48 protein-coding genes and 1 tRNA gene (2 of these 49 running past the window's edge) are annotated in these 57,671 nt (G+C 72.0%); 37 read left to right on the top strand and 12 right to left on the bottom strand.

The features are described from left to right. Together ACFYPR_RS04400 and erm are read left to right on the top strand one after the other, a co-directional pair. Positions 1-708: the 3' portion of a Gfo/Idh/MocA family protein gene (locus ACFYPR_RS04400; RefSeq protein WP_387185033.1), read on the top strand. It extends 195 nt beyond the left edge of the window; the window shows 708 of its 903 coding nt (coding positions 196-903); its start codon lies beyond the left edge, outside the window; its stop codon occupies positions 706-708. 504 nt (positions 709-1,212) lie between these two features. After that, positions 1,213-2,010: an ErmE/ErmH/ErmO/ErmR family 23S rRNA (adenine(2058)-N(6))-methyltransferase gene (gene erm, locus ACFYPR_RS04405; RefSeq protein ID WP_387258561.1), complete on the top strand. Its 798-nt coding sequence runs from the start codon at positions 1,213-1,215 to the stop codon at positions 2,008-2,010. Between the two features lie 8 nt (positions 2,011-2,018). Here the strand turns inward: erm and ACFYPR_RS04410 are convergent, their stop codons facing one another. Beyond that, positions 2,019-2,210 (bottom strand): DUF2795 domain-containing protein, encoded by a 192-nt coding sequence (locus ACFYPR_RS04410; protein ID WP_354860441.1) that lies wholly within the window; start codon positions 2,208-2,210, stop codon positions 2,019-2,021. 101 nt (positions 2,211-2,311) lie between these two features. Here ACFYPR_RS04410 and ACFYPR_RS04415 point away from each other — a divergent pair, with 101 nt between their 5' ends. Next, complete coding sequence (locus ACFYPR_RS04415; protein ID WP_387258563.1) at positions 2,312-3,568, top strand: erythromycin esterase family protein; 1,257 nt, start codon at positions 2,312-2,314, stop codon at positions 3,566-3,568. Positions 3,569-3,626: 58 nt separating this feature from the next. Here ACFYPR_RS04415 and ACFYPR_RS04420 read toward each other — a convergent pair whose 3' ends face one another. The 3 genes from ACFYPR_RS04420 to ACFYPR_RS04430 form a co-directional block, all read right to left on the bottom strand. Continuing rightward, positions 3,627-5,837: an MMPL family transporter gene (locus tag ACFYPR_RS04420; RefSeq protein ID WP_387185026.1), complete on the bottom strand. Its 2,211-nt coding sequence runs from the start codon at positions 5,835-5,837 to the stop codon at positions 3,627-3,629. Then, positions 5,837-6,424, bottom strand: coding sequence for a helix-turn-helix domain-containing protein (locus tag ACFYPR_RS04425; protein ID WP_354859238.1), 588 nt, complete (start codon positions 6,422-6,424; stop codon positions 5,837-5,839). The genes ACFYPR_RS04420 and ACFYPR_RS04425 overlap by 1 nt, the downstream gene beginning before the upstream one ends. Before the next feature lie 100 nt (positions 6,425-6,524). Continuing rightward, positions 6,525-6,959 (bottom strand): helix-turn-helix domain-containing protein, encoded by a 435-nt coding sequence (locus ACFYPR_RS04430; RefSeq protein WP_354859241.1) that lies wholly within the window; start codon positions 6,957-6,959, stop codon positions 6,525-6,527. 75 nt (positions 6,960-7,034) lie between these two features. Between ACFYPR_RS04430 and ACFYPR_RS04435 the strand changes: the two genes are divergently transcribed. From ACFYPR_RS04435 to ACFYPR_RS04450, 4 genes are all read left to right on the top strand, one after another. Continuing rightward, entirely contained in the window at positions 7,035-8,552 is a 1,518-nt protein-coding gene (locus ACFYPR_RS04435) for an MFS transporter (RefSeq protein ID WP_387258565.1), read from the top strand. Then, the gene (locus tag ACFYPR_RS04440; RefSeq protein ID WP_387258566.1) at positions 8,549-9,508 is read left to right on the top strand and encodes a DNA polymerase domain-containing protein; all 960 of its coding nucleotides are present in this window, start codon (positions 8,549-8,551) and stop codon (positions 9,506-9,508) included. The genes ACFYPR_RS04435 and ACFYPR_RS04440 overlap by 4 nt, the downstream gene beginning before the upstream one ends. Before the next feature lie 94 nt (positions 9,509-9,602). Then, positions 9,603-10,052 (top strand): helix-turn-helix transcriptional regulator, encoded by a 450-nt coding sequence (locus ACFYPR_RS04445; protein ID WP_234585913.1) that lies wholly within the window; start codon positions 9,603-9,605, stop codon positions 10,050-10,052. Between the two features lie 80 nt (positions 10,053-10,132). After that, positions 10,133-12,514, top strand: coding sequence for an ATP-binding cassette domain-containing protein (locus ACFYPR_RS04450; protein ID WP_387258568.1), 2,382 nt, complete (start codon positions 10,133-10,135; stop codon positions 12,512-12,514). A 231-nt stretch (positions 12,515-12,745) separates the two neighbouring features. On the opposite strand, the gene ACFYPR_RS04455 is transcribed toward ACFYPR_RS04450, so the two are convergent. From ACFYPR_RS04455 to ACFYPR_RS04470, 4 genes are all read right to left on the bottom strand, one after another. Beyond that, positions 12,746-12,817: transfer RNA gene (locus ACFYPR_RS04455), tRNA-Arg, on the bottom strand. A 92-nt stretch (positions 12,818-12,909) separates the two neighbouring features. Continuing rightward, positions 12,910-13,602, bottom strand: coding sequence for a winged helix-turn-helix domain-containing protein (locus tag ACFYPR_RS04460; protein ID WP_266245768.1), 693 nt, complete (start codon positions 13,600-13,602; stop codon positions 12,910-12,912). 376 nt (positions 13,603-13,978) lie between these two features. Beyond that, a complete protein-coding gene (locus ACFYPR_RS04465) occupies positions 13,979-14,647 on the bottom strand; it encodes a DUF305 domain-containing protein (RefSeq protein ID WP_387258570.1) in 669 nt (222 codons plus the stop codon). Between the two features lie 8 nt (positions 14,648-14,655). Further along, positions 14,656-15,456 carry a DUF3105 domain-containing protein gene (locus ACFYPR_RS04470; protein ID WP_387258572.1) on the bottom strand — a complete coding sequence of 267 codons (801 nt, stop codon included), beginning with the start codon at positions 15,454-15,456 and terminating at the stop codon, positions 14,656-14,658. A gap of 97 nt (positions 15,457-15,553) precedes the next feature. On the opposite strand from ACFYPR_RS04470, the gene argS reads away from it, so the two are divergent. The 10 genes from argS to ACFYPR_RS04520 all read left to right on the top strand — a co-directional run bounded on the left by argS (position 15,554) and on the right by ACFYPR_RS04520 (position 34,131). After that, on the top strand, positions 15,554-17,221 hold the full coding sequence (gene argS, locus ACFYPR_RS04475; RefSeq protein WP_387258573.1) for an arginine--tRNA ligase: 1,668 nt from the start codon (positions 15,554-15,556) through the stop codon (positions 17,219-17,221). A gap of 1 nt (position 17,222) precedes the next feature. Beyond that, the gene (gene lysA, locus ACFYPR_RS04480) at positions 17,223-18,608 is read left to right on the top strand and encodes a diaminopimelate decarboxylase (RefSeq protein ID WP_355137972.1); all 1,386 of its coding nucleotides are present in this window, start codon (positions 17,223-17,225) and stop codon (positions 18,606-18,608) included. An 8-nt stretch (positions 18,609-18,616) separates the two neighbouring features. Next, the gene (locus ACFYPR_RS04485; RefSeq protein WP_354859309.1) at positions 18,617-19,927 is read left to right on the top strand and encodes a homoserine dehydrogenase; all 1,311 of its coding nucleotides are present in this window, start codon (positions 18,617-18,619) and stop codon (positions 19,925-19,927) included. Positions 19,928-20,062: 135 nt separating this feature from the next. Further along, positions 20,063-21,112 (top strand): threonine synthase, encoded by a 1,050-nt coding sequence (gene thrC, locus ACFYPR_RS04490; RefSeq protein ID WP_387258576.1) that lies wholly within the window; start codon positions 20,063-20,065, stop codon positions 21,110-21,112. A gap of 118 nt (positions 21,113-21,230) precedes the next feature. Next, the gene (locus ACFYPR_RS04495; protein WP_387258577.1) at positions 21,231-24,521 is read left to right on the top strand and encodes an efflux RND transporter permease subunit; all 3,291 of its coding nucleotides are present in this window, start codon (positions 21,231-21,233) and stop codon (positions 24,519-24,521) included. Positions 24,522-24,680: 159 nt separating this feature from the next. Then, positions 24,681-25,496, top strand: coding sequence for a polysaccharide deacetylase family protein (locus ACFYPR_RS04500; protein WP_354859301.1), 816 nt, complete (start codon positions 24,681-24,683; stop codon positions 25,494-25,496). An 11-nt stretch (positions 25,497-25,507) separates the two neighbouring features. Continuing rightward, the gene (locus tag ACFYPR_RS04505; protein ID WP_354859303.1) at positions 25,508-26,752 is read left to right on the top strand and encodes an MFS transporter; all 1,245 of its coding nucleotides are present in this window, start codon (positions 25,508-25,510) and stop codon (positions 26,750-26,752) included. Between the two features lie 136 nt (positions 26,753-26,888). Further along, the gene (gene thrB, locus ACFYPR_RS04510) at positions 26,889-27,833 is read left to right on the top strand and encodes a homoserine kinase (protein ID WP_355137964.1); all 945 of its coding nucleotides are present in this window, start codon (positions 26,889-26,891) and stop codon (positions 27,831-27,833) included. Positions 27,834-28,128: 295 nt separating this feature from the next. Then, positions 28,129-30,339 carry a transcription termination factor Rho gene (rho, locus tag ACFYPR_RS04515; RefSeq protein ID WP_387258578.1) on the top strand — a complete coding sequence of 737 codons (2,211 nt, stop codon included), beginning with the start codon at positions 28,129-28,131 and terminating at the stop codon, positions 30,337-30,339. A 288-nt stretch (positions 30,340-30,627) separates the two neighbouring features. Next, on the top strand, positions 30,628-34,131 hold the full coding sequence (locus ACFYPR_RS04520) for a phosphodiester glycosidase family protein (RefSeq protein ID WP_387258579.1): 3,504 nt from the start codon (positions 30,628-30,630) through the stop codon (positions 34,129-34,131). Between the two features lie 43 nt (positions 34,132-34,174). Here ACFYPR_RS04520 and ACFYPR_RS04525 read toward each other — a convergent pair whose 3' ends face one another. After that, positions 34,175-35,071, bottom strand: coding sequence for an AAA family ATPase (locus ACFYPR_RS04525; protein ID WP_387258580.1), 897 nt, complete (start codon positions 35,069-35,071; stop codon positions 34,175-34,177). A gap of 278 nt (positions 35,072-35,349) precedes the next feature. Here ACFYPR_RS04525 and rpmE point away from each other — a divergent pair, with 278 nt between their 5' ends. Beyond that, entirely contained in the window at positions 35,350-35,574 is a 225-nt protein-coding gene (gene rpmE / locus ACFYPR_RS04530) for a 50S ribosomal protein L31 (protein ID WP_007464546.1), read from the top strand. Positions 35,575-35,701: 127 nt separating this feature from the next. Further along, the gene (gene prfA, locus ACFYPR_RS04535) at positions 35,702-36,790 is read left to right on the top strand and encodes a peptide chain release factor 1 (protein ID WP_354861485.1); all 1,089 of its coding nucleotides are present in this window, start codon (positions 35,702-35,704) and stop codon (positions 36,788-36,790) included. A 120-nt stretch (positions 36,791-36,910) separates the two neighbouring features. Here prfA and ACFYPR_RS04540 read toward each other — a convergent pair whose 3' ends face one another. Next, entirely contained in the window at positions 36,911-38,458 is a 1,548-nt protein-coding gene (locus tag ACFYPR_RS04540) for a GGDEF domain-containing protein (RefSeq protein WP_355063560.1), read from the bottom strand. Positions 38,459-38,530: 72 nt separating this feature from the next. Between ACFYPR_RS04540 and prmC the strand changes: the two genes are divergently transcribed. From prmC to ACFYPR_RS04560, 4 genes are all read left to right on the top strand, one after another. Further along, entirely contained in the window at positions 38,531-39,478 is a 948-nt protein-coding gene (prmC, locus tag ACFYPR_RS04545) for a peptide chain release factor N(5)-glutamine methyltransferase (protein ID WP_355063559.1), read from the top strand. Next, complete coding sequence (locus tag ACFYPR_RS04550) at positions 39,478-40,125, top strand: L-threonylcarbamoyladenylate synthase (protein WP_234588740.1); 648 nt, start codon at positions 39,478-39,480, stop codon at positions 40,123-40,125. The genes prmC and ACFYPR_RS04550 overlap by 1 nt, the downstream gene beginning before the upstream one ends. Next, the gene (locus ACFYPR_RS04555) at positions 40,126-40,737 is read left to right on the top strand and encodes a phosphotyrosine protein phosphatase (protein WP_354861489.1); all 612 of its coding nucleotides are present in this window, start codon (positions 40,126-40,128) and stop codon (positions 40,735-40,737) included. 106 nt (positions 40,738-40,843) lie between these two features. Further along, entirely contained in the window at positions 40,844-42,958 is a 2,115-nt protein-coding gene (locus tag ACFYPR_RS04560) for a transglycosylase domain-containing protein (RefSeq protein WP_387258581.1), read from the top strand. Between the two features lie 19 nt (positions 42,959-42,977). Here the strand turns inward: ACFYPR_RS04560 and ACFYPR_RS04565 are convergent, their stop codons facing one another. After that, positions 42,978-44,441, bottom strand: a complete 1,464-nt coding sequence (locus ACFYPR_RS04565; protein WP_354861493.1) for an SDR family oxidoreductase — start codon at positions 44,439-44,441, stop codon at positions 42,978-42,980. Between the two features lie 35 nt (positions 44,442-44,476). Between ACFYPR_RS04565 and glyA the strand changes: the two genes are divergently transcribed. The 13 genes from glyA to ACFYPR_RS04630 all read left to right on the top strand — a co-directional run bounded on the left by glyA (position 44,477) and on the right by ACFYPR_RS04630 (position 55,468). Then, positions 44,477-45,766, top strand: a complete 1,290-nt coding sequence (gene glyA / locus ACFYPR_RS04570; protein WP_387258583.1) for a serine hydroxymethyltransferase — start codon at positions 44,477-44,479, stop codon at positions 45,764-45,766. Then, complete coding sequence (locus ACFYPR_RS04575; RefSeq protein ID WP_354861496.1) at positions 45,759-46,184, top strand: hypothetical protein; 426 nt, start codon at positions 45,759-45,761, stop codon at positions 46,182-46,184. The genes glyA and ACFYPR_RS04575 overlap by 8 nt, the downstream gene beginning before the upstream one ends. 193 nt (positions 46,185-46,377) lie before the next feature. Next, on the top strand, positions 46,378-46,614 hold the full coding sequence (locus ACFYPR_RS04580) for an AtpZ/AtpI family protein (RefSeq protein WP_266245732.1): 237 nt from the start codon (positions 46,378-46,380) through the stop codon (positions 46,612-46,614). 11 nt (positions 46,615-46,625) lie between these two features. Further along, the gene (gene atpB / locus ACFYPR_RS04585) at positions 46,626-47,423 is read left to right on the top strand and encodes a F0F1 ATP synthase subunit A (RefSeq protein WP_355137948.1); all 798 of its coding nucleotides are present in this window, start codon (positions 46,626-46,628) and stop codon (positions 47,421-47,423) included. A 63-nt stretch (positions 47,424-47,486) separates the two neighbouring features. After that, the gene (locus ACFYPR_RS04590) at positions 47,487-47,714 is read left to right on the top strand and encodes an ATP synthase F0 subunit C (protein ID WP_007464523.1); all 228 of its coding nucleotides are present in this window, start codon (positions 47,487-47,489) and stop codon (positions 47,712-47,714) included. A gap of 27 nt (positions 47,715-47,741) precedes the next feature. Then, positions 47,742-48,281: a F0F1 ATP synthase subunit B gene (locus ACFYPR_RS04595; protein ID WP_354861498.1), complete on the top strand. Its 540-nt coding sequence runs from the start codon at positions 47,742-47,744 to the stop codon at positions 48,279-48,281. Beyond that, the gene (locus ACFYPR_RS04600) at positions 48,281-49,102 is read left to right on the top strand and encodes a F0F1 ATP synthase subunit delta (RefSeq protein WP_355137946.1); all 822 of its coding nucleotides are present in this window, start codon (positions 48,281-48,283) and stop codon (positions 49,100-49,102) included. Before ACFYPR_RS04595 ends, ACFYPR_RS04600 begins: the two co-directional genes overlap by 1 nt. A gap of 141 nt (positions 49,103-49,243) precedes the next feature. Then, the gene (gene atpA, locus ACFYPR_RS04605) at positions 49,244-50,896 is read left to right on the top strand and encodes a F0F1 ATP synthase subunit alpha (RefSeq protein ID WP_354862470.1); all 1,653 of its coding nucleotides are present in this window, start codon (positions 49,244-49,246) and stop codon (positions 50,894-50,896) included. A 4-nt stretch (positions 50,897-50,900) separates the two neighbouring features. Further along, complete coding sequence (locus ACFYPR_RS04610) at positions 50,901-51,830, top strand: F0F1 ATP synthase subunit gamma (RefSeq protein WP_354862468.1); 930 nt, start codon at positions 50,901-50,903, stop codon at positions 51,828-51,830. Continuing rightward, on the top strand, positions 51,830-53,266 hold the full coding sequence (gene atpD, locus ACFYPR_RS04615) for a F0F1 ATP synthase subunit beta (RefSeq protein ID WP_354862466.1): 1,437 nt from the start codon (positions 51,830-51,832) through the stop codon (positions 53,264-53,266). The genes ACFYPR_RS04610 and atpD overlap by 1 nt, the downstream gene beginning before the upstream one ends. 220 nt (positions 53,267-53,486) lie before the next feature. After that, positions 53,487-54,629, top strand: coding sequence for an LCP family protein (locus tag ACFYPR_RS04620; protein ID WP_354862464.1), 1,143 nt, complete (start codon positions 53,487-53,489; stop codon positions 54,627-54,629). 89 nt (positions 54,630-54,718) lie between these two features. After that, entirely contained in the window at positions 54,719-55,000 is a 282-nt protein-coding gene (locus ACFYPR_RS04625; RefSeq protein ID WP_354862462.1) for a F0F1 ATP synthase subunit epsilon, read from the top strand. Positions 55,001-55,012: 12 nt separating this feature from the next. Next, positions 55,013-55,468, top strand: a complete 456-nt coding sequence (locus ACFYPR_RS04630; protein ID WP_354862460.1) for a DUF2550 domain-containing protein — start codon at positions 55,013-55,015, stop codon at positions 55,466-55,468. A gap of 356 nt (positions 55,469-55,824) precedes the next feature. Here ACFYPR_RS04630 and ACFYPR_RS04635 read toward each other — a convergent pair whose 3' ends face one another. Then, entirely contained in the window at positions 55,825-56,397 is a 573-nt protein-coding gene (locus ACFYPR_RS04635) for a cob(I)yrinic acid a,c-diamide adenosyltransferase (RefSeq protein WP_354862458.1), read from the bottom strand. Between ACFYPR_RS04635 and murA the strand changes: the two genes are divergently transcribed. Next, positions 56,396-57,671, top strand: the 5' portion of a protein-coding gene (gene murA / locus ACFYPR_RS04640) for a UDP-N-acetylglucosamine 1-carboxyvinyltransferase (protein WP_355063551.1). 167 nt of this gene lie beyond the right edge of the window; only the first 1,276 of its 1,443 coding nucleotides appear in the window; the start codon lies at positions 56,396-56,398; the stop codon falls past the right edge of the window. The genes ACFYPR_RS04635 and murA overlap by 2 nt on opposite strands.

Genomic DNA, 57,671 nt, shown 5'->3' on the forward strand with positions numbered 1-57,671 from the left:
GCTGTCGCGCTGCCGCCGGACATTCAGGCCGACATCGCGGTCCGTGCCGCCACCGCCGGCCGTCACCTGCTGCTGGACAAGCCACTGGCGCTCTCCGTCGAGGACGCCGACCGGGTGGTCGCCGCCGCCGAGGCGTCCGGGGTCGCCTCGGTCGTGTTCTTCACCCAGCGGTTCCAGCCCAACGTCACCGCGTTCCTCGCCGCGACCGCCGCCGCCGGAGGCTGGCAGCACGGCCGCACCACCGCCTTCGCGTCGATCTTCCAGGAGGGCAGCCCGTACGGCGGCTCCCTGTGGCGTCGCGAGCACGGCGCGCTCTGGGACATCGCCCCGCACGCGCTCTCCATCCTCCTGCCGGTGCTGGGGCGGGTGACCCAGGTGGCGGCGATGGACGGGCCGAGCGGGATGGTGCACCTGCTGCTCACCCACGAGGGCGGCGCCACCAGCAGCGCCTCGCTGTCCCTGGATGCCCCGCGTGAGGCGATGGCCCGGGAGTTCGTGTTCTACGGCGAGAACGGGATCGAGACCGTCCCGGTCGGCGAGAACGACGCTGCCACGGCGTTCGGTGTCGCGATCGACCAGCTCGTCGAGCAGGTGCGCACCGGCACCCGCGACCACCGCTGCGACGTCCGCTTCGGCCGCGAGGTCGTCACGATCCTCGCCGCCGCCGAAACCGCCCGCGCCGAATCCCGCACCATCCCCCTCCAGTAACCCCACCCACCCCACACCCTCGTGATCAAGAGGTTTGCGTCACGACACGCCGTGCCGCGTGACCCAAACCTCTTGATCACCGCGGCAAGCCGGCGGGGAGACCGCGGCAAGTCGGCGGGGAGCCGGCGGGGCGGGGGCGGGGGGAAATGGGTGGGGGGTTGGGGTGGGGGTCGGTAGGGTGGTGGGCATGTTCACGCATGCCCTGATCGAGGGGGTCGGTACGTCGGCCGCCTGGGGTGCCCTGCTGGTGTCCCGTCCGCGCGTCCGGCGTCCGGCCCTGACGGGCTGGGACGTGACCTGCCGCTGATCGGTCCACTTCGCGGTGCGCTGGGGCTGTCGCCCCGCCGCCGCTGATCCTTCGCCACGGCACGAGGCTGTCGCCTCGTCATCGCGTACCCGCGCATCGTCCAGGGCCGTCCGAGTCCCGATCCACTCGGACAGGTCCGGCAATTCCGGCTGCCTGTCCAGCCCGTCGCCGAGCGGCGACAGACAGGACGACGACCCGTGGCGCCTCGCCCGTTTCGATCAACCGAACGCGACCGGTCCCGTCGCGTACTCAGCCAGAACTTTCTCGTCGACCGTGCGGCCGTCCAGCGGGTCATCCGCGCCGCCGACCCCGATCCGGCCGGGCTCCTGCTGGAGGTCGGCGCGGGCCGGGGGCAGCTCACCCGTCCGCTCGCGGCCCGGTGTGGGCGGCTGACGGCGTACGAGGTGGACCCGGCCGCCCGCCGCGCGTTGGCCGCGGTCTGCGCGGAGCTGTCCAACGTGGAGCACCGGCAGGCCGACTTCCTGGCCGCCGAGCCGCCACCGGAACCGTTCGCGGTGGTCGGCAACATCCCGTGGTCGCTGACCTCCGCCGTGGTGCGGTGGTGCCTGGCCGCGCCCCGGTTGCGGTCCGCGACCCTGCTCACCCAGCTGGAGTACGCGCGCCGGCGCAGTGGCGACTACGGCCGGTGGACCCGGCTCACCGTCTCGACCTGGCCGGAGTTCGGGTGGCGGCTGGCGGGGCGGGTGCCGCGTACCGCGTTCCGGCCGGTGCCGGCGGTCGACGCCGGGATCCTGCGCATCGAACGGCGGCCGGAGCCGCTGCTGCCGGTGGCGGCTCTGCCGGCGTACCGAAGGCTCGTGGGGTGGGGTTTCGAGGGCGTCGGCGGCTCGCTCGCCGCGACCCTGCGCCGGCACCACCCGCCGGCCCGGGTCGCGGCCGCCCTGCGCGCGACGCGGATCGCGTCGGACACCCCCGTGGGGTACGTCTGGCCGGAGCAGTGGCTGGTGCTGTTCCGGCTGCTGCACGCGCGGTGACCGGCCGCTCAGGCGAGGGTGATCAGCGCCTCGCTCAGCTCGGCCGGGGACTCGAACTGTTCGGCCGGCAACGCCTGCAACATCTGCAACAGGGCCGTGCTGGCCCCGTTCTCCTGCCCCCAACGGACGAGGTCCTCGCGGGAGACCGGGTAGTCGAGCCCGGCCAGGTACTCCTGCAACTGCACGCCGGTGACCGTCATGCCGGCCGGCTACCCGCTCGCCGCTCCCGTACACGCGCACGGCGTGTCGGTGGGGCGACGCGCCGACGGTTTGCCGGCGCGACCGCCGGGTAGCCGCTGCCATGCTGGTTCAGCGGCTCGGCGCGCCGAGCGACTTCGACCCATTGCTGGAGCGCGTCCGGGACGCCCGGGTGGTGATGATCGGCGAGTCCACCCACGGCAGCTACGACTACTACCGGCTGCGCGAGCAGCTCACCCGTCGGCTGATCGCGGAGTGCGGCTTCTCGTTCGTGGCCGTGGAGGGCGACTGGCCGGACTGCGACCGGGTGCACCGCTCGGTCACCGCCGCGCCGGGCGGGGCCCACGATCCACAGTTGGCGCTGGAGGGCTTCGAGCGGTGGCCGACCTGGATGTGGGCGAACGCCGAGGTGGCGCGCTTCTGCCGCTGGCTGCGAGCGTGGAACCTGGAGCGGCCGGAGGACGGGCGGGCGGGCTTCCACGGGCTCGACGTCTACAGCCTCTGGGAGTCGATGCAGGCGATCTTCGACTACCTGGGGGAGGAGGACCCGACCTCGTTGGAGGCGGCGCAGGACGCGTACCGGTGCTTCGAGCCGTACGGCAAGCGGGTCGAGGAGTACGGCGCGGCCAGCCGCTTCGTCTCGGCCCGCTGCGAGGAGGAGGTCGTCCGGCTGCTGGCGCGTACCCGGGAACAGGCCATGTCGGACGGCCCGGACCGCTTCTCGGCCTGGCAGAACGCGGAGGTGGTGGCCGGCGCGGAGCATTACTACCGGGCGATGGTGGCCGGCGGCCCGGACTCGTGGAACATCCGTGACACCCACATGCAGGACACCCTGGACCGGCTGCTGCAACGCTACGGCCCGGACGCCCGCGGGATCGTCTGGGCGCACAACACGCACGTGGGCGACGCGCGGGCCACCGACATGGCCGCGGACGGCATGGTCAACATTGGTCAGTTGGCCCGCGAGCGGCACGGCGACGACGCGGTGGCGTTGGTCGGGTTCGGCACCTACCGGGGCACGGTGATCGCCGCTCCCCGGTGGGGTTCGCCCGCCGAGGCGATGGTGGTGCCGCCGGCGCGGGAGGGTTCGGTGGAGCGGCGGTTGCACGAGCTGATGCCGGAGCGGGCGGTGCTCGTCTTCGGCGGCGACGACCAGCCGGGCTGGGTCACCGAACCCGTGGATCACCGGGCGATCGGGGTGGTCTACGACCCGTCCTTCGAGTCCTGGGGCAACTACGTGCCGACCCGGCTGGGCGAACGCTACGACGCCTTCATCTGGTGCGACGAGACGACTGCCCTGCACCCGCTGGCGGTCCCCGCCGTGCCCGGTGAGATGGAGACGTACCCGGCCGGCGTGTGAGCAGTGCCGAAAGGTGCGGCGCCCGCGCGGGCGCCGCACCTTTCGTGGTCGGGACGGATCAGACCCGGGTGGGGGTCTGGGTCGTCAGGTGGGTACGGAGCCCCTCGCCCTCGATGTCGACGTTCGGCAGGGCGCGGGAGAGCCAGCGGGGCAGCCACCAGGCGCGGTCACCGAGCAGGGACATCACGGCCGGGACGATGGTCATGCGGACCACGAAGGCGTCGATGGCCACGCCGATGGCCAGCGCGAAGCCCATCGACTTGATCACCGGGTCATCGAGGAAGACGAAGCCCCCGAACACCGAGATCATGATCAACGCGGCGGCGGTGACCACGCGGGCGCCGTGCCCCATGCCGCTGATCGTGGCCTGGCGGGCGGTCTCGCCGTGCACGAAGTCCTCGCGCATCCGGGACACCAGGAACACCTCGTAGTCCATCGCGAGCCCGAACAGGATGCCGATGAGCAGGATCGGCAGGAAGCTGATCAGCGGACCGGGCGTGTCCAGGCCCACCAGGTCGGCGAGGTGCCCCTGCTGGAACACCGCCACCGTGATGCCGAACGTGGCGGCGACGGTGAGCAGGAAGCCCAGCGCGGCCTTGACCGGCACCAGCAGCGAACGGAACACCAGCATCAGCAGCAGGACCGAGAGCCCGACCACCAGCAGCAGGTAGACCGGCAGCGCGTCGGAGAGCTTCTCGGAGACGTCGATGCCGATCGCGGTGACGCCGGTGAGCAGCACGTCCGCGTCGCGGATCCCGCTCACCGAGTCACGGATGTCGTGCACCACCGTCTCGGTGGCCTCGTCGGTCGGGCCGGTCTTCGGCACCACGCCGAGCAGCGCCGTCCGGCCGTCCGGGCTGAGTTGGGCGGGCGCCACCGCGAGGACGTTCTCGGTGCGCTGGAGCAGCGCGGTGACCTGCGGTACGGCGGCCGAGGTGGCCTGCGGCGAGTCACCGGCGACGACGACCGCCAGTCGACCGGTGAAGCCCGCGCCGAAGCCCTCGGTGATCAGGTCGTTCGACACCCGGGCCGGCGAGCCGACGGCCGCCGTCGAGGCGTCCGGCAGCGCCAACCGCATGTCCGGCGTGGGCAGCGCGAGCAGCCCCAGGCCGAGCAGGCCGACCAGGATGACAGGTACGCGGAACCGGGTGACGAACCGCGCCCAGCGGAAGCCGAACCGGGACCGGTCCTCGGTGGCCGCGTTCGTCTCGTTGGCCGGTCCGCTGGCGGTGGCGGCGGTCTCGTCGGTGGGGACGGCGCGCAGCCGGCGGGGGAGAACCCGGCGTCCGGCGAAGCCGAGCAGCGCCGGCTGGAGGGTGATGGCGACGAGCACGGCCACGGTGACGGTGCCGGCGGCGGCGAGACCCATCACGGTGAGGAACGGGATGTCCACCACGGCCAGTCCGGCGAGCGCGATGACGACGGTGGCGCCCGCGAAGACAACGGCGGAGCCGGCGGTGCCCACGGCCCGGCCGACGGCCTCGTCCGGGGGCAGACCGTCGAGCAGGTTCTGCCGGTGCCGGGAGGTGATGAACAGCGAGTAGTCGATGCCGACGGCGAGGCCGAGCATCAGCGCCAGGATCGGCGCCGTGCTGGTCAACTGGACGACGCCACTCAGCGCGAACAGCCCGGCCATGCCGGCGCCCACGCCGATCAGCGCGTTGAGCATGGTCATCCCGGCGGCCACCAGCGAGCCGAAGGTGATGATCAGGACGATCGCGGCGACCACGACGCCGAGCGCCTCGGTCGAGCCGATCTCCGGCTCCCCGCCCAGCACCTCGCCGCCCGGGGCGACCTGCCAACCCTGTGCCTTCGCCGCCGCGCCGACCTGCTCGTACGCGGTCTTCTGGTCGTCGGTCACCTCGTCCGCGCCGGTGGCGAACTGGACCTGGACCAGCGCGTACCGGCCGTCGGGCGAGACCGCGCCGACCTGGAGCGGGTTGACCGCGCCGACCACGCCGGGCAGCGTCCCGGCCTGCTGGACCAGCTCCTGCACCACGGCCTGGCCCTGTGGGGTGCCGAGTTGGCCGTCTCCGGGTGCCTTGACCGCGATGGTGCCGGTCGCGCCGCTGGCCGCCGGGAACTGCTCGGCGAGCAGGTCGAGAGCGCGCTGGCTCTCGGTGCCGGGCATGGTGAAGTTGCTCGCCGTCGGGCCGCGCAGGGTCGCCGCGGCCAGACCGGCGCCGACGAGTACGACGAGCCAGAGCGCGACGACGAGCCGTCGCCGGCGAAACGCGCCCCGGCCGAGCCGGTAGAGCAGGGTGGCCATCAGGAGTCCTTGTCCTCGGTCGTGGGTGGATGGGTCAGGGGTGCGTCGACGGGTTCGACGGCCCGCCGGACGAGGGCGAGCAGGGCGGCGCGCAGTTCGTCGTCGGGAATGTCGGCGAACTCGGCGCACGCCTCGGAGATGCCGGCCAGCAGCACCAGCGCGGCGATCCGGGCGCCCGGACGATCGGAGTGCCCGGCCAACGCGTCGCGCAGCCGGTCGGAGATCTCCTGGATGTGCGCGAACGCCGGCTGGCACAGCAGCTCGGGGAATTCACCGCGCAGCACCGCGATCTCCCGCCGGAACCGGACCGCGAGGTCGACGAAGCCCGCCGCGGCGACCTCCTGGGCGGCCGCGCCGGTCCGGCCGGTGAGCTGGTCGTCGAGGTCGCGCAGCACGCCGATCGCGGGTGCCATCAGCTCGGCGAGCAGGGCTTCCTTGTTGGCGAAGTGGTAGAGCACGGTGGCCTTGGAGCAGCCGACCTCGCGGGCGATGTCCTGCAACGAGGTGCCCCGGTAGCCGGTCACCGCGAACCGTCGCGCCGCCGCGGCGAGGATCTCGCCGTGCGTCTCGGACACCGCTCTGGCCATCACCGGTCCACCTCCGTGAACCAGCATGCCTGACCGATCGGTCAGACCCTGACCGATCGGTCAGAAGAACGTGGTGGCGTTCCCCACACCGGGGTCCGGTTTAGCCGGCGCGCTCGGCGTCGTACCTGGTCCGCGCCTCGGCGATGGCCCGGCGGTGCCGTTCGGCCCAACTGGTCAGCGCCACCAGCGACTCGTACAGCTCCAGCGCCATCGGCGTGGCCGTGTACTCCACCTTCGGCGGGACGGTCGGATAGACCGTGCGGTGCAGCAGGCCGTCGCGCTCCAGGTTGCGCAGGGTCAGGGTGAGCATCCGGCGGCTGATGCCCTCGATGTGCCGCTCCAGCTCGGTGAAGCGCACCGGGCCGTTCGACGCGGCCACCAGGATGCCGATGCTCCACTTGCCGCCGACCCGGTCCAGCACCTCGCGGACGGTGCACGCCCGAGCCTGCCCGGGGGTGAACGGCACGTTCCCGGCGGCGCAGGTGAACTCCGCCTCGACCTGCGCGGACACATCGCTGTTCCTCTGGGACATCACAGTGCCTCCTTCCGCTCCGGCTCATGGTCACAGACGATGACCTCGGTAACAAACCGTGCACCAAGGAGGCATCCGATGGACCGTACCGTCCCGGCCCGCTGGCCGGCCCTGCTCGTGCTCTGCGCCGGCAGCCTGATGATCATCCTGGACGGCAGTGTCGTGTCGGTGGCCCTGCCCTCCGTGCAACGCGACCTGGGCTTCACCGCCGCCGGACTGGCCTGGGTGGTCAACGCCTACCTGGTGGCGTTCGGCGGGCTGCTGCTGCTCGCCGGCCGCCTCGGCGACCTGCTCGGCCGGCGTCGGGTCTTCCTGGCCGGCGTCGTGCTGTTCACCCTGGCCTCGCTGGCCTGCGCGACGGCCACCGGACCGGCCCTGCTCGTCGGCGCGCGGTTCGGCCAGGGCGTCGGCGGCGCGCTCGCCATGGCGGTCAGCCTCGGGATGATCGTCCGGCTCTATCCCGAGTCGGTCGAGCGGGCCCGCGCCATCGCCGTCTTCAGCTTCACCGGGGCGGCCGGCGCCACGATCGGCACGGTCGCCGGCGGGGTGCTCACCGAGCTGGCCGGTTGGCGTTCGATCTTCCTGGTGAACCTGCCGATCGGGGCGGCGATCCTGCTCGCCGCCGTCCGCCAACTCCCCGCCGAACGGGGCATCGGCCTGCGGGCCGGCCTCGACGTGCCCGGCGCCCTGCTGGCCACCGCCGGCCTGATGGCCGCCGTGCTGGGCATCGTGGGGACCGGTGAGCACGGCTGGACCAGCCCGCGGACCCTCGGTGCGGCGGTGCTCGCGGCGCTGCTGCTCGGCGGCTTCGCCGTACGCCAACGGGTGGCGGCGACTCCGCTGCTGCCGGCGCGGGTGCTGCGCGTGCCGGGCCTGGTCGCGGCCAACGCGGTGCAGTTCCTCATGGTCGCCGCGTACTTCGGCTTCCAGTTCCTGCTCGCCGTCGAGCTGCAACTCGTGCTCGGGCTGGACGCGGCGGCCACCGGCTGGGCCTTCCTGCCCACCCCGGTGGTGATCGCGGTGGTGTCGCTCGGCCTGGCCGGTCGGCTGATCGGCCGGTGGGGCGCCCGGAGCGTGCTGCTGGTCGGGTTGAGCCTCGCGACCGTCGGCTTCCTGCTGCTCGCCCGGTTGCCCGCCGACGGCCGCTACCCCGCCGACGTACTCCCCGCGCTGGTGGTCTTCGGAGTGGCCGGCGGTCTGACCCTGCCGGCCGTCACCACGCTGGCCATGTTCGGCGCGACCGACGCCGACGCCGGGCTGGCGTCCGGGTTGGCCAACACCACCCAGCAGGTCGGCGGGGCGGTCGGCCTGGCCGCGCTGGCGACCCTGGCCGCGGCCCGCAGCGACGGCCTCCGGGCCGCCGGTCGGGCCGAGGCGGTGGCGCTGGCCGGTGGCTACCGGGTCGCGTACGCCGTGGCCGCCGCTCTGGTGCTCGCCGCGTTCCTGGTGGCGCTGGGCACGCCGCCCCGCCGCCCGGCCGGCCAGCGGCCCGACGTCGGTGCGCCGGTCGACGACGGCGGGCAGCGGAATCGTTCGGTGTCCAAGCGCCGCGTCCGGTTGACCGACGACGCCGGGGCCGGGAGGGTGATCGGGTGAGTGAGGCTGACGAGACCCGCGACGGCGTGGCCCTGACCAACCTGGACCAGCCGCTGTCCGACCGGGACGACGCGACCAAACGCGACCTGGTCGACTACCTCGACGCGGTCCGGGAGCCGATCATCGGGCAGTTGCGGGACCGTCCGCTGTCGGTGATCCGGGTCCGCCCCGGCCAGCCGCCGTTCATGCAGAAGAACCTGCCCCGCTACACCCCGGAGTGGGTCCGCCGGGTGCCGGTCTGGGCCGAGGCGTCGCACCGGGAGATCTCGTACGCCCTCTGCGACGACCGGCGCACCCTGCTCTGGTTCGCCAACCAGCGGGCCGTCGAGTACCACCCGACGCTGGCCACGGCGGCCGACCTGCACCGACCGACGCACCTGGTGCTCGACCTGGACCCGCCCGAGGGCGACGGGTTCCGCGCGGCCGTGGCCGCTGCCCTGCTGGTCCGCCAGGCGCTCGCCGACGCCGGCCTCGCCGGGGCCGTCAAGACCAGCGGCGCCAAGGGCGTGCACGTCTTCGTCCCGGTGGCGGGTGACCCCACCGCCGAGGAGTCGGCCGCCGCCACCCGGGCGCTCGCCGTCCGCGCCGAGCGGCTGGACCCGGCGCTGGCCACGACGGCGTACATCAAGGAAGACCGGGGCGGGAAGGTCTTCGTGGACGCCACCCGAGCCGGCGGGGCGACGGTCGTGGCCGCGTACAGCCCGCGACTGCGGCCCGGGATGCCGGTCTCCTTCCCGGTCGACTGGTCCGACCTGACCGAGGTGACCCCGGCGGACTTCACCATCCGGACGGTGCCGCCACTGGTCGCCGGGACCGACCCGTGGGTCGCGCTGATGCCGGCGCCGCAGTCGCTCCCCGCCGACCTCGTCGCGGAGGGCCGGACCATCCCGGTGGCCCGGGTGCAGGCCATGCACGAGGGCAAGCGCCGGGCCCGCGCCCGCCGCGAGACCGGCTGACGGTACGCGCTGTTTCCTTGATCGAGCACGATCATCGGAGGCGCGCGGTCCTCGACGGTCCCTGTCGTCGGGGGTCTGTGGCACGATTTTCCAGGTGACCAGCCGATCCGCCGAGAGCCAGCGCCTGAGCGATCTCGCGCGGCTACGCCGCGTCCGTGACCGCATCGACCGGGAGTACGCGCAGCCGTTGGACGTCGAGGCGCTCGCCCGGGGCGTCCACATGTCGGCCGGGCACCTCAGTCGGGAGTTCCGGCTCGCCTACGGCGAATCTCCGTACAGCTATCTCATGACCCGGCGCGTGGAGCGCGCCATGGCGCTGCTGCGCCGCGGCGACCTGAGCGTCACCGATGTCTGTTTCGCGGTCGGCTGCTCGTCGCTCGGCACCTTCAGCACCCGCTTCACCGAGCTGGTCGGTGTGCCGCCGAGCACCTACCGGCGGGAGGCGGCGCTCGCGACGGCCGGGCTGCCGTCGTGCACGGCCAAGCAGGTGACCAGACCGGTCAGGAATCGAGAAGCGCAGGTCACGCCGCCACCCCTAGCGTGACTGCCACGGGTCGGGTCGGCGTGGCGAGCCGCGTCGGCCGTGACCCCGGGGCCCCGCCCGCCCGAGAAGACGGAGACACCATGAGCAAGGCCACGGACCCGCCCGCGGCGCACGTCGCCGACCGGCACGACCTGATCCGGGTGCAGGGCGCGCGCGTGAACAACCTCAAGGACGTCACGGTCGAGCTTCCGAAGCGCCGACTGACGGTGTTCACCGGGGTCTCCGGCTCCGGTAAGAGCTCGCTGGTGTTCGGCACCATCGCGGCCGAGTCGCAGCGGATGATCAACGAGACCTACAGCGCCTTCGTGCAGGGCTTCATGCCGACGCTGACCCGGCCCGAGGTCGACGTGCTGGACGGGCTGACCACCGCGATCATCGTCGACCAGGAGCGGATGGGCGCGAACGCCCGCTCCACGGTCGGCACCGCCACCGACGCCAACGCGATGCTGCGCATCCTCTTCAGCCGGCTCGGGCAGCCGCACATCGGCTCGCCGAACGCGTTCTCCTTCAACGTCCCCTCGGTGCGGGCGACCGGCGCGATCACGGTGGAGCGCGGCGCGGGCCGGACGAAGACCGAGAAGGCGACCTTCAACCGTCTCGGCGGCATGTGTCCGCGCTGCGAGGGCATGGGCGCGGTCACCGACTTCGACCTGTCGGCACTGTACGACGACAGCAGGTCGCTCAACGAGGGCGCGATCACGATCCCCGGCTACAGCATGGAGGGCTGGTACGGCCGGATCTTCCGCGGCTGCGGCTACTTCGACCCGGACAAGCCGATCCGCAAATACACTAAGAAGGAGCTGCAGGACCTGCTCCACCGGGAGCCGACCAAGATCAAGGTCGACGGCATCAACCTGACGTACGTCGGCCTCATCCCGCAGATCCAGAAGTCGTTCCTCGCCAAGGACATCGACACGCTGCAACCGCACATCCGCGCCTTCGTCGACCGTGCGGTGACGTTCACGACCTGCCCCGACTGCGGCGGCACCCGGCTCAGCGCGGAGGCCCGGTCGTCGAAGATCGAGGGGAAGAACATCGCCGACGTCTGCGCGATGCAGATCAGCGACCTGGCGGCCTGGGTCCGGGGCATCAGGGAGCCGTCGGTGGCGCCGCTGCTCACCGGGCTGCAACATCTCCTCGACTCGTTCGAGGAGATCGGGTTGGGCTACCTGTCGCTCGACCGGCCCTCGGGCACGCTCTCCGGTGGCGAGGCGCAGCGCACCAAGATGATCCGCCACCTCGGGTCGTCGCTCACCGACGTCACGTACGTCTTCGACGAGCCGACGATCGGGCTGCACCCGCACGACATCGCGCGGATGAACGGCCTGCTGCTGCGCCTGCGGGACAAGGGCAACACCGTCCTGGTGGTGGAGCACAAGCCGGAGGCGATCGCCATCGCCGACCACGTCGTCGATCTCGGGCCGGGCGCCGGCACCGCCGGAGGCGAGGTGGTGTTCGAGGGCACCGTCGACGGGCTGCGCGCCAGCGACACGCTGACCGGCCGGCACCTGGACGACCGGGCCCGCCTGAAGACATCCGTACGGACGCCGTCGGGTGTGCTGGAGGTGCGGGGCGCGAACACCCACAACCTGCGCGACGTCGACGTCGACATCCCGCTCGGCGTGCTCGTGGTGGTGACCGGTGTGGCCGGTTCGGGAAAAAGTTCGCTGATCCACGGCTCGGTGTCCGACCGCGACGGGGTGGTGTCGGTCGACCAGAGCGCGATCCGCGGTTCCCGCCGGAGCAACCCGGCGACGTACACGGGCCTGCTCGACCCGATCCGCAAGGCGTTCGCGAAGGCCAACGGTGTGAAGCCGGCCCTGTTCAGCGCCAACTCCGAGGGCGCCTGCCCCGGCTGCAACGGCGCCGGCGTCATCTACACCGACCTGGGGATGATGGCCGGTGTCGCCGCCACCTGCGAGGAGTGCGAGGGGAGGCGGTTCCAGGCGTCGGTCCTGGAGTACCGGTTCGGCGGCCGTGACATCAGCGAGGTGCTCGCCATGTCGGTGCGCGAGGCCGAGGCGTTCTTCTCCGCGGGTGAGGCGCGTACGCCCGCCGCGCACGCCATCCTCAACCGGCTCGTCGACGTCGGGCTCGGCTACCTCAGCCTCGGCCAGCCGCTGACCACCCTGTCCGGCGGCGAGCGGCAGCGGCTCAAGCTGGCCACCCGCATGGCCGAGAAAGGCGGCGTGTACGTCCTGGACGAGCCGACCACCGGCCTGCACCTCGCCGACGTCGAGCAACTGCTCGGCCTGCTGGACCGACTGGTCGACTCCGGCAAGTCGGTGATCGTCGTCGAGCATCACCAGGCGGTCATGGCGCACGCCGACTGGATCATCGACCTCGGCCCGGGCGCCGGCCACGACGGCGGCCGGATCGTCTTCGAGGGCACCCCGGCCGATCTCGTCGCTGCCCGCTCCACCCTCACCGGCGAGCACCTGGCGGCGTACGTCGGCACCTGATCATGTGCCGTCCGCCGTCGCCCGATTGTCTACCCGGCCGTCGGTTGGGCGGCGGCGGGCCGCCGTGGCGGCGAGAACCCCGCAGGCGCCGTTCTTGATCCACCGCGCGTCGCCGGTGGGGGTTCGACGCGAGCCGGCGCCGGGGCGTGGGGTCCGGGGCTCGGCCCCGGAGCAGAAATGACAAGCGCCCCAGGTCCGCGCTTCTCAGCGGACATGGAGCGCGAAAGCTTGTGCCCCCGGCAGGATTCGAACCTGCGCCCCCGCCTCCGGAGGGCGGTGCTCTATCCCCTGAGCTACGGGGGCTCAGCGACTGGAGAAGACTAGCAAACCTCCTGGGCGTACGCCGAATCGGTATCGGGTGAGCCGGTCGTGTCGGTGACCGGCCCACCCGGTGCTCAGGCCGCGATCGCCCGCCCGCAACTGGGCAGCGGGTGCAGGACGATCCGTCGGGGCAGCCGGCGCGGCCACTCGTTGCGCGGCCAGGACCCGTCCACGATCAGGTGCACCGTGCGCTGCTCCTCGCCGCTGAGCCGCAGCACGAAGTCGCGGGGGAGCGGCGGGTCGACCGTCGGTGTGGTGATCATGAAGCGCACCCGGCCCCGGGACGACACGGCGGAGATCACGTCGGCCGCCGGCATCGTGCCCCGCAGCCGCACCCGGCCGATCCAGTAGACCTCGGCCAGATGCTCCTGGGCCGTCCGGGTGATCGCCGGGTACTCGCTGCGTACCCAGCGCTCGACCGCGCTGACGCAGAGCCCGCAGGCCCGCTCGCGCGGTTCCCGCGGACCCAACCCCCAGGCCCGCAGGTACGCCCCGACCGCTCCCGCGTCCAGCGGGAGGTCGAACCGGCGCTGGATGAGCGTGGTGAGGCTCTGCCGCGTCCACAGCTCCTCGTCGAGGCCGAACTCGTCGGGGTGGACGCCCCGGAGTGTGTCGATCAGTTCGAGTTCCTGTTCGCGGCTGAGCGTTCCCGGCTCGCCCTGCCGCTGTCCGCGACGGACGGCTGCCACCGCCCCGTCACCGCCGATGGTGTGGCGTCGGCACCAACTGGTGACCGAGCGCCGTGCGTCTCTGAGTGCAACCCCCACGTCTTGGGCAACGAGCACGAATCACAACTGGTCACGATATGTGCGGAGAAAACTCTCTAAGCAACGTAATCGCCTGTCTGACGCAAAACGCCCACAAGGGGCGAGTGTGGGTCGACAGGGGTGCGGGAGCTGCGGGTACGGCCGGCGGGCGCGGCGCCGGTCGCCTTCGACTCGTCGCGTCCGACGCCAGGTCGCCGATGTGGCGGTGTCCGAACGCCTGGATACCGCCACCTCGCCGACCTGGTGTGGATCATGCGGGTCGAGAGGCGGGTGCCCGCCGTGCCCAGGACGGGGCGGTCCGGTGCCGGACATGACGCGGGCCCGCGTCCCGCCGATGAGTGGCGGTGACGCGGGCCCGGTGTGCCCGTGCGGAGGGTCAGCCCTTGGCCTGCGCCTGGAGCTGCCGGAGGTTGTTCAGCTCGGACTGCTGGGTGGCCTTCATGGTCTGGGCCACGCGTACCACCTCGGCGTTGTCGGTCTCCGCGAGCGCCGCGTCGATCATGTGGATCCCGCCGAGGTGGTGGTTGTACATCAGGGCCAGGAACTGCCGGTCCACCTCGATGCCCTTGGCGTCGCGCAACGAGGCCATCTGCTGCGGGGTGGCCATGCCCGGCATCAGCCCGTCCTTGACCGCGGCCCCGTCGGACATCCACGACATCGGCGGCTGCGACCCGGTCGGGCTCAGCTGCCACTCGCGCAGCCAGGTCTGCATGGCGCCGATCTCGCCCTGCTGGCCGGTGGCGATGTCGACGGCGATCTGGCGGACCTCGGGCAGCGTCGCCGAGCGGTACGCGATCAGACTCATCTCCACGGCCTGGGCGTGGTGGGTGGTCATGTCCCGCGCGAAGCCCGCCTCGACCGAGGCGTCACCGGGCCGGGTGAGCCGGGGGGTGAGCAGACCTCCGGCGCACCCGAGCAGCAGCCCCACCACCAGCAGGGCAGCCAGCGCGAGCACTCCGTAGCGCCGCGCCGGGGCCCGGCCGTCCTCGTCCGGGACGGCCTCAACCTCGTCGTACTCGTTGTCGGTGGTGGCGGGGGCTGTCATCGACGTCCTTACTGGGTGGGCGGCTGCTGCTGAAGGTCACGCGGGGTAGTGCCGGTGGCGGTCACGCCCTGGTTGCACAGCGCGGTCGGGCCCTCGACGGAGGCGTTCACCCGCAGGTCCTTGATGAACTCGTCGATCCGCTTGTCGTCGGCGTTGTCGACCTTGAGCTGGTAGCCCCACGCCTGGAGCGAGATCGGCTTGTCCAGACCCTCGTACGGGCTCATCAGCATCTTCTCGACGCCACGCACCTTGCCGGCGAGCTTGTCGACCTGGTCCTTCGGCAGGTCCGGGCGGTAGGTGATCCACACCGCGCCGTGCTCCAGGCTGTGCACCGCGTGCTCGTTGGCGATCGGGGCGTCGTAGACGTCACCCATGCAGTTCTGCCAGGCCGCGTTGTGCACCCCGCCCACCGGCGGCGAGTACTTGTAGGTCAGCGGGCCCGACTTGTGGGACTCGTAGTCGAGGCTCGTCTTGTCGGTCTTGCGGATGTTGACGATGCCGTCGATGGCGTTGGCCTTCTTGTCCCACGGCTTGGAGCCCTGGAACGACGCCCAGGCGCCGTAGCCGATGATGCCGGCCGCGAGGACGCCGACGGCGACGAAGAGCGCGATCGGGCCCCAGGCCCGGCCCTGACTCACCTTGACCGGGCTGACGGGCTTGCGGGGGCCCTTGCCACCCGCCCGGGGGGAGCCCGCCGGCTTGCCGGAACCGGCCTTGGCGCCGGACGCCGGCCGGCCCGCGGCCGGCTTCTTGCCGGTGCTGACCACGGTCGGGCGGCGCTCAGGGCCGCCCGGGGTGCTGATGCTCATCGTGCCTCGTCAGGTCGGTCGGTCAGGGGAGTGGCGGGCCGGATGACGCGCAGGGTTGCCGCCGAGTGCCCGAGTCTACCCCCGATAACATGGTTGGGTGACTCCTGCAGAACTAGCCTCGGTCGTCCTCACCGCCGCCCACGCCGTCTTCACCGACCGTGGTCTGGATCACGCCGCGCTGCCGGAGCGCACGGTGGTGGAGCGACCGCGCAACCCCGAGCACGGCGACTACGCCTCCACGCTCGCTCTGCAGTTGAGCAAGAAGGTGGGCGTCCCGCCGCGCGAGCTGGCCACCGCCCTGGCCGACGAGCTGGGCCGGGCACCGGGTGTCAAATCGGTGGAAATCGCCGGGCCGGGCTTCCTGAACATCCGGCTGGACGCCGCCGCCGCCGGCCAGCTCGCCCGGGTGATCGTCGAGGCCGGCGCGGAGTACGGCCGCAGCGACCGGCTCGCCGGCGAGAAGATCAACTTGGAGTTCGTCTCGGCGAACCCGACCGGCCCGGTGCACATCGGCGGGGTCCGCTGGGCGGCCGTCGGTGACGCGCTGAGCCGGCTGCTGCGGGCCACCGGCGCCGACGTCGGCACGGAGTACTACTTCAACGACGCCGGTTCGCAGATCGACAGGTTCGCCCGCTCGCTGCTCGCCGCCGCCAAGGGCGAGCCCGCGCCGGAGGACGGCTACGGCGGCGCGTACATCGCCGAGATCGCCGCCGAGGTGCAGGCCCGCCGGCCCGAGGTGCTCGGCCTGGACGACGCCGCCGCCCAGGAGGTGTTCCGGGTCGAGGGCGTCGCGCTGATGTTCGACGAGATCCGCTCGTCACTGCGCGACTTCGGGGTGGAGTTCGACACCTACTTCAACGAGAAGGACCTGCACGACCGGGGCGAGCTGGACCTCGCGCTGGCCCGGCTGCGCGAGCAGGGCCGGGTCTACGAGTCCGAGGGCGCGACCTGGCTGCGCACCACCGACTTCGGTGACGACAAGGACCGGGTGCTGCGCAAGTCCAACGGCGAGTGGACGTACTTCGCCGCGGACTGCGCCTACTACCTGGACAAGCGGGAGCGCGGCTTCGAGCGGGTCGTGATCATGTTGGGCGCCGACCACCACGGCTACATCGGCCGGATGAAGGCGATGGCGGCGTGCTTCGGCGACGACCCGGAGCGCAACCTGGAGATCCTCATCGGCCAGCTGGTCAACCTGCTGCGCGACGGCGCCCCGATGCGGATGAGCAAGCGGGCCGGCACCGTGATCACCCTGGAGGACCTGGTCGACGCCATCGGCGTGGACGCCTCCCGGTACGCGCTGGCCCGCTACTCCAGCGACTCGCCCATCGACATCGACATCGAGCTGTGGACCCGGGCGAGCCGCGACAACCCGGTCTACTACGTGCAGTACGTCGCCGCCCGGACGGCGGGCGTGGCCCGCAACGCCGCCGAGGTGGGGCTGGTTCCGGGTGACGCCGACGCGTTCCGCCCCGAGCTGCTCGACCACGAGAAGGAGAACGAGCTACTCAAGGCGCTCGCCGAGTTCCCGGCGGTGGTGGCCACCGCGGCGGAGCTGCGCGAGCCGCACCGGGTGGCCCGCTACCTGGAGGAGAGCGTCGCGGCGTCCTTCCACCGGTTCTACGACAACTGCCGGGTGCTGCCGATGGGCGACGAGGAGGTCACCGACCTGCACCGCGCCCGGCTCTGGCTCAACAACGCCACCCGCACCGTGATCGCCAACGGCCTGCACCTGCTCGGCGTCTCCGCACCCGAGAGGATGTGACATGAGGGCTCATGAGGCTGGTGCGCTGCACGCGGACATCAGCAAGCAGGGGCCGGCCTGGCTGCGTACCCCGGCCGACGTCAACGCCCTCGTGCCGGCGCTGTGGCCGCGCAGCGTGACGCGTGGCGCGGACGGCGCGGTCGCCGTCGCGGGCCTGAGCGTCCGCGACATCGCGGCCGAGTTCGGCACCCCGGTGTACGTCCTCGACGAGGCCGACCTGCGCTCGCGCTGCCGCGACTTCCGGGCGGCCTTCCCGACCGAGGACGTCTTCTACGCGGGCAAGGCGTTCCTCTGCCGCGCGGTGGTCCGGATGATCGCCGAGGAGGGGCTGCACCTCGACGTCTGCACGGGCGGTGAGCTGGCCACCGCGCTCTCGGCGGGGATGCCGCCGGAGCGGATCGGCTTCCACGGCAACAACAAGTCGGCGGCCGAGCTGTCCCGGGCGCTGGACGCCGGGGTGGGGCGGATCATCGTCGACTCGTTCACCGAGATCGACCGGCTGACCGAACTGGCCCGCGAGCGTGGGGTGCGGCCCCGGGTGCTGGTCCGGGTCACGGTCGGCGTCGAGGCGCACACCCACGAGTTCATCGCCACCGCCCACGAAGACCAGAAGTTCGGCTTCTCGCTGGCCGGCGGCGCCGCCGCCAACGCCGCCTTCAAGATCCTCGACGAGGACGTGCTGGAGCTGCGCGGTCTGCACTCGCACATCGGCTCGCAGATCTTCGACGCCAGCGGCTTCGAGGTCTCGGCCCGCCGGGTGCTCGCCCTGCAGGCGCAGATCCGTGACGCGCGCGGGGTGGAGCTGCCCGAGCTGGACCTGGGCGGTGGGTTCGGCATCGCGTACACGACCCAGGACGACCCGGCCACCCCACAGGACCTGGCCAAGCGGCTGCGCAAGATCGTCGACTCGGAGTGCGCGGCGGAGAACCTGGCCGTGCCGCACCTGTCGATCGAGCCGGGACGGGCCATCGTCGGGCCCGCCGTGTTCACCCTCTACGAGGTCGGCACGGTCAAGGACCTCGACGGCATCCGCACGTACGTCAGCGTCGACGGCGGGATGAGCGACAACATCCGCACCGCGCTCTACGACGCGTCCTACTCGGCGACGCTGGCCTCCCGGGCGTCGAGCGCCCAGCCGTTGCTCGCCCGCGTGGTGGGAAAGCACTGTGAGTCCGGGGACATCGTGGTGAAGGATGAATTCCTGCCCGCCGACGTGCAGCCCGGAGATCTTGTCGCAGTGCCCGGCACCGGCGCCTACTGCCGGAGCATGGCCAGCAACTACAACCACGTACCCCGACCGCCGGTCGTGGCGGTGCGTGACGGCCAGGCGCGTCTGATCGTCCGGCGGGAGACCGAAGACGATCTGCTGGCATTGGATGTGGGATGACGTCACCTGTGCGCTTGGCACTGCTCGGCTGCGGCACGGTCGGCCAGGAGGTGGTCCGGCTGCTGCACGAGCAGTCGGCCGACCTGGCCGCCCGCATCGGCGCTCCACTGGAGATCGCCGGTATCGCCGTCCGCCGGCTCGGCCGCGACCGCGGTGACCTGCCGGTCGACGAGGCCCTGTTCACCACCGACGCGCTCGGCCTGATCAAACGGGACGACGTCGACGTGGTGATCGAGGTGGTCGGCGGCATCGAGCCGGCCCGGGGCTGGCTGGTCGAGGCGCTGCGTGCCGGCAAGAGCGTGGTCACCGCCAACAAGGCGCTGCTCGCCGAGGACGGGGTGGCCCTGCACGAGGCGGCGGCCGAGGGCGGTGGCGACCTCTACTACGAGGCGTCGGTCGCCGGCGCGATTCCGCTGCTGCGCCCGCTGCGCGAGTCGCTGCACGGTGATCGGATCAACCGGGTCACCGGCATCGTCAACGGCACCACCAACTTCATCCTCTCCGCGATGGACGCGACCGGCGCCGGGTTCGCGGAGGCCCTGGAGCAGGCCACCGCCCTGGGGTACGCGGAGGCCGACCCGACCGCCGACGTCGAGGGCTTCGACGCGGCGGCGAAGGCGGCCATCCTCGCCTCGCTGGCGTTCCACACCCGGGTCGGCGCCGCCGACGTGCACCGCGAGGGCATCACCGACGTGACCGCCGCGGACATGGCCAGCGCCCAGGCGATGGGCTGCACGATCAAGCTGCTCTGCATCGCGGCGCGGGGCGTCGACGCGGCCGGTCAGGAGACGGTCAGTGTCCGCGTCCACCCGGCGATGATTCCGCGCAGTCACCCGCTGGCCAGCGTCGGCGACGCGTTCAACGCGGTCTTCGTCGAGGCGGACGCGGCCGGGCAACTGATGTTCTACGGCCGGGGCGCGGGTGGCGCGCCGACCGCCAGCGCCGTGCTCGGCGACGTGGTGGCGGTGTCCCGCAACCGGCTCGCCGGGGTGCGCGCGGCCAGCGAGAGCGCGTACGCGGCCCTGGCGGTGCGGCCGATGGGCGAGGCGCTGACCCGCTACCACGTGAGCCTGGACGTGGCCGACCGCCCGGGTGTGCTGGCCTCGGTGGCGGGCGTCTTCGCCCGGCACGACGTGTCGATCGCGACCGTACGACAGGGCTCGGCGGGCGGGGCGCCCGGCCGGGACGGCGACGCCGAGCTGGTCATCGTCACCCACGTGGCGCCGGACGCCGCGCTCGCCGCGACAGTGGCCGAGCTGCGCGGCCTGGACATCGTCCGGTCGGTGACGAGTGTGCTGCGGGTCGAGGGCGGCGCCTGAGTCGTTGAGCCACCGGGGCGGCTCGCCCGTCCCGCCAGGTGGGTAACCCGGGGTGTGCCATCGATGGCTGCGGCAGGGTGGTCCAGGGTGGCCTGATGCTCGGGTCGGTGCAGGGGTAGAGGCGAGGAGAGCGACATGTGGCGGGGTCTGATCGAGGCGTACCGGGATCGGCTGCCGGTCACCGCGGCCACGCCGGTCGTCACGTTGCACGAGGGGAACACCCCGCTGCTGCCGGCGCCCGTGCTCTCGGCCCGGCTCGGCTGCGACGTCTACCTGAAGGTGGAGGGCGCCAACCCGACCGGCTCCTTCAAGGACCGGGGGATGACCCTCGCGGTCTCCAAGGCGGTCGAGGCCGGCAACAAGGCGATCATCTGCGCGTCCACCGGCAACACCAGCGCCTCCGCCGCGGCGTACGCGGCACGGGCCGGGCTGACCTGCGCGGTGCTGGTCCCGCAGGGCAAGATCGCGCTGGGCAAGCTGGCCCAGGCGCTGGTGCACGGGGCGAAGCTGCTCCAGGTCAGCGGCAACTTCGACGACTGCCTCGCGCTCGCCGCCAAGCTGGCCCAGGATCACCCGGTCGCGCTTGTCAACTCGGTCAACATCGACCGGCTGCACGGCCAGAAGACCGCCGCCTTCGAGATCGTCGAGGCACTCGGCGACGCCCCCGACATCCATTGCCTGCCCGTCGGTAACGCCGGCAACATCTCCGCGTACTGGATGGGATATTCGGAGGAGCACGCCGCCGGCGCCACCACGCGGGCGCCGAAGATGTACGGCTTCCAGGCGTCCGGTGCGGCGCCGATCGTGACCGGCCAGGTGGTGCCGGAGCCGTCGACAATCGCCACCGCCATCCGGATCGGCAACCCGGCGAGCTGGACCAAGGCGCTCGACGCCCGGGACGCCTCCGGTGGCCTGATCGCGGCGGTGACCGACCGGGAGATCCTCTCCGCGTACCGGCTGCTCGCCCGCGAGGTGGGGGTCTTCGTCGAGCTCGGCAGCGCGGCCAGCGTGGCAGGCCTGCTCCAGCAGGCCGCGGCGGGCGTGGTTCCGGCCGGCTCGACGGTGGTCTGCACGGTGACCGGTCACGGGTTGAAGGACCCGGAGTGGGCGATCTCCACCGCGCCCGCCCCGGTGACCATCGGCAACGATCCGCTGGCCGCGGCCCGCGCCCTCGACCTGGCCTGAGAGCGGCACAGCCCACGGCGGTGGGCCGCCCCTGGGGGCGGCGGGGGTCCAGGTGATCGAGTCCGGCACACTTTCACCTATCCCCGCCCGCATTCTCTTTCAGGAGTGAGCCAGGCCGATGTCGCTGCTCGCCAGATTCAGCCTCGCCAACCGAGGGCTGGTCGCCCTCATCGCGGTGGTGATTACGGCGTTCGGAGCGTTCGCCGTGCCGTCGCTGAAGCAGCAACTGCTGCCGTCGCTCGAGTTCCCGGCCGCGTTCATCGTGGCGCCCTACCCCGGTGCCGGTCCCGAGATCGTCGAGTCGCAGGTGACCGAGCCGATCGAGAACGCCCTGCAGGGCCTCCCCGGGCTGGACAAGGTCACCTCCACGTCCCGCGAGGGGTCGGCCACGATCCAGGTGCAGTACGAGTTCGGCACCGACCTGGACGACGTGGTCAACAAGATGCAGACCGCGCTGAGCCGGATCGACGCCCAGCTGCCGGAGAGCGTCGACCCGCAGGTCATCGCGGGGAGCACCGACGACCTGCCGGCGGTGGTGCTGGCCGCGGCCGGCGGCGCCGACGAGCGGGCGCTCGCCGAGAAGCTGCGCGCGACGGTGGTGCCGGAGCTGGAGGGCATCGAGGGAGTCCGCACGGTCGAGGTGACCGGGACCCGCGACGACGTCGTGGTGGTCACCCCGGATCCGGCGAAGCTGGCGGCGGCGAAGGTCCAGCCGACCGCGATCGGCGCGGCGTTGAAGACCAACGGCGTGTCGGTGCCGGCCGGTGCGGTGACCGACGGCGGCCTGGCCCTTCCGGTGCAGGTCGGGACGCCGGTCGCGACTTTGGACGACCTGCGCGGCATCATCATCGCGCCCGGCGCGGCACCGGTTCGTCTCGGTGACGTGGCGACGGTCGAGCAGCAGCTCGCCCCGGCGACCGCGATCACCCGGACCAACGGCAAGGACAGCCTCGGCATCGCCGTCACCGCGGCGCCGGACGGCAACGCGGTGGAGATCTCCCACGAGATCCAGGACCGGCTGGCCGAGCTGAAGGACGCGTCCGGCGCGGAGCTGACGGTGGTCTTCGACCAGGCGCCGTTCGTGGAGAAGTCGATCAAGTCGTTGACCACCGAGGGCCTGCTGGGCCTGCTGATGGCGGTCATCGTCATCCTGGTCTTCCTGCTGTCGGTGCGTTCGACAGTGGTCACCGCGGTCTCCATCCCGCTCTCCGTGCTGGTGGCGCTGCTCGCCCTGTGGATCGGCGACTACTCGCTCAACCTGCTCACCCTCGGCGCGTTGACCATCGCGGTCGGCCGGGTGGTGGACGACTCGATCGTGGTGTTGGAGAACATCAAACGACACCTGGAGTACGGCGAGGAGAAGCGCCAGGCGATCATCACCGGCGTCCGCGAGGTGGCTGGCGCGGTGACCGCGTCCACGCTCACGACGGTGGCGGTGTTCGCGCCGATCGCGCTGGTCGGCGGGTTCGTCGGGCAGCTCTTCGCGCCGTTCGCGATCACGGTGACGGTGGCGCTGCTCGCCTCGCTGCTCGTCTCGCTGACGGTGATCCCGGTGCTGGCGTACTGGTTCCTCAAGCCGCGCGGCGGCACCGTCGACGACGACGCGGTGCGCCGCGACGCCGAGGAGAAGGAGCTGCGCAGCCCGTTGCAGCGGGCGTACCTGCCGGTGATCGGGTTCGCCACCCGCAAGCGGTCGACCCGCTGGATCACCGTCGGGCTCGGCCTGCTGGTGCTCTTCGGCACCTTCGGGTTGGCGCAGAAGCTGGAGACGAACTTCCTGGACGACTCCGGTCAGGACACGCTCAGCTTCCGGCAGGAGCTGCCGGCCGGCAGTGGCCTGGCCGCCACCGACGCGGCGGCGAAGCAGGTCGAGGCGGTCCTCGGGAGGGTCGGCGGGGTCGAGACTTACCAGGTGACCGCCGGTGGCGGCGACAACCCGTGGGCGGGCGGCGGGGGCAACAACGTTGCGAGCTGGTCGTTGGCTCTCGACGGCGACACCGACGCCAAGCAGGTCCGTGAGGAGCTGCGCCGGGAGTTTGACAAGATCGGCACCAGCCTGGGTGAGGTCAGCTTCGGCGGTGGCCAGGACGCGTCGACCAGCCAGCTGGAGGTGGTCGTCCAGGCCAGTGACCCGGAGGTGCTGACCCGCGCCGCCGAGGCGGCCCGGACGGCGATGGCCGGTGTCCCGGACGTCGAGGACGTCACCACGAGCCTCGCCGAGCGGGTGCCGAGGGTCGACGTGACCGTCGACCGGGTCGCCGCCGGCCGGGTCGGCCTCACCGAGGCCGCCGTGGGTCAGCTCGTGTCGCAGGCGTTCCGTGGCGCTCCGCTGGGGCAGGTGGCGCTCGACGGCCGCCAGCAGGACGTGGTGCTGCGGCTGAGCGCGGCCGCCCCGGTGTCGCTGGAGCAGTTGCGGGCGCTTCCGGTCGGGCCGGTGAAGCTGGACGACATCGCGGACGTCACCCAGGCCGAGGGGCCGCAGCAGGTCACGCGGATCGACGGTGAGCGCAGCGTCTCGGTGACCGGCGCCGCGACCGGTTCGAACCTGGGTGCGACCACCAAGGAGTTGCAGAAGCGGCTCGACGGCATCGACGTGCCGGGGGCGAGCTTCACCATCGGTGGGGTCAGCGCCGATCAGGCGGATGCCTTCGGCGACCTGGGCCTGGCGGTGCTGGCCGCCATCGCGATCGTGTTCCTGATCATGGTGGCCACGTTCCGGAGCCTCACCCAGGCGTTGATCCTGCTGATCTCCATCCCGTTCGCGTCGACCGGCGCGATCGGTCTGCTGCTGGCCACCGGGACGCCGCTGGGAGTGCCGGCGCTGATCGGTGTGCTGATGCTCGTCGGCATCGTGGTGACCAACGCGATCGTGCTGCTCGATCTGATCAACCAGTACCGGGCGCAGGGCATGGGGATCCGGGAGGCGGTGGTCGAGGGTGGCCGGCGTCGGCTGCGCCCGATCCTGATGACCGCGGTCGCGACGATCTTCGCGTTGCTGCCGATGGCCCTCGGGTTGACCGGCGAGGGCGGCTTCATCTCGCAGCCCCTGGCGGTCGTGGTGATCGGTGGCCTGCTCAGCTCGACGCTGTTGACGCTGATCCTGGTGCCGACGCTCTACACGATGGTGGAGCGCACCAAGGAGTCGCTGCCGGAGCGTCGTCGTCGGCGGCGATCCGGTGACCCGGCGGTGACCGGGCCGACCGGGTCGGAGGGCGTCGAGCCGGACGGCCCGAACCAGGTGGCCGTGCCGACGGGCGCACCGGTGTCGACGCCGGCCGACGGCACGCAGCCGGCGGCGGCACGCCCCGCCCCATCGGGCGCGCTGGTGGACGGCACGGACCAGTTCGAGGTGCTGCGGCTGCCCCGCAGCCGCACCTCGCCGCTGCCCCCGTCCGAGCCGACCGAGTAGTCGGACGACAACCCGGAACGCCCCCGGCAGGCTCGCCTGCCGGGGGCGTTCTGCTGCGCCGCCGCGGACACTCCGATCGGCCGACGGGTGCTGCACTTTGCGTTACATCTTGCATACTCCAGGTAGACATGGCGAGGTGTCGGCGAGCGGGGCGGGTGGATGACCGAGAGCGCGCACGGGTGGTCCCGGCGCGATCTGCTGCGCCGGGGGGCTCTGGTGGTGACCGGGGCGGCCGCCGGGGCGGGCGCCACCGACGCCTGGCTCACCCATCGGCGGCTGCCGCTCGCCGGCGGCCCGGCCAGCGCCACGGTCGGCAACGGGCCGCAGAACGTCGGCTCCGGCGCGGTGCCGGTCATCTGGTCGGGGCCGACCACGCAGCGGCTGGTCGCGCTCACCTTCGACGACGGGCCGGCGCCACAGTGGACGCCCATGGTGCTGGACACCCTCGCCCAGCACCGGGTGCCCGCGACGTTCTTCCTGGTCGGCGCCCAGGCCAGGAAACACGCCGACCTCGTACGCGACAGGCTCGGCGAGCACGAGGTGGGCAACCACAGCTGGGCGCACCGGGACCTCGCCCGGCTGGACGCCGCCGCGGCGTACGACGACCTGCACCGCAGCCACGACGCGATCGCCGAGGTGACCGGCAGGCCGCCGAGGCTGGTCCGCCCGCCGTACGGCCACCTGGGTGGTGCGGTGCTGCACGCGGCATCCCGGTTGAACTACCGGCTGGTGCTCTGGTCGTTGCAGATGGTGGAGCGGGAGTTTCCCGACGACCCGGCCGGCCACGCCCGGCGGATCGTGGCCACCGTCCGGCCGGGGACCATCGTGCTCGGGCACGACGTCGGTGACCGGAGACGTCTGGTCGCGCTGCACGGCCTCCCCGACATGATCGCCGGGCTGCGGGCGCGTGGCTACACCTTCGTCACCGTCTCGGCGCTGCTGGGACCCGGTGTAGCCCCCGCACCGACCGGGTAGGGTCCCGCTCCGTGGCGTCCACCCTCGCGGTCCTTACCGGCAATCGGAGCTTTCGCAATCTCTTCCTCGCCGAGCTGGTGGTCTTCGGTGCTGACTGGTTCGTCATGGTGCCGCTGCTGGTGCTGCTGCCGCAGCTGACCGGCAGCGGGGTCTGGGGTGCCCTGGTGCTGGCGGTGGACACCGGCATCGTGGCGCTGCTGCTGCCGTACACCGGCACGATCGCCGACCGCTTCGACCGGCGGAAGATCATGATCACCGCGAACGTGGCCGCGCTGGCCGGCGTGCTGCTGCTCCTCGGCGTGCGCGACCGCGGTACGGCGTGGTTGGCGCTGGTGGCGATCGGTGCCGTCGCGGTCGCCAAGGCGTTCTACTCGCCGGCCGCCCAGGCCGCGCTCCCCAACGTGCTGGAGCCGCACGAGCTGGCCGCCGGTAACGCCGTGGCCGGCTCGGCCTGGGGCACCATGACTGTGGTGGGCGCCTCGCTGGGCGGTGTGCTCAGCTCGGCTGCCGGCCCGTACGCCTGCTTCTGGGTGGCGGCGGTCGGCCTGGCGCTGGCCGCGGGCCTCGCCACCCGGATCCGCCGGCCGTTGCAGGCGGCCCGCGACCCGGAGCTGCCGGCGCAGCGGACCTGGTCGGCGGTCCGCGAGGCGCTCGGCTACATCGGGCACCGGCCGCGGGTGCTGGCGCTGGTCACGGTCAAGTCGGCGGTCGGCCTGGGCAACGGCGTGCTGACCGTGTTTCCGCTGCTCGCCGGCGTCTACGGGGTCGGTTCGCTGGGCGCCGGCCTGCTCTTCGCGGTCCGCGGAGCCGGCGCCCTGGTCGGCCCGATCCTGATGCGGCGGGTGTTGACCAACCGGTCCTGGCTGCTGCCCGGGCTCGCGCTGTCCATGTCGCTCTACGGCCTGGCCTACCTGGGTACGTCGGTGGTGCGCTGGTTCCCGCTGGTGCTGCTGCTGGTCTTCGTGGCGCACTTCGCGGGCGGCAGCAACTGGGTGATGTCGAACTTCGCCCTTCAGGGCGAGGTGCCGGACCGGCTGCGCGGGCGTGTCTTCGCCACCGACATGATGCTCGCGACGCTGGCCATCTCGGTGAGCCAACTGGCGGTGGCCCTGGTGGTGGACGTGGTGGACGAACGGGTGGTGCTGGCCGGCTGCGGACTGGTCACCCTCGTGTACGCGGTCGGCTGGCGGATCGCCACCCGCCGGCTGTCGCTGACAAACCCGGTCGCCGAGCCGGTCGGCGACCCGGCCGGCTGAGACCCGCGGCCGGCCGCGTTGGAGATCGGCCCGGATACGACACCGGTATCCGAGCCAATCTCCGCCTTGCGGGACCGCCGCCTGGACTCCGCCTCGGCTCGACCGAGGACTTTGACACACGCCCTAGCATGAGCGCGTGCCGACGAACTTCACCGCCGGGCCGGTCCGGGTCCGGGTCCCCGCGACCAGTGCCAACCTCGGTCCGGGCTTCGACGCGCTGGGGCTCGCCCTCGGGCTCTACGACGACCTGGCCGCCGAGGTCGCGGCCGCCGGGGTCCGGGTGACGGTCACCGGCCAGGGCGCCGGTGAGCTGCCGGACGACGACCGGCACCTGGTGGTGCGGGCCATGCGTGCCACCTTCGACGTTCTCGGCGCGCAGCCCGCCGGCCTGAGCGTCGAGTGCGTCAATCGGATCCCGCAGGCGCGCGGCCTGGGCTCGTCGTCGGCCGCCATCGTCGCCGGGGTGCTGCTGGCCCGTGCCCTGGTCGCCGACGGCGAGCACCGGCTGGACGAGCCCGGCGTGCTCCGGCTGGCCGCCGACATCGAGGGCCATCCGGACAACGTCGCTCCGTGTCTGCTCGGCGGTTTCACGGTGGCCTGGTCCGAGCCGGGCGGCGCTCGCGCGGTGTCCCTGCCGGTCGCGGCCGGCGTACGACCCACGGTTTTCGTGCCGGCCGAGCGCGGCCTGACCGCTACCGCGCGGGCGGCGCTGCCGGCCACCGTGCCCCACGCCGACGCCGCGTTGACCGCGGGGCGGGCGGCGCTGCTGGTGCACGCGCTCACCACCGACCCGGCGCTGTTGCTGCCGGCCACCGTCGACCGCCTCCACCAGGATTACCGGGCAGCCGGGATGCCGGGCACATCGGCCCTGGTCAGCGAGTTGCGAGCGGCGGGTGTGGCGGCTGTGGTCAGTGGGGCCGGGCCGAGCGTGCTGGCGCTCAGCGCGCCTCCGCCGAGCCTCGACGCGGGAACAGACTGGCAGATCTGGCAGTTACCGATAGACGTCAGCGGCGCCCGGGTCGCCCGGGGTAGACTTGGACACGCCGAGCGGGACCCTGTTGCCGCAGGTCGGAAGAGTTGATTACGCTCTAGACCTAGCACAGCCGCGAAGCACGCGATCTCCTGCGGGGCGGCGCACCCCCGAAGCTCTCGGCGGTCAGCCCGTCACCCCTGCCAAGGCCCACGCCGCACCGCAGTTTCCACAGGTCGCCGCAGACGGCGAGACCTGCTCACCGACGTTTGGTGGGTCGGGAAACCACCGGCTGCTGTGTCACAGACTCCCGCGACGCGTCCTTGCGAGGCGGGTGCACCGAGGCCGCCCGGCCACCTGAGCTCCGACTCCGGGCAGTCCCGGCCTTATCGAGGGAAGGAATCCATTGAGCGACACCACCGACGTGACGTCGGATGTTTCCAACGTCGCTGGCGATGCCACCGCTGCCGCTGCCGCTCCCGCCCGTCGTCGGCGCAGCGGCACCGGTCTGTCGGCGATGCTGCTGCCAGAGCTGCAGAGCCTGGCTGCGTCGCTCGGCATCTCCGGCACGGCTCGCATGCGCAAGGGTGAGCTGATCGCCGCGATCTCCGAGCGGCAGGGCGGCAACGCCGCCGGGACCCCTCGACCGCGAGCCGAGGTCGCGGCTGCGGCCGCTCCGGCCCGTGAGGAGGTGCGGGAGACCGTGGATCGCCCGGCGGCCGAGAGCCGCAGCACCGACCAGACGCCGGCCGAGCCGGCTGCCGCGACCGAGGGCCGTGGCCGTACCCGGCGCAGCCGGACCGCCCCGGCCGAGTCCCGTACCGCCGAGGCCGGCACCTCTGAGCCGCGCGCCGCGGAGGCGCGTTCCTCCGAGGTCCGTTCCTCTGAGGTCCGTTCCGCTGAGGCCCGCACCGACGAGGTGGAGGCCGGCGAGCGGTCCGACCGTGGCGAGAACCGCCGCGACCGTGCCGAGCGCAGCGACCGTGCCGAGCGCTCCGACCGCGGTGAGCGGGCCGAGCGCAACGATCGGGGCGAGCGCAACGATCGGGGCGAGCGCAACGATCGGGGCGAGCGCAACGATCGGGGCGAGCGTGCCGACCGTGGTGAGCGGGCCGAGCGCAACGACCGGGGTGAGCGCAACGATCGCGGTGAGCGGGCCGAGCGCAACGATCGGGGCGAGCGTGCCGACCGTGGCGAGCGGGCCGAGCGCAACGACCGGGGCGAGCGCGCCGAGCGCGCCGAGCGGGGCGACCGCAACGACCGGGGCGAGCGCGCCGAGCGCACCGACCGTTCGGAGCGCGCCGACCGCAACGACCGCGGCCAGCGTGTCGAGCGGGACAACGACGACGACGACGGTGAGGGCGGCGGTCGGCGTGGCCGGCGCAGCCGCTTCCGGGACCGTCGGCGTGGCCGTGGCGAGCGGGCGGAGACCGGTGGTGACACCGGTGGCCGTGAGCCGCAGGTCGGCGAGGACGACGTGCTCGTCCCCGTGGCCGGCATCATCGACGTGCTCGACAACTACGCCTTCGTGCGGACGACCGGTTACCTGGCCGGCCCGAACGACGTGTACGTCTCGATGTCCCAGATCAAGAAGTACGGTCTGCGCCGCGGTGACGCGATCACCGGCGCGGTGCGTGCGGCCCGCGAGGTCGGCAACACCGGTGACCAGCGGCGGGACAAGTACAACCCGCTGATGCGGCTGGACACGATCAACGGGATGGAGCCGGACGAGGCGCGGCGGCGGCCGGAGTTCTACAAGCTCACGCCGCTCTACCCGCAGGAGCGCCTGCGGCTGGAGACCGAGCCGCACATCCTGACCACCCGGGTCATCGACCTGGTCATGCCGATCGGCAAGGGCCAGCGGGCGCTCATCCAGTCGCCGCCGAAGGCGGGTAAGACGATGGTGCTCCAGGCGATCGCGAACGCGATCACCCGGAACAACCCGGAGTGCCACCTCATGGTGGTGCTGGTCGACGAGCGGCCCGAAGAGGTCACCGACATGCAGCGGTCGATCAAGGGCGAGGTCATCGCGGCCACGTTCGACCGTCCGCCGCAGGACCACACGACGGTGGCGGAGCTGGCCATCGAGCGGGCCAAGCGCCTGGTCGAGCTGGGTCACGACGTCGTCGTGCTGCTCGACTCGGTGACCCGGCTCGGTCGGTCGTACAACCTGGCGGCGCCGGCCAGCGGCCGGATCATGTCGGGTGGTATCGACTCCACCGCGCTCTACCCGCCGAAGCGCTTCCTCGGCGCGGCCCGCAACATCGAGAACGGCGGGTCGCTGACCATCATCGCCACGGCGCTGGTGGAGACCGGGTCCATGGCGGACACGGTCATCTTCGAGGAGTTCAAGGGCACCGGCAACGCCGAGTTGAAGCTGGACCGGAAGATCGCCGACAAGCGCACCTTCCCGGCCATCGACATCAACCCGTCCGGCACCCGGAAGGAAGAGGTCCTGCTCGCGCCCGAGGAGCTGGCCATCATCCACAAGCTCCGCAAGGTGCTGCACTCGCTGGACTCGCAGGCGGCGATGGATCTCCTGCTGGACCGGCTCAAGCAGTCCCGCACCAACATCGAGTTCCTGATGCAGATCGCGAAGTCGACGCCGGGGGAGTAACCGTTCCCGGTTGACCGACGACGAAGGGGCACGGCCATCGCGGCCGTGCCCCTTCGTCGTGTCCGCCCATCGTCCTTTGCTCTGCTTCAACCGGCGCAACACTTCGGGGCGCTTTGTGTTGCGTCCGTTGAAGCAGAGCAAAGGGGAACGAGAGGGAGCGGCCGGCCCTGCTCGCACGCCACCAGAGGGGGTTCGGCGGGGAGCCAGGAGCCGGGGTTGGCGGAATTTTCCTTCGGTTCAGTCGACAGGTCTTGAAACTTCTATTCACTGCCGGGTTGACTGTCGTCCATGCGTACCCGCAGACGATCCGCCCGTCGCACCGGTGTCCTGCTGCTGACGCCGCTGCTCGCCCTGGCCGTGTCGCCGCCGGCCACCGCCGCGCCGCCGGCACCGTCGGTGGCCACCCGGCCCGTGGCGTCGCCGCCCGCGCTCCCGGCCACCGCCGCCGAGGACGCACCGGCCGCGTCGTCCCACCCGGCCGACTCGGTCAGCCTCGCCGCCGACCCGACCGCCGCGACCGCCCCGACCGCCGCCGCTGGCGGACTGGAGCCGGCCGGCGGCCTGGAGACCACGAAGGCCACCCGTCCGGTCGCGCCGGGCGTGCAGCTCACCTCCTTCGACAGGTACGACGCCGATGGCTGGCTGCGCGCCGACGCGCTCACCACCGACCTGGCCGGCGGGTCCACGGTCGACTACGTCAACTCCGGCGCGGTCAGCCGGGCCGAGCCGCTGCGCAAGGCGGTGGACGACTCGCGGGCGGTCGCCGCGGTCAACGGCGACTTCTTCGACATCAACAACTCCGGGGCCGCGCAGGGCGTCGGCATCCGCGACGGCGAGCTGATCCAGTCGGCGGTCGGCGGTCACCGCAACGCCGTGGCGGTCACCGCCACCGGAATCGGTCGCGTGGTCGAGGTGAACTTCGACGGCAGCGCCACCCTGCCCACCGGGCCGGTGGCGCTGACCCAGTTCAACAACATGGTGCAGGCCGACGGCATCGGCGCGTTCACCGAGCTGTGGGGGACGTACTCCCGGCAGCGTGCCGTGGAGGGCGCGGCCCGGGTGGTCGAGGTGACAGTGACCGGCGGCCGGGTGGCCGCGGTGGCCGGCGTGGCCGGCAGCGGCCCGGTCGTCGCCGGCAGCACGGTGCTGCTCGGCCGCGACGCCGGCGCGGACGCGCTGGGCGGGCTGCACGTCGGTGACCCGGTCCCGGTGACCTGGCGGCCGAAGTCGTCCGACGGGAGCGCCCTGCACGCGGCGGTCGGAGGTGGCAACGTCCTGGTCCGCGACGGCGTCGTGCAGAGCATCGCCGATGCGACCCTCGCCCCGCGTACGGCGGTCGGGTTCAGCGCCGACGGCCAGAAAATGATCATGCTGACCGTGGACGGCCGGCAGGTCGACAGCCGCGGCGTGACGCAGACCGAGATGGGCCGGATGATGGCCGAGCTGGGCGCCCGGGACGCGCTCAACCTCGACGGTGGCGGATCGTCGACGCTGCTGGCCCGGGAGCCGGGCGCGTCGGCCGTGCAGGTGGAGAACGGCCCCTCCGACGGCAGCGAACGGGCGGTGCCCAACGGCCTGGCCATCTACGCGCCGAAGGGCAGCGGCCGGCTCACCGGCTACTGGGTCGAGACGTCCAGCGATCCCACCGCCGCCCCGGGCGTCTCGCCGGTGCGCGGTGGCCGGCCCGACCGGGTCTTCCCCGGGCTGACCCGCACCCTCACCGCGGCCGGCTACGACGAGACGTACGGCCCGGCCGCAGGTGCGCCCACCTGGCGGGCCACCCCGGCGGCCCGGGGCCGCATCGACCGTGACGGGGTCTTCCACGCCGGCACGCCGGGAGCCAGCACGGTCACCGCCGCACGGGGTCGGGCGACCGGCTCGCTGGGCCTCACCGTCCTGGGCCCGCTGACCCGGCTCGGCACCACGGTGCCACGGATCGGGCTGACCGGCCAGGACGGCAACGCCCTGGTCGGGGTGGTCGGCTACGACGCCGAGGGCAACACCGCGCCGATCGAGCCGGCGGACCTCACCCTCGACTACGACCACGACCTGCTGCGGATCGCCCCGAGCCGGGACGGCAACCTCACCGTCACCGCGCTGCGCGACACCGGCTCCGCCCTGGTGACCGTCCGCGTCGGACGGACGAGCACCGTCCTGCCGGTCACGGTCGGGCTGACCGACGTGCCGGTCGCCGGCTTCGACGACGCGGCGTCCTGGCGGTTCAGCCAGGCCCGCGCCAGCGGCTCGGTCGCGCCGGCGCCAGGTCACACCGGCACCGGCCTGAAGATGTCGTACGACTTCAGCCAGTCCACCGGCACCCGGGCCGCGTACGCCGACCCGCCGGCCTGGGTCGAGGTGCCCGGCCAGCCGCAGGCCTTCGGCATGTGGATCCACGGCAACGGCACCGGGGAGTGGCCGAGCCTGCACCTGCACGACGCGCAGGACACCCAGCACGTGCTGCGCGGCCCGCTGATCACCTGGACCGGCTGGCGGTACGTGGAGTTCGCGGTGCCGGCCGGGGTGCAGTACCCGGTACGGGTGCGCCGCTTCTACGTGGCCGAGACCAACGCCGCCGCGCAGTACACCAGCGAAGTGATCATCGATGACCTGGTGGCGAAGGTGCCGCCGACGGTCGACGTGCCGGCGGCGGCCCCGCGCACCGACCGGGTGGTGGTCCGCGACGGCACGGTGGACGGCGCGCCCTGGCGGTTCGCGGTGCTCTCCGACGCCCAGTTCGTCGCCGCCGACCCGGACAGCGACCTGGTCGCCCAGGCCCGGCGGACGCTGCGCGAGGTGAAGGCCGCCCGGCCGGACTTTCTGCTGATCAACGGTGACTTCGTGGACACGGCCTATCCGGCCGACTTCGCGCTGGCCCGGCGCATCCTCGACGAGGAGCTGAGCGACGCGCTGCCCTGGTACTACGTCCCCGGCAACCACGAGATCATGGGCGCCCCGATCAGCAACTTCGAGGCCGCGTTCGGCGCCACCTCGCGGGTGTTCGACCACGCTGGCACCCGGTTCGTCACGCTGAACTCGTCCAGCGGGACGCTGCGTGGTGGCGGCTTCGACCAGGTGCGGATGCTGCGCGAGACGCTGGACGCGGCGGCCACCGACCCGCGCGTCGGCTCGGTCGTCGTCCTGCACCACCACCCGGCGCGTGACCCGAGCCCGGCGCAGGCCAGCCAGCTCGGCGACCGCAAGGAGGCGGCGCTGCTGGAGCAGTGGCTGGCCGACTTCCAGCACCGCACCGGCAAGGGCGCGCTGTTCGTGGGCGGGCACGTCGGCACCTTTCACGCCGACCGGGTCGACGGGGTGCCCTACGTGATCAACGGCAACTCGGGCAAGACGCCGTCGACCCCGGCCGACCAGGGCGGCTTCACCGGCTGGACGGAGTTCGGTGTGGACCCGGTCACCCCGGCCGAGGCCGACCGGGCCCGTCGCGACCCGTTCGCCGAGGGGCCCCGCTGGGTGGACGCGGAGTTCCACGCGCACACCGACCGGCTGACGCTCGCCGCACCGGCCAGCGTCGCGGTCGGCGCCCCGGCGGCGGTCACCGCCACGCTCACCCAGCCCGGCGGCCGTACGGTCCCGGTGGCCGCACCCGTCAGCGCCGACTGGACCGCCTCGCCGAACCTGCACATCGGCTCGGCGGCCGGTGTGCGCCCGTGGCACACCGCCCGCTTCGACCCCGCCACCGGCACCCTGACCGCACTGCGCCCCGGCGCACCCGTACGCCTCAGCGTCACCGTCAACACCATCCGCGCCGAAGCCACCATCTCGCTCATCCGGTGAGCGCCTAGCAGGGCCCTTCCCCGCCGAAGGGCCCTGCTCGCGCTCAGAAGTCGCCGTCGGCCACCTGGAAGACGGTGAGGCCGAGGGCTCGCCACATCTGCACCACCTGGACGCGGTCGTCGAAGACGCCGGCCACCCGGTAACGGTCCCGGATCTCCCGGTCGTAGATCTCCCGCTTGACGATCGAGTCCTTCCGGGAGTCGCCGACGGCCCGCAGGTGCAGGCCGAGGTAGGGGACCCGGACGTGCCGGGCCAGCCACGCCTCGGTGGCCGCGCGGGCGGAGGCGTCCCTCCCGGAGCAGAAGACCACCCCGTACCCGGCCGCGTGCATCGCCCGGACCGCCGCGATCACCGCCGTGTTCGGCTCGTCCTCGCCCACCCGGGTCATGTCGTACGGGCTGCGGGACACGGCCAGCGCGACGGTGCCGTCGATGTCCACCAGGACGATCTCGGGTGGCTCGGTCGACGGCGGGTGCACGACGGCGGGGCGCCCGGTGCGGGCCTGCGGCACCGGCAACGGCAGGGTCCGCCCCTTGAGGTACCGCTCGTGCAGCCGACGGATGGCCTCGGCCCCCACCTGTTCGGCCGCCGGGCGGGCGGCGTCGCGGCGCAGGCATTCGGCAAGCGGCACGTCGGTGAAGTCGTGCACCTCGAAATCCGCGCCGTGGCGGGCGGCCAGCTCGGCCCAGTCGCGCAGCGTCCGCGAGCGCAGGTTGGTGTCGTCCACGCAGACGTCCGCCCGGGCCCGCAGCAGCGCCTCGACCTGGGCCCGCTGTACGACGGTCACCTGGGCCTCGGCCCACTGGGTGAAGAGCCGCTCGCCGTGCAGCATCCGGCGCAGGTCGTCCCGGTTGACCCGGACGACGGACGGCTGAAGCGTGCGGGCGAACGTCGTCTTGCCCGAGGCGGGCAGTCCCCGGGTGGCGATCAGGCGGGTCATCGGCGGCGCACCTTCGGCTCGGCGTGCGTACCCCCGGCGGGGTACCCGGCGGTGGTCCGCCGGGTGGGCGAATGCCCTGTCGGGCGGTGGGAATGCGGACGGGGAGGCACGTGTTGACGATGCCGGACGAGGTGTGCGGCCCGCTTACCGGGTCGGCTCCGGCCCATGGCACACTGGTCAATCGGCCACCGGTTCCGGTTCACGCCCGAGCCCGTCGCGTACGGCGCGACGAGCGATGACGGCGACCCGGCGACCACCAACGAGAGGACCGAGGCGAGATGAAGGCAAACATCCACCCGGAGTACGTGACCACCGAGGTCAGCTGCTCCTGTGGCAACACGTTCACGACCCGCAGCACCGCCAAGGGCGGGGCGATCCACGTCGAGACCTGCAGCGCCTGCCACCCGTTCTACACCGGTAAGCAGCGCGTTCTCGACACCGCCGGCCGGGTCGCGAAGTTCCAGCAGAAGTACGCCAAGGTTCAGGCCAAGAAGGCCAAGTAACTCCCCGTTCGGCGCCCGCGTCCGGTTTTCCACCGGACGCGGGCGCCGTCCGCGTTTCGCCTGTTTCCACGCGCGGTCGGCTCTCGGGGCCGGCCCGGTGTCGCACCGTCGAAGGAGCATCCGCAGCATGAGCAGCGAGCGTCTGGCCGGCCTCCTCGACGAGTACGCGGAGCTGGAGAAGCGGCTGGCCGACCCGGCCATCCACGCCGACCAGGCCACCGCGCGCCGGGTGGGCCGCCGGTACGCCGAGCTGGTGCCGCTGCACAAGGCCGCCGGTGAGCTGGAGCAGGCGCGCGCCGACCTGGCCGCGGCCCGCGAGCTGGCTGCCGAGGATCCCTCGTTCGCGGCCGAGACCGAGGCGATCGCGGCGTCCCTGCCGGTGCTGGAGGAGCGCCTCGCCGAGCTGCTCATCCCGCGTGACCCGCACGACGCCAAGGACGTGATCGTCGAGATCAAGGCCGGTGAGGGCGGCGAGGAGTCGGCGCTGTTCGCCGGCGACCTGCTGCGGATGTACACCCGGTACGCCGAGCGGCACGGCTGGATCACCGAGGTGATCGACGCGCAGGACTCGGATCTCGGCGGCGTCAAGGACGTGTCGCTGTCGATCAAGACCAAGGGCGTGCCCGAGGGTGGGAACGGCGTCTGGTCGCGGCTGAAGTGGGAGGGCGGCGTGCACCGGGTGCAGCGCGTCCCGGTCACCGAGTCGCAAGGCCGGATCCACACCAGCGCGGCCGGGGTGCTGGTGCTCCCCGAGGCCGAGGACGTCGACGTCACCATCGACGCCAACGAGCTGCGCATCGACGTGTTCCGGTCGTCCGGGCCGGGCGGCCAGTCGGTGAACACCACCGACTCGGCGGTACGGATCACCCACCTGCCGACCGGCATCGTCGTCTCCTGCCAGAACGAGAAGTCCCAGTTGCAGAACCGGGAGCAGGCGATGCGGATCCTGCGGGCCCGGCTGCTCGCCGCCGCCCAGGAGCAGGCCGACGCCGCCGCCTCGGACGCCCGCAAGGCGCAGGTACGCACCGTGGACCGCTCGGAGCGGATCCGCACGTACAACTTCCCGCAGAACCGGATCACCGACCACCGGATCGGCTACACCGCCTACAACCTGGATCTGGCGCTCGCCGGCGACCTGGACGGGGTGCTGGACGCCCTGGCCGAGGCCGACCGCGCCGCCCGGCTGGCCGGCGACACCGAACTGACGCGCCGCTGACCGTACCGCCGGCCTGCGCGGCCGCGACCCCGGTCGATCATGGAGTTGTGGTGGGGAGATTGTCGCGTCGTGGGCCTTTTGTGGGGGACCGCAAGTCCTTGATCGACCCCGTAAGGGGGGTCAGCTCGCGCGGGGGCGTGACTTCGCGCGCAGCATCTCCCGGTCGGCCTGCTCGAATGCGACGCTGAGCGCGTCGCGCAGCCCGCCGCCGCCGGAGACCTCGGCGAAGCCGATGCTCACCCCGACCGGGGTGCCCGGCACCAGGGACTCCCAGTCCTCGTTGCGCACGGCCGCCTCGATCCGGCGGGCCACCTCGGCGGCCTCGGTCATGCCGGTCTCCGGGAGCACCACCACGAACTCGTCCCCGCCGTAGCGGGCCACGAAGTCACCCCGGCGCATCACCCGGTTGATCACCCCGGCGATGCGTTGCAGCACCAGGTCGCCGGAGTGGTGCCCGTGGCGGGTGTTGACCGCCTTGAAGCCGTCCAGGTCGCAGACGCCGATGACCACCCGCTCGCCCCGGGTGACCACAGCGGTGATGTACCGCTCCAGCCTGCGCCGGTTGGGTAGCCCGGTGAGCGGGTCGGTCAGCGCTTCGCCCTCGTACCGGGCCGCCTCCCGACGCATCTCCTCGTGGTCGATCCGGGCGGCGATGCCGTCGATGTAGACGTCGCGCAGCCGGTCGTTGCGTTGCGCGGCGAGCCGGAACGCCAGCCGGTCCGCCCGGTGCGCCGCCGGGTGGTCGCCAGCGCGGGCCAGCGCGATGCTGCGCAGCCGGGCCGGCTCGGCCGCGCCGAGCGTCTCGGTGGACACCCGGATGGTGTCCAGCCGGGCGACCGCCTCGATGGGCCGACCGTCCGCGACGGCCAGGCAGACCATGCCGAGCTGTCGCATGTCCCGCGCCCGGGCGCTGTCCCCGCCGTGGCTGAGCAGGTGGGACGGCTGGGTCTCGCCGGTCGGCTCCAGCGGGTCGCCGAGCGCTGCCTGACGTGCCGCCGAGTATCCGTACGCGGCGAGGCTGCTCGGGCGCAGTCGGCCGGCCCGCCCGCTGCGGACGAACCGGGCCAGATCGGCCGCGACGTCCCGCAGCACCCGCAGGCAGCCGTCGCTGTCCCCGTTGTGGTCCAGTGCCACCGCGTTGCGCAGCCGGATGCCCGGTGCGGCGAACGTCTCCTCCGGGATGCCGGCGGTCAACCCGAGCTGCCGCGCGCGTTCGATCGCGCCCAGGGCGTAGCCGTGGAAGCTGAGGTAGCTGTAGGCCATCGCGAGGTCGTGCCAGCCCCACGCGGTGTCCCGGTCCGGGTCCTCCACGGCGCCGAGCGCCCGGGCGGCCTTGACGAGGTGGGTGACGCAGCGGTCCAGCGCGCCCTGATGGTGCGCGGCGAGCGCGGCCAGCGCGTTGAGGTGCCCGTGCAGGTAGGGCTCGGCGAGATCGCGAACGGCCGCCGACGCCTCCTCGATCGCCCGGGTGAACTCCGCCGTCCGACCGAGATTGATCAGCGCGGAGAGGCGCTGCACCAGGGCGTCCGCACGGGCGGCCGGGTCGGTGGTGGTGCCGATCACCCGCTCCAGCAACGCGTACGACTCCGCCGAGCGACTTGCTTCTTGCAAAGCCCGCGCCTGCGTGAGGGTGTCAACCTGGTCATCGACCCGGTCGAGCCAGCCCACCCACAACCTCCTGCCGTGTGCGTCTTGCCGCACCCGTTCGTCGCGTCGTCCGTGACGCCTCATGATTGTCGCGTGACCACTCTGCCGCAACACCCCCCCGAAGGGACAGGACGTACCCGTCCGTCCGCCGCGGTCGCCCGCGCGGCGCGGGCGCTCGCCGCCGCCGGGGTGGGCCCGGCGCGCGTGGAGGCCGAGCTGCTGGCGGCGTACGTGCTGGGGGTGCCCCGGGGTCGGCTGGCGCTCGCCGACGACCTGGACGACGCCCAGCTGGCCCGGCTCGACGAGCTGGTCGGCCGCCGCGCCGGTCGGGAGCCGTTGCAGCACCTGACCGGTCGGGCCGGATTCCGGCATCTGGAGCTGGCGGTCGGTCCGGGCGTCTTCGTGCCCCGCCCGGAGACGGAGCTGCTGGCGGGCTGGGGTGTCGAGCAGGGCCGGAGCAGACCCGAGCCGCTGATCGTGGATCTGTGCAGCGGCACCGGCGCGATCGCCCTGGCGGTGGCGCAGGAGCTGCCCGGGGCGCGGGTGATCGCGGTCGAGCGGTCCGCGGCGGCGTTGGCGTGGCTGCGCCGCAACGCGGCCGAGCGGGCCGCCGCGGGCGACCGGCCGATCGAGGTGGTCGAGGCCGACGTGACGGCGCCGGACCTGCTGGCGCACCTGGTGGGGCGGGTGGACGTGCTGCTCTGCAACCCGCCGTACGTGCCGGTGGAGGTGGTGGTGCCGCCGGAGGTGGCCGCGCACGATCCGGCGGAGGCGGTCTTCGGCGGCATGGACGGTCTGGCGGTGATCCGACCGGTGATCATCCGGGCGGCGGCGCTGCTGCGCCCCGGCGGCGTCATCGGGGTCGAGCACGACGACACGCACGACGTGGCGGTCCCGGCGTTGTTCGCCTCCGACGGCCGGTTCGCGGACGTCACGGAGCATCTGGACCTCACCGGCCGCCCTCGCTACGCCACCGCGTCCCGACGGGCGGACGGCCAGCACACCGCGCCCGGGCCGGCGTGGCAGACTGACTCCTCGTGATGCTCTACGACTGTCGATCGCCCGCCGATCGGGACCGCGGCATCGCTGCGGCCATCGAGGCGGTCAAGAACGGCGAGCTGGTCGTCCTCCCGACGGACACCGTCTACGGGATCGGCGCGGACGCGTTCACGCCCTACGCGGTCAAGGCGCTGCTGGACGCGAAGGGCCGGGGCCGGCAGATGCCGCCGCCGGTGTTGATCGGTTCGCGCCACACCCTGGACGGGTTGGTCTTCTCGCTGCCCACGGCAGCACGGGACCTGGTGGAGGCGTTCTGGCCGGGTGCGCTGACCATCGTGGTCGAGCACTCGCCGAGCCTCCAGTGGGACCTGGGCGACAAGACGGGCACGGTGGCGGTGCGGATGCCGCTGCACCCGGTGGCCCTGGAGGTGCTGCGGGAGACCGGCCCGATGGCGGTCTCCTCGGCCAACAAGACCGGCCAGCCGGCGGCGGTTACCGCCGAGGAGGCACGTGACCAGCTCAGCTACTCGGTGCGCGCGTACCTGGAGGCCGGGCCCTGCCCGGATCCGGTGCCGAGCACGATCGTGGACCTGACCGGCGAGGTGCCGCAGTTGCTGCGGGCCGGCGCGATCCCGCTGGAGAAGCTGCGCGACGTCGTCCCGGATCTTCTCGACGTCCAGGGGGCCTGAGTGCCCCCGTTCACCGTCCTGCACGTCTGCATGGGCAACATCTGTCGTTCGCCGATGGCCGAGCGACTGCTCGCCCTCGCGGTGCGGGAGCGGTTGGCCCGGCGTGCGCAGGACCCGGCCGCCGCCGAGGAGCTGGTGCACAGCCACAGCGCCGGCACCGGCGGCTGGCACGCGGGCGAGGAGATGAACCCGCCGGCGGCGCGACAGGTCATCGACCGTGGCGGCGCCGTCGAGGGGTTCGCGGCGCGCAAGCTGCGCTCGGACCACATCGACGCCGCCGACCTGGTCCTGACGGCCACGGCCGACCAGCAGGAGTACGTGGTCGCGCTCCGTCCGGACGCGGCGGCCCGCACCTTCGTGCTGGGTGAGTTCGGCCGGCTGCTCGCCGCGGTGGACGCCGCCGCGTTGCCGGCGGCCGAAGCCACCCCGGAGGCGGTGTACGCCCGGGGCGTGGCCCTGGTGGCGGCGGCGCACGACAACCGGCTGGGCGCCTCCGCGCTGCCCACCGACGATCTCGACGATCCCTGGGGTCGCGGCGACCAGTGCTTCACCCGGGTCGCGGACGAGATCGAGGAGACGGTCCACCCGCTGGCCGCCGCGCTGCTGCCCTGAGCGACCTGCGAGTTTCCTCCGGGTTTGGGGAAAACCAGGGGCGAAAGGGGTGTTCCGGGTCATTCTGAACGGGTCCTAGCGTGACCGGCTCCTGCGGGGAGAGCTGATGATCCGGGCCCGACTCGACAAACTGCTGACCGTGGTGATCGCCGGCGTGCTGGCCGGACTGGTGCTGGCCGGAGCCGCCCTACCCGCGGCCCTGGTCTTCGGAATTGGCTTCAGCGCCCTGTCCACGCCCTACTCGGAGCTGCCCAGCACGCTGCGCACGCCGCCCACCGCCCAGCGCTCCAACCTCTACGCCAACGACGGCACCACCCTGATCACGTCCTTCTACCAGGAGGACCGGGTGGACGTTCCGCTGCGTGAGGTCGCCCCGGTGATGCGGCAGGCCATCGTGGCCGCCGAGGACGTCCGGTTCTACCAGCACAGCGGGGTGGACCTGCGCGGTGTGGTGCGCGCCTTCACGGTGAACAAGCGTGACGGCAGGACCCGGCAGGGCGCCTCCACCCTGACCATGCAGTACGTCCGCAACGTGCTCAGTAGCGACCCCCGGCTGACCGAGCGACAGCGCCAGGCGGCCACCGAGGTCACCACCGCCCGCAAGCTCCAGGAGATGCGGTACGCGCTGGCGCTGGAGCGGGAGCTGAGCAAGGAGGACATCCTCACCCGCTATCTCAACATCGCCTACTTCGGGGCCGGGGCGTACGGGATCGGGGCGGCCAGCAAGCGCTACTTCTCCCGCTCGCCGGCCGAGTTGACCCTGGCCCAGGCCGCGCTGCTGGCCGGGCTGGTCCGCTCGCCGGACAGCGACGACCCGATCAACGGGGACGCCGACAGCGCGCTGGGCCGACGGACGTACGTGCTCGAGCGGCTGGTCGAGACCGGTCAGGTGTCGGCCGACGCGGCGGCGGCGGCGCAGGCCGAGCCGTTGCAACTGCGACCCAGCGAGACGCCGAACGACTGCACGGGGGTGCCCGACGGGCACAACGACTGGGGCTTCTTCTGCGACTGGTTCACCCGCTGGTGGAGCAGCCAGTCGGCGTTCGGGTCGAGTGCCGACGAGCGGCGACGCACGTTGCGCCGGGGCGGCTTCTCCATCGTCTCGTCGCTGGACCCGGCGGTGCAGCGGGCCACCACCGAGCAGGTGCTGAAGATCTACCGCCTGACCGACGCGCGGGCGGTGCCCACCGCCGTGGTGCAGCCCGGCACCGGCCGGGTGCTGGCGATGTCGGTGAACCGCACCTACAGCGTCGCGGCCAACCCGGTCGGGCAGAAGAACCATCCGAACACGGTCAACCAGCTCGTCGCCGGCGGCGGGGCCATCGAGGGCTACCAGGGCGGCTCGACGTTCAAGCTCTTCGCCATGCTGGCCGCGCTGGAGTCCGGCCTGCCGCTGTCGACCGAGTTCACGGCGCCGACCCAACTGCTCACCCGGTTCCCGGTGACGGGGGCGGGAAGCTGCGACGGCCGCTGGTGCCCGTCGAACGCCAGTCCCTCGTCGATGAACGGCCCCCGCACCATGTGGACCGCGTTCGGCCGGTCGGTGAACACGTACTTCGCGTGGCTGACCGAGCGGGTCGGCGCCGACCGGGTGGTGGAGATGGCCGAGCGGCTGGGCATCGTGCTGCGGGCCGACTCCGACGAGCGGCTGGCCCGCTACGGCGCGAAGGACTGGGGCCCGTTCACCCTGGGCGTGGCCGCGACGACCCCGCTGGACCTGGCGACGGCGTACGCCACGGTGGCGGCCGAGGGGACCTGGTGCGCGCCGCTGCCGGTGGTCTCGATCAGCGACTCGACCGGCCGGCCGGTGGACGCCGCCAAGCCGGACTGTCGACAGGTGCTCGACACCGACGTGGCGCGGGCGGCGGCGGACGCGGCCCGCTGCCCCGTGGGCGACCAGTCGATGTACGGGCGGTGCGACGGCGCCACCGCGCCCGACCTGCGTTCCCAGCTGGGCCGCCCGGTGGCCGGCAAGACCGGCAGCTCCGAGCGGTACGAGACGGAGACGGTGGTGGCCTTCACCCCGCAGTTGGCGGTCGCCTCGATGGCGGCCAACCCCGACGACCCGCGGGACGCGGTCGGTCAGGCGGTGCAGGCCCGGATGGCGACCGCGGTGGGGGAGGTGCTCGGCGCCGCCCTCCGCGACCAGCCGGTACGCGACTTCGTCCCGCCCAGCGAGCGCGCCGCGTTCCAGGTCACCGGGGCCCGCACCGGCAACTGACCCGTCCGAGGCGGGGTGGTCAGGAGGCCTGTTCGGCGTTGCGGGCGATGTTGCGGGCCATGCCGCCGAAGACCACGGCGTGGAACGGGGCCACCGACCCCCAGTAGGCGTGTCCGGCCAGCCCGCGGGGCAGGAAGACCGCGCGCTGCTGGTAGCGGCTGCGTCCGTTGTCGACCGGCAGCGCCCGCATCTCCAGCCAGGCGCGGCCGGGCAGTCGCATCTCCGCGCGCAGCCGCAGCAGCTCGCCCGGGACGATCTCCTCCACCCGCCAGAAGTCCAGCGCCTCGCCGACCTGGAGGCGGTGCGGGTCACGCCGGCCCCGCCGCAGCCCCACCCCGCCCACCAGCCGGTCCAGCCAGCCGCGTACCGACCAGGCGAGGGGGAACGAGTACCAGCCGTGCTCGCCGCCGACGCCCTCGATGACCCGCCAGAGCGCCGCCGGTGACGCGTCCACCGTGCGCTCCCGGACGTCGGTGTACGCGGTGCCACCGGACCAGTCCGGGTCGGTGGGCAGCGGCTCGGCCGGCGCGTCCGGACCGCTCGCGGTGGACCAGCGGGTCTCCACCTGGGCGTCGCGCACCTTGGCCAGCGCCAACGCCACCGCGTCGTCGAAGCCGGTGAGGCCGTCCGGTGGGTCGGGCACGTACCGGGCGATGTCGTGTTCGTGTGCCACGGCCTCGTGGATCAGGCTCTCCACCAGTGGGCGGGCGATCGTGTTCGGCACCGGGGTGATCAGCCCGACCCAGTGCGAGGACAGCGACGGGGTGAGCGGGCGGACCGGCACGATGATCCGCCGGCGCAGGCCGGCAACCCGGGCGTAGCGCTGCATCATGTCGCGGAAGGTGAGCACGTCCGGCCCGCCGATGTCGAAGCCGCGACTGACCTCGGGCGGCAGCGTGGTGCAGCCGGCCAGGTAGCGCAGCACGTCGCGGACCGCGATCGGCTGGATCCGGTTGCGGACCCACCGGGGGGTGACCATGGCGGGCAGCCGCTCGGTCAGGTAGCGCAGCATCTCGAACGACGCCGACCCGGACCCGATGATCACCGCGGCGCGGAGCACCGCCGTGGGCACCCCGCTGGCCAGCAGGATCCGACCCACCTCGGCCCGGGACCGCAGGTGCGGGGAGGGGACCTCGGCGTCGGCCGCCGGCTCCGGGCCGCCCAGATACACGATCCGGCGTACGCCGGCCGCGCGGGCGGCAGTCGCGAAGTTGGTCGCCGCCTCCCGGTCGGCGGCCTCGAAGTCCGCTCGGCCCAGCGAGTGCACCAGGAAGTACGCGACGTCGACGTCGGCGAACGCGGCGGGCAGCGTCTCCGGGCGGCTCAGGTCGCCCTCGACGATCTCGGCCGCCGCGGCCCAGGGCACGTCGCGCAGCCGCACCGCCTTGCGGGCGAGGCAGCGCACGGTGTGCCCGTCGGCGAGCAGCAGCGGTGTCAGCCGCCCGCCGATGTATCCGGTGGCTCCGGTGACGAGGCATCTCACGACTCCCAGTCTGCGGCCCCCTAGACTCGTTCGCTGTGGAGACCGAGACGAGCACCTTCTGGGGGCCGGATTTCGCGCAGCTCAGGGCCACCGATCCGGAGATCGCCGGGGTGGTCCTCGGCGAGCTGGACCGGTTGCGCGGTGGCCTGCAGCTCATCGCCAGCGAGAACCTGACCTCGCCGGCGGTGCTGGCCGCGCTCGGCTCGACGCTGACCAACAAGTACGCCGAGGGCTACCCGGGCCGGCGCTACTACGGCGGCTGCGCCGAGGTGGACCGGGCCGAGGAGATCGGCATCGCCCGCGCCAAGGAGCTGTTCGGGGCCGAGCACGCCAACCTCCAGCCGCACTCGGGGGCGAGCGCCAACCTGGCCGCGTACGCCGCGCTGGTGCAGCCGGGGGACACGGTGCTGGCGATGGACCTGCCGCACGGCGGGCACCTCACCCACGGCAGCCGGGTGAACTTCTCCGGCAAGTGGTTCCACCCGGTCGGTTACCCGGTTCGCCCGGACACCGAGCTGATCGACTACGACGAGGTACGCGACCTGGCCCGGGCACACCGGCCCAAGCTGATCATCTGTGGCGCGACCGCGTACCCCCGGCTGATCGACTTCGCCCGGTTCCGGGAGATCGCCGACGAGGTCGGCGCGTACCTGATGGTGGACGCCGCGCACTTCATCGGCCTGGTCGCCGGCCGGGCCATTCCGTCCCCGGTGCCGTACGCCGATGTCGTCTGCGCGACCACCCACAAGGTGCTCCGGGGCCCGCGCGGCGGCATGATCCTCTGCCGCGAGTCGCTGGCCCAGCGGATCGACAAGGCGGTCTTCCCGTTCACCCAGGGCGGCCCGCTCATGCACGCGGTGGCGGCCAAGGCGGTCGCGCTGCGCGAGGCCGCCCAGCCCGAGTTCCAGACGAACGCCCGCCAGGTGGTCAGCAACGCCCAGGCCCTCGCGGCCGGGCTGGCCGACGAGGGGATGCGCCCGGTGTCCGGCGGCACCGACACCCACCTGGCCCTGATCGACCTGCGGGAGCTGGGGGTGACCGGCGCGCAGGCCGAGGCCCGGTGCGACGCCGCCGTGATCACGCTCAACAAGAACGCCATCCCGTACGACCCGCAGCCGCCGCTGGTGGCCTCCGGCATCCGGGTGGGCACGCCGAGCGTCACGACGCAGGGGATGCGCGAGGGTGAGCTGCGGCAGGTGGCTGCCCTGATCGCCCGCGCGGTGCGCACGGACCCGGGCGCACCGGGTGGCGCCGACGCGCTGACCCGGCTCGGCGCCGAGGTGGCCGAGCTGGCCGCGGCCTTCCCGGCGTACCCCCGTGGCTGAGCCCGGGGTGCTCGAGCCCGCCGCCGACCGGCGGTGGCGGTTGCGGCACCTGCCGGTGCTGCTGGGCGCGTCGCTGGCGCTGGCCGTGGTCGCGGCTGTCGTCGGTGCGGTGACCGGCGGCGCGACGGCGGCGTTCGGCGCGGCGGTCGGGGTGGGCGTCACGGTGCTCAGCTACACGCTGACCACGGTGGTGCTGGCCCGGGCCGACCAGGTCAACCCGCAGCTGCTGCTGCCGCTCGGCGTGGGTCTGTACGTGCTGAAGTTCACCCTGTTGGGTGTCGTGCTGGTGGCGGTGGCCGCAACCGGCTGGCCCGGGTTGATTCCTCTTTGCCTCGGCATCGTCGCCGGGGTGGCAGTGTGGACAGCGGTGCACCTCTGGTGGCTGACCAGGGTGTACGCCCGCCGGCCACGGGACTGACCCGGCGATCGGCCGGCCCGCCGTCCCAACCAGCGGACGCGCCGCAATGTGTCGGCCTTCGGTCATTTTCCGACGGGCGGAAGGGGAGTAGCGTGCCCACAGACGACGGCGCCCACGAGATGCCCACACAACGATGGTTGTGCGGGGGGTGAGGCACAGCCTCGTCTTCCCGGCTGATATCGTTCGCCCCGTCATGGCTGATGACCAAACCCCCCGCCCCGCCGGTGAACCGGACGACTATCCGTCCGGCGCCGGTCAGGGTTGGACCGCGCTCAGCTACCTCGTCGGAGGCATGCTCGTGTGGGGTTTCATCGGCTGGCTGGTCGACCAGTGGCTCGACACCGGTGGCGTCGCCACCGGGATCGGCTTCGTGCTCGGCATGGCCGGGGGAGTCATCCTGGTCATCCGCCGACTCGGCACGCCTACTTAGGAAGGGACGCGGTGTTCGGACAGGCGAACGTCCTGGCAGCGGGCCAGGCGGAATTCCCACCCAGTGTGGAGGACTTCTACCTGCCCAGCATCCTGCCCTGGGGTGCACACGACTCGTACTGGGTCACCAAGTTCACCTTGATGATCTGGATCGCGGTCGGTGTGCTGATCATCTTCTTCCTGGCTACCTACCGGAACCCGAAGCTGGTCCCGACCAAGAAGCAGTGGTTCGCCGAGTCGATCTACGGCTTCGTGCGCAACAACATCTCGGTCGACATGATCGGTCACCAGGGTGTGCGGTTCGCTCCGTACTTCACCACGCTGTTCTGCTTCGTGCTGGTGACGAACGCGTTCGCGATCATCCCGTTGTTCCAGATCTCACCGAACTCGCACATCGCCTTCCCGGCGATCCTCGCGGTGATCAGCTACGTGCTGTTCAACTACATCGGCATCCGGCACCACGGGTTCGGCAAATACTTCAAGCACGCCCTGATCCCGCCGGCACCCTGGTACATCCTGCCGCTGCTGATTCCGATCGAGGCGTTCTCGACCTTCATCATCCGGCCGTTCTCGCTGGCCGTCCGTCTCTTCGCGAACATGTTCGCCGGCCACATGCTCCTGCTGGTCTTCACGCTCGGCGGCTTCGCGATGCTCAACGCCAACGCCTGGCTGGCACCGGTCTCGGTGGTCTCCTGGGTGATGACCGTGGCGCTGACCCTGCTCGAGGCACTGGTCATCGTCCTGCAGGCCTACGTCTTCACGGTGCTGAGCGCCAGCTACATCCAGGGCGCGCTCGCCGAAGCGCACTGATCCACGCACCAACCGTTGTCGTCCCGCGTGAGAGTCACGCGTGATAACCAGGAGGAACCACTAATGGACGTTCTCGCCGCGGTAAATGGCAGCACCGCCGCCATCGGCTACGGTCTCGCGGCCATCGGCCCGGGCATCGGCGTCGGCCTGGTCTTCGCCGCCTACATCCAGTCGACCGCCCGGCAGCCGGAGTCGTCCCGGATGACCCTGCCGTACGTCTGGATCGGCTTCGCCGTCATCGAGGCGCTCGCGCTGTTCGGCATCGCCTTCGGCTTCATCTGGGCCAAGTAGTACCCGCCCCTCGACCGGGAGGTCACCATGTTCAACCTTGCCGCTGAGGGTGGTGAGTCCAGCCACAACCCGATCATTCCGATCGGGCAGGAGATCGTGGTCGGCACGATCGCCTTCGCCGTGCTCTGCTTCGTGCTGATGAAGTTCGTCTTCCCGCGGATGGAGCAGACGTTCCAGGCTCGGGTCGACGCGATCGAGGGCGGCATCAAGCGCGCCGAGGCCGCCCAGGCCGAGGCGAACCAGCTGCTCGAGCAGTACCGGGCCCAGCTCGCTGAGGCCCGCACCGACGCCGCGAAGATCCGTGACGACGCGCGGGCCGACGCCGAGGGGATCCGGCAGGACATCCTCGCCAAGGCGCGGGAAGAGTCCGATCGGGTCATCCAGGCGGGCAAGGACGCACTCGCCGCCGAGCGGGCCACCATCGTGCGCGAGCTGCGCGCGGAGGTCGGCACCATCGCGGTGGACCTGGCCAGCAAGATCGTCGGTGAGTCGCTGGCCGACGAGGCGCGACGTAAGGGCACCGTCGACCGGTTCCTGAGCGGCCTCGAGAGCACGGGGGCCCGCTGATGCAGGCCGCCAGCCGGGAGTCGTACAAGGTCGCGGCCGAGCGCCTCGACGCGTACGTCCGCGGCGCGGAGCCGTCGGCGGTGGCCTCCACCGCCGACGCCATCCTCTCCGTGGCGACCCTGCTGCGGCGTGAGCCGCGGCTGCGCCGCGCGCTGTCCGAGCCGGCTCGTTCCGGCACGGACCGCGGCGCTCTGCTCGGCGACATGCTGGGTGGGCGGATCGGCGCGGACGCGCTCGACCTGCTCGTGGTGCTGGTGTCCGGCCGCTGGTCGGCACCGTCGGAGCTGCTCGACGGCGCCGAGCGCCTGGGGGTGGAGGCGCTGCTGGCCAGCGCCGACTCCGCCGGCGAGCTGGGCGAGGTCGAGGACGAGCTGTTCCGCTTCGGTCAGGTCGTGACGGGTCAGTCGGCGCTGAGCAACGCGTTGGCCGACCCGGCCGCCCCGGTCGAGCGGCGGGCCACCCTGGCCCGTGAGCTGCTCGCCGACAAGGCCCACCCGGTCACCGTCCGCCTCGTCGAGGTGGCGCTGAGCGGGTTCGGCGGACGCTCCTTCATCGGGGCGCTCACCCGGCTGGTGGAGCTCGCCGCCGAGCGGCGGGACCGGCAGGTGGCCTACGTGACCGTCGCCGCCCCCTTGAGTGACTCCGACGAGCGCCGACTGGGTGCGAGCCTCGCCGCGATATACGGTCGAGAGGTCTCCGTCAAGCAGACGGTGGACCCCCACGTCCTGGGTGGCGTGAGCGTGCGGGTCGGCTCCGACCTGTACGACGGCACGATCCTGCGCCGCCTCAACGAGACCCGCAACGCGCTCGCGAAGCGCTGATCGGCTTCGCCGCCCAGCGGCTGAGCGGCTCCGCCGCCCAGCGTTGGGGTGGCTTCGCCGCTCAGCGCCCGGATTGACAGACGCCATTCGGACCGGTTGGTACTAGGTATCCCGGGCCCCTGAATTTTAAGGAAGCAGAGGATGGCCGAGCTGACCATCTCGACGGAGGAGATCCGCGGCGCCCTGGAGCGCTACGTCTCTTCCTACTCGTCCGACGTCTCCCGCGAGGAGGTCGGCACCGTCGCCGACACCGGTGACGGTATCGCCCACGTCGAGGGCCTGCCCTCGACCATGACCAACGAGCTCCTGGAGTTCGAGGACGGCACGCTCGGCGTGGCGTTGAACCTCGACGTCCGGGAAATCGGTGTCGTCGTTCTCGGTGACTCCGCCAAGTTGGAGGAGGGGCAGCGCGTCAAGCGCACCGAGCGGGTTCTCTCCGTTCCGGTCGGCGACGCCTTCCTCGGCCGTGTGGTCGACGCGCTCGGCCAGCCCATCGACGGGCTCGGTGACATCGCCAACGAGGGCTTCCGCGAGCTGGAGCTGCAGGCTCCGAACGTGATGGCCCGCCAGTCGGTGTTCGAGCCGCTGCAGACCGGCATCAAGGCCATCGACGCGATGACCCCGATCGGTCGGGGTCAGCGTCAGCTGATCATCGGTGACCGCAAGACCGGCAAGACCACGGTCGCCCTGGACGCCATCCTCAACCAGCGGGACAACTGGCGCACCGGCGACCCGAAGAAGCAGGTCCGCTGCATCTACGTCGCCATCGGCCAGAAGGCCTCCACGATCGCCTCGATCAAGGGGCAGCTGGAGGAGGCGGGCGCGATGGAGTACACGACCATCGTCGCCTCGCCGGCCTCCGACCCGGCCGGCTTCAAGTACCTGGCCCCGTACACCGGCTCGTCCATCGGGCAGCACTGGATGTACGGCGGCAAGCACGTCCTGATCGTCTTCGACGACCTGAGCAAGCAGGCCGAGGCGTACCGGGCCGTGTCGCTGCTGCTGCGTCGCCCGCCGGGCCGTGAGGCGTACCCGGGTGACGTCTTCTACCTGCACTCCCGCCTGCTGGAGCGCTGCGCGAAGCTCTCCGACGAGCTGGGTGGCGGCTCGATGACCGGCCTGCCGATCATCGAGACGAAGGCCAACGACATCTCGGCCTTCATCCCGACCAACGTCATCTCGATCACCGACGGCCAGATCTTCCTGGAGACCGACCTGTTCAACCAGGGCGTCCGTCCGGCGATCAACGTCGGCACCTCGGTCTCCCGGGTTGGTGGCGCCGCGCAGGTGAAGCCGATGCGCAAGGTCGCCGGTTCGCTGCGGCTCAACCTGGCCCAGTACCGCGAGCTGGAGGCGTTCGCCGCCTTCGCCTCCGACCTGGACCGGGCCTCCCGGGCCCAGCTCGACCGTGGTGTCCGGCTGGTCGAGCTGCTCAAGCAGCCGAACTACTCGCCGTACCCGGTGCAGGACGAGGTCGTCTCGGTCTGGGCCGGCGTCGAGGGCAAGCTGGACGACATCCCGGTGGGTGAGATCCGGCGCTTCGAGGCCGAGTTCCTCCAGTACCTGCGGCACAAGCACGAGGGCGTGCTGGCCGGTATCGCCGACAACCAGTGGGGCGACGACATCGTCAGCTCGCTGGACGCGGCGATCACCGAGTTCAAGCAGGTCTTCCTCGGCAAGGAGGACGAGCGCAAGGTCAACGACGCGCCGGCCGCGCCGCTGGAGGGTGACGAGAACCGCGAGACGGTCACCCGCTTCCGCGACGGCACGACCGACCGCCCGGCCGAGAGCTGATCCGATGGCGGCCCAGGTACGCGTTCTTCGTCAACGGATCCGCTCGGCGAAGTCGATGAAGAAGATCACCAAGGCGATGGAGCTCGTGGCGACGAGCCGGATCGCCAAGGCCCAGGCCCGGGTGCAGGCGTCCCTGCCGTACGCCCAGGCCATCACCAGTGTGCTCACGGCGCTGGCGTCCAACGCGCGGATCGACCACCCGCTGCTCACCCCGCGCGAGCGGGTGCGGCGGGCGGGCGTCCTGCTGGTCACCAGTGACCGTGGCCTGGCCGGCGGTTACAGCTCCAACGCGATCAGGATGGCCGAGTCGCTGATCGCACGGTTGAAGGCGGACGGCAAGGAGCCGGTGCTCTACGTCATCGGGCGTAAGGGTGTCGGGTTCTACCGGTTCCGCGACCGGCCGATCGAGGCGAACTGGACGGGGTTCAGCGAGCAGCCGTCGTTCGAGGACGCCCGTACCGTGGGTGAGACGCTGATCAAGGCGTTCACCGCCGGTGCGGACGACGTCGACGGCGGTTCCGGAGCGGACGGGGTGCTCGGCGTCGACGAGCTGCACATCGTCTACACGGAGTTCCACTCGCTGATGACGCAGACCCCGGTCACCAAGGTGATCGGTCCGATGCAGGTGGAGGACCGGCCGCGCTCCGAGGGGCTGCTGCCGGCGTACGAGTTCGAGCCGGAGGCGGAGGCGCTGCTCGACGCGCTCCTGCCGAGGTACATCAACACGCGGATCTACGCGGCGTTGATCGAGTCGGCGGCGAGTGAGTCGGCGTCGCGTCGGCGGGCGATGAAGAGCGCCACCGACAACGCCGAAGACATGATCGACAAGTACACGCGTGAGATGAACTCGGCCCGCCAGGCCGGGATCACCCAGGAGATCAGCGAGATCGTCGGCGGCGCGAACGCGCTGGCCGCGTCGGGAAGTGAAGTGTGATGACTGCCCCAGTAGAGACCAAGACGGCCACGGGTCGCGTGGTCCGGGTCATCGGCCCGGTCGTCGACGCCGAGTTCCCGCGCGACGCCATGCCGGCCCTGTTCAACGCGCTAAACGTCAACGTGAACCTGTCCGGCGGTGAGAAGACGCTGACCCTGGAGGTCGCCCAGCACCTGGGTGACAACCTGGTCCGCGCGATCTCGATGCAGCCGACCGACGGCCTGGTCCGCGGCGCGGAGGTGACCGACCGCGGCGAGCCGATCACCGTTCCGGTGGGCGACGCCGTCAAGGGCCACGTCTTCAACGCGATCGGCGAGTGCCTCAACCTCACCGAGGGTGAGACGATCCAGGCCGACGACCGGTGGGGCATCCACCGCAAGGCCCCGGCCTTCGCCGACCTGGAGCCGAAGACCGAGATGCTGGAGACCGGCATCAAGGTCATCGACCTGCTCGCCCCGTACGTCAAGGGCGGCAAGATCGGCCTGTTCGGCGGCGCGGGTGTAGGCAAGACGGTGCTCATCCAGGAGATGATCACCCGTGTCGCCCGCAACTTCGGTGGTACCTCGGTGTTCGCCGGCGTGGGTGAGCGCACCCGTGAGGGCAACGACCTCATCGCCGAGATGACCGAGTCCGGCGTCATCGACAAGACCGCGCTGGTCTACGGCCAGATGGACGAGCCGCCGGGCACCCGGCTGCGGGTGGCGCTCTCCGCGCTGACCATGGCGGAGTACTTCCGGGACGTGAAGAAGCAGGAGGTGCTGCTCTTCATCGACAACATCTTCCGCTTCACGCAGGCCGGTTCCGAGGTCTCCACGCTGCTCGGCCGCATGCCGAGCGCCGTGGGTTACCAGCCGACCCTGGCCGACGAGATGGGCGAGCTCCAGGAGCGGATCACCTCCGTCCGGGGCCAGGCCATCACCTCCATGCAGGCGATCTACGTGCCGGCGGACGACTACACCGACCCCGCTCCGGCCACCACGTTCGCCCACCTGGACGCGACCACCAACCTGGAGCGGTCGATCTCCGACAAGGGCATCTACCCGGCCGTGGACCCGCTGGCGTCCTCGTCCCGGATCCTCGCCCCGGAGTTCGTCGGCCAGGAGCACTTCCAGGTCGCCACCGAGGTGAAGCGGATCCTGCAGCGCTACCGCGACCTGCAGGACATCATCGCCATCCTCGGTATCGAGGAGCTCTCCGAGGAAGACAAGATCACCGTGCAGCGCGCGCGGCGGATCGAGCGCTTCCTCTCGCAGAACACCTACGCGGCGGAGCAGTTCACCGGCGTGCCGGGCTCGACGGTCCCGATCAAGGAGACCATCGAGGCGTTCCGCAAGATCAGCGAGGGTGAGTACGACCACTTCCCCGAGCAGGCGTTCTTCATGTGCGGCGGTCTCGAGGACCTGGAGCGCAAGGCTGAGGAGCTGATGAAGGGCTGACAGCCCGCTCATCCGTACCGCAAAAGACTGCCCCGGCAATGTCGGGGCAGTCTTTTGTTCATCTTGACGCCTTACCATCGTCGCGGTCCGTTACTCGTGGTCGTCGCTCCGGCGGCGCGCGAGATACGGTCGGTCCGCGCGTTCACCTGAACGAGCGCTGACTTCTGCAACCTTTCGACGACGTGCGCCCGTCTCCTCTTCGTGGGCGTAACGAACGGAGATGCGCGTGGGTAAGGCCGGCAAGAGTGGCCGCAAGTCGTCCATCTGGCGGGGCGTGCCGCGCTGGGCCAAGGTGTGCACCGTGTTCGGCCTGGTGCTGACCATGCTCAGCGGCGGGGTGCTGGTCGGCACCGAGGTGCTGATGGCCCGCTACGAGGGCGCCGTCGGCAAGGCCGACCTCTTCGGTGACCAGGCGGCCGGCGCCAAGGAGAAGAAGAGCGAGATCAAGGGTCCGCTCAACCTCCTGCTGGTCGGCATCGACCCGCGTACGCCGACGGCGGCGCCGCTGGCCGACTCGATCATGGTGCTGCACGTGCCCGCGTCGATGGACCGGGCCTACCTCTTCTCGCTGCCGCGTGACCTCTACGTCGACATCCCGGCGTTCAAGAAGGCCAACTTCTCCGGCGAGACGACGAAGATCAACGCAGCGATGTCGTTCGGCAGCCGGGTGCCCGACGGCAACCCCGACGCGGCGCGCGGCTTCGAGTTGCTGGCCACCACCGTGCAGAACGTGACCGGCATCAAGCGGTTCGACGCCGGGGCGATCATCAACTTCACCGGCTTCCAGAAGATCGTCGACGCGATGGGCGGCGTCGACATGTACGTCGAGCGGGACGTGAAGTCCGAGCACAAGCAGCCGGACGGCAAGCCCCGGCCCGGCAACACGCGCGGCGAGGGCTACGTCGGCCCGCAGGCGATCTACAAGAAGGGCAACCACCACCTCAGCGGGTGGCAGGCGCTGGACTACGTCCGGCAGCGCTACCCGAAGAACGGTGTGCCGGACGCCGACTACGGCCGGCAGCGCCACCAGCAGCAGTTCGTCAAGGCGATGGTCGGCCAGGCGTTCAGCGCCGACGTGGTCGCCAACCCGATCAAGCTCGACAAGGTGCTTCGCGCCGCCGGTCAGTCGCTGATCTTCAACGGTCGGGGCAACAGCGTGGTCGACTTCGGGCTGGCCCTGAAGAACATCCGCCCGAACACCATCCAGATGATCAAGCTCCCCGGCGGTCCGGTCTTCGAGGGCAAGACCTACAAGGGTGAGCAGTTCCAGGCGGGCGTCCCGGACTTCTTCACCGCCCTGCACAATGAACAACTGGACCCGTTCCTGCTCGAGCACCCCGAATTCCAGAACAAGACCAAGTAGGCGTGGCGCAGCTCTCCCCACCCGCGTTGGGGGTGGCTCGGCGTCACGACTAGACTTTCGGCAATCCGTCGCCGCAGCAAGGAGACAGCGTGGCACAGCAGCTTCACGTCGAGCTCGTCGCCGTCGAGGAGAAGGTCTGGTCCGGTGAGGCCGAGATGGTCGTCGCCCGGACCACCGAGGGTGAGCTCGGTGTCCTGCCGGGGCACGCGCCGCTGCTCGGCCAGCTCGCCGAGCCCGGCCAGGTCCGCATCAAGCTGGCCGGCGGTCAGCAGGTCTCCTACGACGTGGCCGGTGGCTTCCTCTCGGTGAGCGCCGAGGGCGTCACCGTGCTGGCCGAGAGCGCGACCCCGGTTTCCGCGCAGAGCCGCTGAGTCACCCCGCGGATGGAGATCGTCGAAGGCATCGGCATCGGCGTCGCCGTCATCCTCGTCGCGCTTCTCGTGCTCTTCGTCCGGCGGGCCGTCGTGACCTGCAGCGGTGGCATCATCCGGCTCAGCGTCCGGGTCACCACCGTGCTCGACGGGCGTGGCTGGTCACCCGGCTTCGGTCGGTTCGCCGGTGACGAGCTGCGCTGGTATCGAATGTTCAGCTTCGCGCTCCGTCCCAAGCGGGTCCTCTCCCGCAAGGATCTCGCGGTCGAGCGCCGCCGATTGCCCGAAGGGCAGGAACGGCTCTCCATGCCAGCCGACTGGGTGATCCTCCGCTGTACGAGTCACCACGCACCGGTGGAGATCGCCATGGCGCGGTCGACCGTGACCGGTTTCCTCTCCTGGCTCGAGGCCGCCCCTCCGGGGGCGGTCTCGCCGCGTATGGCCTCCCAGGACTGGCCGGCTGCCTGAGGCTCGTCCGTGGTCGCCCTTGGGGTTTCCGGGGGAGCCCGCCCGGCTCCGGGCGGTCAGGCTTGATCCCTGCGCCGGGCGGGCTCCCCCGGAAACCCTTCGTCGGGCACTGTCCGTCGTTCTGGCGCGGGCTTCTGTCAGCTGCCGTTACCGATGCAGACGCGTCCTGCCTCGCGGGTTGATCGGCTCGACTTTCCTGATGTCGGGGTGTCCTGGTGGCCGGGACACCCCGACTTCAAGGAAGCGGAGTTGATCAAGGCGCTGGTCGGGCGGCCGGGCTGAGGAGTCGGCTCGGCGAGGCGTGGTGGCGATCAGATTGGGAAGTCACACCTCGACGTCGCGCGCAGCGCCCGACCTCAGCGCTTGCCGCCGGGCACCCATAGCACATCTCCCGCCGGATTTGCCGTTCTTGACAGGATAAAGAGCAGATCGGAGAGCCGGTTGAGATACTTTGCCGGGAGCGGGCTGGTCCGGTCCGGATCGTGGCTGACCAGCGCCCACGCCGCCCGCTCGGCACGCCGGGCGATGGTCCGCGCCACGTGCAGCAGCGCCGCGCCCGCGGTGCCGCCGGGGAGGATGAAGGAGTCGAGCTTGCTCAGGCGTGCGTTGTACTCGTCGCACCAGCCCTCCAGGCGCTCGACGTACTCCTCGGTCACCCGCAGCGGCGGGTACTTCGGCTCCGGCTCGACCGGGGTGGACAGGTCGGCGCCGACGTCGAACAGGTCGTTCTGCACCGACGCCAGCACGCCCCGCAGTTCCTCGTCGAGCTGGCCGAGAGCGAGCGCGACACCGATCGCCGCGTTGCACTCGTCGACATCCGCGTACGCGGCGATGCGTGGATCGGTCTTCGGGACCTGCTCGTTGTTGCTCAGCCTGGTCATGCCGGCGTCGCCGGCCTTGGTGTAGATGCGCGTGAGGTGGACGGCCATGACGCACAGCCTACGGATACCGGACCTGACGATCCCCGCACGGCCGGACGCGACAGCCGGCTGGCCCGCGGTGGTGGGTCCCGGCGACGCCGGCGATCCGGCGGTCAACGACGTCGACGTCATCCGGGTCTGCGGTGCCGCCCGGCTGGCGGGCACCGTGCACGTCGTCGGCGCCAAGAACTCGGCGCTGAAGTTGATGGCCGCCGCGCTGCTCGCCCCCGGCCGCAGTGTGATCACCAATGTTCCCCGGATCACCGACATCGCGATCATGGGGGAGGTGCTGCGGCGGCTGGGCTGCGACGTCCAGTTCGACCCGGACGACCCCGTTGACCCCATGGTGGCCCGCGGCGGGGTCGCCCGGTCCCGCTCGGTGACCATCGACGTACCCGCGCAACCCGGCGCGGAGGCCGACTACGACCTGGTCCGACGGCTGCGCGCGTCGATCTGCGTGCTGGGCCCCCTGCTGGCCCGTCGGGGGTACGTGCGGGTGGCCCACCCCGGCGGCGACGCGATCGGCTCGCGCGGCCTGGACATGCACATCTCCGGGCTGACCCGGATGGGCGCGGAGATCTCCGGCGAGCACGGCTTCGTGATCGCCGAGGCCCCGCACGGGCTGCGCGGCGCGGACATCGTGCTGGACTTCCCCAGCGTGGGCGCGACCGAGAACCTGGTGATGGCGGCGGTCCTGGCCCAGGGCACCACGACGATCGACAACGCGGCCCGGGAGCCGGAGATCGTCGACATCTGCACGATGCTCAACCAGATGGGCGCGCGGATCTCCGGCGCCGGCACATCCACCCTGCGGATCACCGGCGTGGCCGGCCTGCGTCCGGTGCGGCACGCCACAGTGGGGGACCGGATCGTCGCCGGCACCTGGGCCTTCGGCGCCGCGATGACGCGCGGCGACGTGACGGTGACCGGGCTGGACCCGGCCTACCTGGAGGTCGCGCTGGACAAGGTCGTCGCGGCCGGCGGCCTGGTCGAGACGCACGGTGACGGCTTCCGGGTACGCATGGACGACCGGCCCCGCGCGGTGGACGTGGTGACGCTGCCGTACCCCGGCTTCGCCACCGACCTGCTGCCCATGGCGATCGGGCTGGCCGCGGTCAGCGACGGCGCCTCCCTGATCACGGAGAACATCTTCGACGGCCGGTTCATGTTCGCCAACGAGATGATGCGGCTCGGCGCGGACATCAAGACCGACGGGCACCACGCGGTGGTCCGGGGGCGGGAGCGGCTGTCCGGAGCGCCGGTACGGGCCACCGACATCCGCG

Source organism: Micromonospora sp. NPDC005254 (assembly GCF_042872525.1).
Lineage (GTDB): Bacteria > Actinomycetota > Actinomycetes > Mycobacteriales > Micromonosporaceae > Micromonospora.

What these genes read in the sequence shown, in the direction of transcription:
- ACFYPR_RS04410 (WP_354860441.1), bottom strand. Translation starts at nt 2,210, where the DNA reads ATGACGGTCACCGGCGTGCAGTTGCAGGAGTACCTGGCCGGGCTCGAC.
- ACFYPR_RS04415 (WP_387258563.1), top strand. Translation starts at nt 2,312, where the DNA reads ATGCTGGTTCAGCGGCTCGGCGCGCCGAGCGACTTCGACCCATTGCTG.
- ACFYPR_RS04420 (WP_387185026.1), bottom strand. Translation starts at nt 5,837, where the DNA reads ATGGCCACCCTGCTCTACCGGCTCGGCCGGGGCGCGTTTCGCCGGCGA.
- ACFYPR_RS04425 (WP_354859238.1), bottom strand. Translation starts at nt 6,424, where the DNA reads ATGGCCAGAGCGGTGTCCGAGACGCACGGCGAGATCCTCGCCGCGGCG.
- ACFYPR_RS04435 (WP_387258565.1), top strand. Translation starts at nt 7,035, where the DNA reads ATGGACCGTACCGTCCCGGCCCGCTGGCCGGCCCTGCTCGTGCTCTGC.
- ACFYPR_RS04450 (WP_387258568.1), top strand. Translation starts at nt 10,133, where the DNA reads ATGAGCAAGGCCACGGACCCGCCCGCGGCGCACGTCGCCGACCGGCAC.
- ACFYPR_RS04465 (WP_387258570.1), bottom strand. Translation starts at nt 14,647, where the DNA reads ATGACAGCCCCCGCCACCACCGACAACGAGTACGACGAGGTTGAGGCC.
- ACFYPR_RS04470 (WP_387258572.1), bottom strand. Translation starts at nt 15,456, where the DNA reads ATGAGCATCAGCACCCCGGGCGGCCCTGAGCGCCGCCCGACCGTGGTC.
- lysA (WP_355137972.1), top strand. Translation starts at nt 17,223, where the DNA reads ATGAGGGCTCATGAGGCTGGTGCGCTGCACGCGGACATCAGCAAGCAG.
- thrC (WP_387258576.1), top strand. Translation starts at nt 20,063, where the DNA reads ATGTGGCGGGGTCTGATCGAGGCGTACCGGGATCGGCTGCCGGTCACC.
- ACFYPR_RS04495 (WP_387258577.1), top strand. Translation starts at nt 21,231, where the DNA reads ATGTCGCTGCTCGCCAGATTCAGCCTCGCCAACCGAGGGCTGGTCGCC.
- ACFYPR_RS04500 (WP_354859301.1), top strand. Translation starts at nt 24,681, where the DNA reads ATGACCGAGAGCGCGCACGGGTGGTCCCGGCGCGATCTGCTGCGCCGG.
- ACFYPR_RS04520 (WP_387258579.1), top strand. Translation starts at nt 30,628, where the DNA reads ATGCGTACCCGCAGACGATCCGCCCGTCGCACCGGTGTCCTGCTGCTG.
- ACFYPR_RS04525 (WP_387258580.1), bottom strand. Translation starts at nt 35,071, where the DNA reads ATGACCCGCCTGATCGCCACCCGGGGACTGCCCGCCTCGGGCAAGACG.
- rpmE (WP_007464546.1), top strand. Translation starts at nt 35,350, where the DNA reads ATGAAGGCAAACATCCACCCGGAGTACGTGACCACCGAGGTCAGCTGC.
- prfA (WP_354861485.1), top strand. Translation starts at nt 35,702, where the DNA reads ATGAGCAGCGAGCGTCTGGCCGGCCTCCTCGACGAGTACGCGGAGCTG.
- ACFYPR_RS04550 (WP_234588740.1), top strand. Translation starts at nt 39,478, where the DNA reads ATGCTCTACGACTGTCGATCGCCCGCCGATCGGGACCGCGGCATCGCT.
- ACFYPR_RS04560 (WP_387258581.1), top strand. Translation starts at nt 40,844, where the DNA reads ATGATCCGGGCCCGACTCGACAAACTGCTGACCGTGGTGATCGCCGGC.
- ACFYPR_RS04580 (WP_266245732.1), top strand. Translation starts at nt 46,378, where the DNA reads ATGGCTGATGACCAAACCCCCCGCCCCGCCGGTGAACCGGACGACTAT.
- ACFYPR_RS04590 (WP_007464523.1), top strand. Translation starts at nt 47,487, where the DNA reads ATGGACGTTCTCGCCGCGGTAAATGGCAGCACCGCCGCCATCGGCTAC.
- ACFYPR_RS04595 (WP_354861498.1), top strand. Translation starts at nt 47,742, where the DNA reads ATGTTCAACCTTGCCGCTGAGGGTGGTGAGTCCAGCCACAACCCGATC.
- ACFYPR_RS04600 (WP_355137946.1), top strand. Translation starts at nt 48,281, where the DNA reads ATGCAGGCCGCCAGCCGGGAGTCGTACAAGGTCGCGGCCGAGCGCCTC.
- atpA (WP_354862470.1), top strand. Translation starts at nt 49,244, where the DNA reads ATGGCCGAGCTGACCATCTCGACGGAGGAGATCCGCGGCGCCCTGGAG.
- ACFYPR_RS04610 (WP_354862468.1), top strand. Translation starts at nt 50,901, where the DNA reads ATGGCGGCCCAGGTACGCGTTCTTCGTCAACGGATCCGCTCGGCGAAG.
- atpD (WP_354862466.1), top strand. Translation starts at nt 51,830, where the DNA reads ATGACTGCCCCAGTAGAGACCAAGACGGCCACGGGTCGCGTGGTCCGG.
- ACFYPR_RS04620 (WP_354862464.1), top strand. Translation starts at nt 53,487, where the DNA reads ATGCGCGTGGGTAAGGCCGGCAAGAGTGGCCGCAAGTCGTCCATCTGG.
- ACFYPR_RS04630 (WP_354862460.1), top strand. Translation starts at nt 55,013, where the DNA reads ATGGAGATCGTCGAAGGCATCGGCATCGGCGTCGCCGTCATCCTCGTC.
- ACFYPR_RS04635 (WP_354862458.1), bottom strand. Translation starts at nt 56,397, where the DNA reads ATGGCCGTCCACCTCACGCGCATCTACACCAAGGCCGGCGACGCCGGC.